We start from the raw sequence: 56,459 nt of genomic DNA, 5'->3' as shown, positions 1-56,459 counted from the left end.
ATGATGTGATAATGGAGTTTGAATGATGCAGAAACGCACGCCCCTTCGCCTGTTTCTGGTCTATTTTGCCAGCTTCATCGCCGCGATGGTTCTGGCCTGGCTGATCCTGACCCGCGTGGCTGAAGGCGTGCGTGACGGCTATCTTGTCTTGCTGCTCTTGCCACCTCTGGGGGGGATGGCGGTGTTTCACGGGGTTTTCCCGCTTCTCAGCCGCATTCGCCTTGGTCTGGAATTCGTGGCCGTGGGTGGCGGCCTTGTCTATGGCACTGGCGCGTTTCTCGCGCTGGCCGTCTGGCTTGGTCTGCTGGACCCCGGTACGGCCCTGATGTTGTGGATCGCGCTGGTCTTTGGCCCCGGCTGGTGGCTTATTTCGCAACGCGCTGAGAAAATTGATTATTTCAAATGATCACAGCGTCATCGTGTCATAAATACTTGCGGGGGAATGTGGCGCAGCCACATGGGGGCGTCAGCCCCCCGAAGCAAAAACCTGGCGCCAGCCTCCGCAAGGTTACACCCGCTCAGCGCCCCGCAGGCAGACGTTCCAGAATCTCTTGTCGGCGTGATGGAAAACGGTCGATCACCGCCATCAGTTCGCGACCCGTGCGCACTGCGGGACGGCGCGCTTTCACTTCGCCATCCTTGTCGATGATCGCCGTCATGAACCCACGTGGGCGCAGCACTTGCCGTAACGGGCTGCGGTCCTGTGGATGGGCGTCGAAAATGACCACTGCATCGCGGGCGGAAAATTCATCGGCGCGTTCGCGCAGCGCATCCAGCTGGCGTTCGAAATTCGGGTCATTCGGTGTCTCGGCCATGACAACGATGATGCGGTTCACCCAGATGAAATCGCGGGCGTCAATCTCGCGCGCGTCCAGAAACATCAGCGTTTCCGGCGCGTCGTCATCCGGGGCTACATCCGCAGCCACGCCAGAAATGTCCGGCCCCGCATCTGGATTGTCGGTTCCGTTCGTGGCGAGGGCCGCAAACGGGAAATGCAACGCGAAAACAAGCGTGAAGATCAGTTTCATAATGCCTCCTGCATGCACTGCATATAGGCGCAATTGTCAGGATAACACCATAGCCTATGCGTTTTTCCATACGCGTGATGACAGAAAGAGCCAGCCATGAGCACCCGGAAGTCCCGTTGGGCCGAAATCGCCGCAAAAGAACTTAAGAACCGCCCGCCCGAAAGCCTGATCTGGAACACGCTTGAAGGGATTCCCGTTCAGCCCCTGTATACTGCGGATGATCTGGACGGGCTGGCGCATCTTGATAGCATCCCCGGCGAGGCGCCCTATACTCGGGGCGTGCGTGCCACCATGTATACCGGTCGCCCCTGGACCATCCGGCAATATGCCGGTTTTTCCACCGCCGAGGAGTCGAATGCGTTCTACCGCAAGGCACTGGCTGCGGGCCAGCAAGGGGTTTCCGTGGCCTTCGATCTGGCCACCCATCGCGGCTATGACAGCGACCACCCGCGTGTGATGGGCGATGTCGGCAAGGCTGGCGTCGCGATTGATTCAGTCGAGGATATGAAAATCCTGTTTGATGGAATTCCGCTGGAAAAAGTCAGCGTTTCCATGACAATGAACGGCGCTGTTATTCCAATTCTGGCCAATTTCATTGTCACTGGCGAAGAACAGGGCGTGGACCGCAAGCTGCTGTCAGGCACCATCCAGAATGATATTCTGAAGGAATTCATGGTGCGCAACACCTATGTCTATCCGCCTGAACCCAGCATGCGCATCATTGCCGACATCATCGAATATACCAGTGCGGAAATGCCCAAATTCAACAGCATTTCCATTTCCGGCTATCACATGCAGGAAGCGGGCGCCAATCTGGTGCAGGAACTGGGCTTCACGCTTGCCGATGGGCGCGAATATGTGCGCGCCGCGATCCATCGGGGTATGGATGTTGATCATTTTGCCGGGCGGTTGTCGTTCTTCTTTGCCATTGGCACAAATTTCTTCATGGAAATCGCCAAACTGCGCGCCGCGCGGCTGCTATGGTCGCGGGTGATGGCGGAATTCAACCCCAAAGACCCGAAATCCAGCATGCTGCGCACGCATTGTCAGACATCGGGCGTGTCCTTGCAGGAACAGGATCCCTATAACAACGTCATCCGCACCGCCTATGAAGCCATGAGTGCGGTTCTGGGTGGCACGCAATCGCTGCACACCAATGCGCTGGACGAAGCGATTGCACTGCCAACGGAATTCAGCGCGCGCATCGCCCGCAACACGCAGCTTGTGCTGCAGGAAGAAACCGGCGTGACCAAGGTGGTCGATCCGTTGGCGGGCAGTTACTACATTGAAAAACTGACCCATGATCTGGCGGAATCCGCATGGGCGCTGATGCAGGAGGTCGAGGAAATGGGCGGCATGACCAAGGCCGTGGCCTCTGGCATGCCGAAGCTGCGGATCGAGGAAACCGCCGCGCGCCGTCAGGCGATGATTGACCGGGGCGAGGAAGTGATCGTCGGCGTCAACAAATACCGCAAGGATGTCGAAGATCCGATCGATATTCTGGATATCGACAATGTAAAGGTGCGCGACAGCCAGATTGCACGACTGGAAAAGATACGCGCCACGCGCGATCAGGCCGCTTGTGATGCGGCCCTGAATGAACTGACCCGCCGCGCCAGCGAAGGCGGCAATCTTCTTGAAGCCGCCGTGGACGCTGCGCGCGCCCGCGCCTCTGTCGGGGAAATCAGCATGGCAATGGAAAAAATATTCGGCCGTCACCGCGCCGAAGTCAGAACACTGGCCGGTGTCTATGGTGCAGCCTATGAAGGGGATGACGGGTTTGCCGCCATTCAGGCCGATGTCGACTCCTTCGCCGAAGCCGAAGGGCGCCGCCCGCGCATGCTGGTGGTCAAGATGGGGCAGGACGGGCATGATCGCGGCGCGAAGGTGATCGCCACTGCCTTTGCTGATATCGGCTTTGACGTGGATGTCGGGCCGCTGTTCCAGACCCCGGAAGAAGCAGCCCAGGACGCCATCGACAATGACGTGCATATCATCGGCATTTCAAGCCAGGCGGCCGGGCACAAGACCCTTGCGCCGCAATTGGTCAAGGCGCTGAAGGAAGCCGGTGCGGATGACATTCTGGTCATCTGCGGCGGGGTCATCCCGCAACAGGATTATGATTTCCTGTTTAACGCCGGTGTGAAAGCGATATTCGGCCCCGGCACCAATATTCCTGACGCTGCGAAAAAGATCCTGGATCTGGTGCGCAGCGCGCGCGGTTTTGGCTGATTATTCCGAAACCGGGCATAAAATCGCGGGGCAGGGGGCGCGCACGCCCCCTGCCGCCACTTGTTTCAGGCATTCGCCGCAGGTGCGTTGCGCGCTTCCAGCTGGGCATCCACCGACAGGCGGCCCGCACCGGTGACCGACAGCGCCAGATAGCCGCCAGCCAGCGCAATGTTTTTCAGCAATTGTGTCGTCTGCATCTGATCCGCCAGATCGAAATGATACAGCAGCCCGGACACCACACAGAACGCCGCCAGCGCATAGGCCGCAATCCGTGTCATGAAACCTGCAATCAACGCAGCACCTGCGATGATTTCAAACAGCACAGCAGGCCATGCAAGCGCTGCGGGCAGCCCGCCCATTGCCATATACTGGCCGAAACCGGCAACATCGCCCAGCTTGCCAAGGCCGGATACAAGAAACAGCACGCCAAGCAGGACGCGCGCAACAAGCAGAATGGTAGAATGTGTCATGGTGAACCTCTGATCGGGACAAGTTATAGCCGCCGCATATAGCGGGTTCTGACAGTGGCGGTATTCGCTGATACTCCACATGCCTTGTGCGAAACTACACAGGCACCCCTTCGGGATTGCGTTCGATCAAGGCAGTGTTACACACCACCGGCTAAGGTGCTGGCCAGATCATCCCGCCTGATTGTCCGGCTGCAAAGGGCGGGGGCCATGGCCGTGACGTGAACAAAAGGACCGGACCGATGCGCATTATCGTTTTCAACGCAGGCAGTTCATCGCTGAAATTCGGGGTTTTCGACCTTGATGCCGCCATGACGCTAAATCAGGCGCAACAGCTGTACAAAGGCAGTTTCGACAGGTTCGGCCCCGATGGCTGTGATTTCCGGCACGGCGCGCACACTGAACGTGCCCCCCATCGCAGCCTTAGCGACGCCACACGCGCCGTGCCTGCGCTGCTGCAACAGGCCGGGATCAGCGGGATTGATGCAGTCGGTCACCGCATCGCGCATGGTGGCGCGCGTTTCGATGCAGCTACCTTGCTGGATGACACCACGCTTGCGCAGATCGCGGCGCTGACGCCGCTGGCCCCATTGCACAACCCTGCCAATCTGGAAGCGGTTGATGTGGCGCGGCAGGTCTGGCCGGATCTGCCGCAATGGGCGGTTTTCGATACGGCCTTTCACCTGTCGAACCCGGCGCGTGCCAGCACATATGCCGTGCCAAAGGCGTGGCGCGACACGGGCCTGCGCCGGTTCGGGTTTCATGGCACATCGCATAAATATGTGGCGCAGCGCGCGGCAGAGGTGCTGGGCCACCCCTTGCGTGACCTACGGCTGATCAGCCTGCATCTGGGCAACGGGGCCAGTGCCTGCGCAATTGCGGGCGGTGTCAGTATTGACAGTTCCATGGGGATGACACCCATGGAAGGGCTGGTCATGGGCACCCGTTCCGGCGATGTGGATCCGGGCCTGTTCGGGTATCTTCAGCGCGAAATGGGGCTGGATATCGCGGAAATCGAAGATGGGCTGAACCGCCATAGCGGCTTGCTGGGTCTGACCGGTTCATCGGATATGCGCGATGTCGAAGCGCGCGCGGCACAGGGTGATAGCGATGCGCAGCTTGCGATCCATATCTATGCCTATCGCGCGCGGAAATATATCGGTGCCTATGCTGCGGCCATGGGCGGGCTGGATGCGCTGGTCTTTACCGGCGGCATTGGCGAGAATTCACCCTCCATGCGCAGGCGCATCTGTGATGGTCTGGGGTTCATGGGGCTGTTGCTGGACCATGACCGCAACATGGCTGTGGAGCTGACCGCGCGCGCTGCGCCCCAGATTCAGGCCTATGGTGCCAGGGTCAATGTGCTGGTGACCGAAACCGCCGAGCAGCTTATGATCGCGCGTGACGTTGCCGTGGCGATGGCGCGCCCGTCCTGCCAAAGCACGCGCATTCCGGTGGCTGTGTCCGCGCGGCATGTGCATCTGTGCCGCAAGGCCGTGGATGCGCTGTTCGGTCCCAGTTATGAACTGACACCGGATAAACCGCTGCGCCAGCAGGGGCATTGGGCGGCGCGGGAACGGGTAAACCTGCATGGCCCGAAGGGGGACATTGCCAATGTTGCCATCCTTGGCCCATTGCGCGACCGGACCCAGATCGAAGTGTCGCGCACCGACAGTTTTGCCCTGGGCCTTGACGCCCCGGTGCGCCAGAGCGGCAATCTGGACGGCACCCCCATTATCCGGCTTTCCGGGCCAGCGGGGGAATTTGACAGCGACGGGCTGATCATTGCCGCGCGCCATATTCACATGTCCGCACAGGATGCCGCGCGTATGAAGCTGCGCAATGGCGATATGGCTGATGTGACACTGGATGCAACAGGGCGGGACCTGACATTTACCCGCGTGCTGGTACGTGTGACTGACAATGCCTTCACCGAAATGCATATCGACACGGATGAGGCCAACGCCGCCGGCATTCGTGGCGAAGGTGACGGGCATATCTGCGCAGCGGCAAGCATGATGCCCACACGCGATGAATAGCCACGCCTTGCCCACAGGCACCCGGAATCATGTCGATCGCGACAGAATACGCCCCTGCGGAACGCGGAAAACCGGCTCCTGTTTTATCCTGCACATGGTCTGTACTGTAGTGTAGGTACGCCAGCGCTGGTTGAATCCGGCCTGAAGCGGTGCCTGTGGGCCGTCACAAACTTCGCGCCAGCGGTGGGCCGGGGTTTGCCGGTCCGGTGTGGGGCGCGGGTCCATTTTGTCCAAGCAGCATAACGCCGACATCACAGGCTTGGCCCTACATCAGCGAAATCGGCAGGCCGCGGGACAGCCGGACCTATGGCGTGGCGGGCTGCGCCCTTGGTCAACGCGTTTTTGAGAGTTCCCGATATCCGTTTCAACCTGATCAGACCATGCTTTAGCTCTCCTCCTCTTCATCAATGGGTTTCAATGGCAGGGTGCCTGCATCGACCATCATGCGCAGGGACGCCATGATACGGACCATGGTTTCGTTTTTCTGTTTCGCGCCCGGGGGGGGCAGGGCGGCTGCATCTTCGCGCAGCGTATCTGCAATGCGTCTGGACATATTCGTCAGCAGGAACTCAATGGTTGCCTGATCTTCTTCGGCATTCGCGGCAATAATGAACATCATATCGTCGGGCGGAATTTCACGCATAAGGGTGGGCACATCGCGTGTGTCGATCCTGGCGGGAATATCCTGGAAGGTGAAAATCGATTTTCGCACCCCGGTTGCGAAGCCCCGGTCCACGCTTTCCAGCCCGGCAAGAAGCCTGTCGCGCAAATCGGATGATGTTGAATTCAGAATCTCGCCCACGCGTCTGGTAGAGGGTTTGGCAAAGGCGCGCACGGGCTTGTCACTGACTTGCTGCGCCAGCGCGGCCCCGATCCGCGCCACTGTATCCGGGTCTATGTCATCGGTTTCTGCCACTGACATGGCCAATGCCTGTGCCAGATCAGCGGGCATTCTGGCGAGCAGACCTGCCGCCTTATCGATGCTGAGTTTCGACAGCAGGACCGCGCCGACCACCGTGCTTTCTGCTTCCAGCAAGGACATGAGTTCTTCATCCGGTGCGGTTTCCAGATCACCCCATGAATCACGCCCGAATTCGCCCCGCGCCAGCATCCGCAATTGCTGGGTTGCCACGGCGTCCAGCCGCCCGTCCAGCAATGACAATGCACCATCCAGCCCGTCGGGAAAGGACAGGCCGACCTGTTCCAGCATGTCAATATACTCCGATACAACCGCATTCATGGTGTTCCGGTCCACCAGCCGCATTTCACCCATTGTGCGGGTCAGGTCAGTCTGCATCTGTGCGGGAAGCCCGGAAAGCGGCATGTCCACGCCTTCCGCCACCAGAACCCGCACAATGATTGCGGCCTTTTGCAGCCCGTTCAGGTGGTCGGTACTGCATGGCGGCGGGGCAGGGGTGTCATCTGATTCGTCAAAAGGGGACATGCCCATGCCGCCCATTCCCGCCGAAAACGGCATCATTGCGGAGTCAGTCATGGACTGGGCATTCCTTCACTTCCTGTCTGGAAACGATCCGGCGGGGCAACATGTCATCTCCTGAACTGGTGACTCGGATGCAGGATCGCGCAAAAGCGTCAATAAACTGTTGACGCACCGGAATAATTCTTCGGACCACCCCAGGAAAAAGGCCCCCGTTCCAGTGAAACGGGGGCCTTAATGCCATGCAACACGGTCAACCGGTCACTGGTTCAACACATGTCGCACTGTCTGCATCCCAAACCTGACCGGCGGTACAGCCGGATGCAGTTGTTTCATGCTTCATTCCCGAACACATTGCCGATGCGACAGCAGGTGCCAATGCAAAAGCCACCGCGGCAAGCGCCAGTTTCAGTTTCATTTCATCACCTCCATGCTGGAAGTCATGATCATAGCATGATTCTTGCGAAAATGACCCCGGATTTAAAACTATGCGCCAAAAACCCGCGTAAAGATGGTGTCCACATGTTTGGTATGATATTCGAGGTCGAATTTCGCGCGGATATCTTCTTCAGGCAAGGCGGCGCGCACTTCCGCATCTGCCAGCAGTTCTTCCAGGAAATCGCGGCCTTGTTCCCAGACTTTCATGGCGTTGCGCTGCACCAGCATATAGGCATTTTCGCGGCTGACACCGGCCTGTGTCAGGGCCAGAAGAACGCGCTGCGAATGGATCAACCCACGGAATTTGTTCATGTTCGTGATCATGTTGTCGGGGTAAACGACCAGCTTGTCGATTACGCCAGTCAGGCGCGCAAGGGCGAAATCCAGCGTCACGGTCGCATCCGGGCCGATCATGCGTTCAACGGATGAATGTGAAATATCACGTTCATGCCAGAGCGCCACGTTCTCCATGGCAGGGATGACAGCCATGCGCACCAGCCGCGCCAGCCCGGTCAGGTTTTCCGTCAGAACTGGATTGCGCTTATGCGGCATCGCGCTGGAGCCTTTCTGACCCTTGCTGAAAAATTCTTCTGCTTCCAGAACTTCGGTGCGCTGCATGTGGCGGATTTCAATGGCGATATTCTCAACACTGCTGGCAATGACGCCCAGCGTCGCAAAGAACATTGCGTGCCGGTCACGCGGGATGACCTGTGTGCTGATGGGTTCCGGAATCAGACCCAGTTGCAAGCAGACATGTTCCTCAACGCGCGGGTCAATATTGGCGAATGTGCCGACGGCCCCGGAAATCGCGCCAGTGGCCACCTCTGCGCGGGCGGCTTCCAGCCGGTCACGGTTACGCTTCATCTCAGCATAGAAGCGCGCAAGCGTCAGGCCCATGGTGGTGGGTTCGGCATGAATGCCATGGCTGCGGCCCATGCGAATGGTGAATTTATGTTCCATCGCGCGGCGTTTCAGTGCATCCAGCAGCGCATCCATATCCGCCAGCAGCAGATCAGCGGCGCGCACAAGCTGCAGGTTGAACGTGGTGTCCAGTACGTCGGAACTGGTCATGCCCTGATGCACGAAGCGCGCTTCGTCATTGCCGATGATTTCCGCCAGATGGGTCAGAAAGGCAATGACGTCATGTTTGGTCACGGCCTCGATCTCATCGATGCGGGCGACATCGAACTCCGTGTCTTTCGCTTTCCAGACTGCGGCTGCGCTTGCGGCCGGGATGACACCAAGTTCTGCCTGCGCATCGCAGGCATGCGCCTCGATTTCATACCAGATTCTGAATTTTGTTTCCGGCGACCATATGGCAACCATTTCTGGGCGGGAATAACGCGGGATCATCAGCAGGCCTCTTGCGGTTGTTTGGCTGCGTCATAACGACTGGGGGGGCTGGCCGCAAGTTCACGCATTAGCTGGCATTAATTTAACATAATATTGCTTATGGGGTTGCAACATTGCATGCGCCGGGGTCTTAAGCGGATGTTAGGATATATATTGTAAACAAGGTATCTGTGCTGATGAAGTGAAAGGATGTAGACAAATACCGCTTATGGGCGGCCTGTTACCTGTTGCCGGGTGTGCTGTTCGACACTCAGAGGGCACTTCCCGGTCTGGATTGGTCGCAGTTTTTATGTGTGCTGCATATGTCGGCACCCGACACCGGAGGAGTTAAGTCAGACTGCGGGATGGCAGACCTGTGGCGTCGGCCTGTTTCGCCCTTGGTCCGCGCGTGGGGAATTCGCAACGATGCTGTCTCATGTTCTCGCGGCGGGTCTGATCGGGATGGTCTGTTTCACCGGGCGGCAGGTTTGGCGATGGCATTGATCCCGACACATCATGCGTAAAGGCCCTGCCCCTGATCCTCGCTGACCTGCCCGCTTCGTGGTACCGTTATAATATTCAAATCTTGCAATGTTTTATGCATTGACCTATATCGCAGTTCCAATGCCGGAGCCCATGGTTTTGGCTGGTTTCATCAGATTGACAGGCCGTGCCGCATGCTTCGCAGAATTTTTCCGTTCCTGACATGGTCCCGCCACTATACCCGCGCCGATCTGAGCAATGATCTGATTGCCGCTGCCGTTGTGACCATCATGCTTATTCCGCAAGGAATGGCCTATGCCATGCTGGCTGGTTTGCCGCCGCAGGCCGGACTTTACGGGGCTATGCTGCCCTTGTTGCTCTATGCCGCATTCGGCACCTCCCGCGCGCTGGCCGTGGGTCCGGTGGCGGTTGTGGCGCTGATGACGGCCGCCGCCGCAGGTGCTGTCGCGCAAACCGGAACCGAAGGATACCACCTTGCCGCGCTGTGGCTGGCGCTTCTGTCGGGTGGCATGATGCTGGCGCTTGGGCTTTTCAGGCTTGGTTTCGTTGCAAATTTCCTTAGTCATCCGGTCATTTCAGGTTTCATCACCGCCGCAGGAATACTGATCGCGGCCAGCCAGTTGCGCCATATTCTGGGGGCGGATGTTTCGGGCAAGACACTGCCCCATCTGGTGCCATCCCTGCTGAGCAATCTTGGCCAGACATCCATACCGACAGTTGTGCTGTCTGCCGTGGTCCTTGGTTTTCTGTTCTGGTCGCGCGCGGGTCTGGCGCGCCTGCTTCAGGGGCTGGGGTTTTCTGCACCGTTGGCAAAACTTCTGGGAAAAACCGCGCTTCTGGTGGCGGTGGTCACCTCTACATTTGTGGTCTGGATATTCGGGCTGGACAGCAGGGGTGTTGCGGTCCTTGGGGATGTGCCGCGCGGATTGCCCGCATTCGGCCTGCCTGCGTTTGACGCGGGCCTTATACAAATGCTGTTGGCCCCTGCGGCGATGATCGCGATTGTGGGATATGTGGAAAGCATATCCATTGCCCAGACGCTTGCCGCAAAAAAGCGCCAGTCAGTTGACCCTGACCGCGAACTGGTCGCGCTGGGTCTGGCCAATCTTGGCGCTGGCGTCAGCAATGCCATGCCGGTGACCGGCGGTTTGTCGCGGTCCATCGTGAACTATGACGCGGGCGCCGCAACACCGGCTGCGGGGGCGATGACGGCCATTTCCATCGCCATGGCGCTGATGGTTCTGACGCCCTTCATGTATTTCCTGCCGCGCGCCACGCTGGCTGCCATCATCATTGTGGCAGTGCTGTCGCTGCTGGATTTCCGCGCCTTGCCGCGCATATGGGCCTATTCCAGGGCAGACGGGGCTGCGATGGCGGCGACCATGCTGTTTACCGTGTTGCTGGGGGTGGAACAGGGCCTGATCGCGGGTGTCGGGCTGTCGCTGGCGCTGTTTCTGTATCGCACATCACGCCCGCATATGGCTGTTCTGGGCCAGGTGCCGGGGACCGAGCATTTCCGCAATATTGACCGCCATGATGTGGTGACCGATCCGCAGGTGTTTTCAATCAGGGTGGATGAATCGCTGTATTTCCCAAATGCCCGCGCGCTGGAGGACCGAGTCGTACAGGCCCTGTCCGACCGCCCTGCCCTGCGCCATGTGGTTTTGCAATGCGCGGCGGTGAATTATATCGACGCCTCGGCGCTGGAAAGTCTGGAATCCGTCAATGAACGGTTGCACACCGCAGGCGTGCAGTTCCACCTGTCAGAGGTTAAAGGCCCCGTCATGGACCGGTTGGCGCGCAGTAATTTCCTGCGGGAACTGACCGGGCAGATATTCCTGACCCAGTTTGACGCCATGATCGCCCTTGCCCCCGGTCTGACCAGCGCCTGCCGCAACCGGGACCGGTGCGAAACCCGCCGCGCATCCGGGCACTGAGTCGGGCACCCCCCTGCTATCCGGCGCAATTTATGTCCCCCGCGTGAGCTGGCGTGATCTGCGGCGGCTGGTTATCAGCGGTTTCCCGCACGGTTCCCTGAGGGGCAAAAGTCAAATCCCCCCAAGGGCAATAACTTGCCGATATCTATACCTGATTTGGCAAAATCGCGCTTACCCACCGGTGTGGGAATTCGGGACCGCTTGTGTCCATCCACCTGTTGCGCGCATCTTCCGCCCGGATGCGGGATGGTCCCGTATCGTCACTAACGGAGAATAAAGATGCTCAAGAAAACCATGACCTCGATTGCCGCGCTTGCATTCATGACCGGTATGGCTGTTGCACAGACCACGGATATCGCTTGGACGCTGGATGACTTTCTGATGGCCTTCCCGGATGCGACCCAGGAACTGTTCGATGAAATCGACATGAATGATGATGGCATCATCGACAGCTTTGAATATGACGCGGCTGTCGAAGCTGGCTTGATTGACCCGATTGGCGGCGTCGAAACCACGCCGGAAGCTGCACCGATCGACGGGTAACTGACCTGCGTTACCGATGCGCGGGCGGCAATCATATGCTGCAACACATGATCGCCAGTTTGCCCCGCAGATGCATCCATCAAGGCACCGCTGTAATGACTACAGCGGTGCCTAATATTTCAAATCACCGCCGATGAGTCGAGCATGATTGTGAAAACAGGAAAACGGCGCCCGTGGGGCGCCGTTTTTATGCAACAGTGAAGAAGCAATCAGCCTTGAAGTTTTGCAACTTCGGCGGCGAAATCTTCTTCTTTCTTTTCAATGCCTTCGCCAACTTCCATCCGGATGAAGGCAAGAACTTCAACGCCTGCATCGCTGGCGACTTCGGCAACGGTCTTGTCCGGGTCCATGACGAATTTCTGTCCCAGAAGCGTAACTTCTTCAAAGAACTTCTTCATGCGGCCTTCGATCATCTTTTCGATCACGGCTTCAGGTTTGCCGGATTCGCGCGCCTGTTCGGTCAGGACCGATTTTTCACGCTCGATCAATGCAGGGTCCAGATCCGCCTGTGACAGCGAGGCGGGGTTGGTCGCTGCAATATGCATCGCGATCTGCTTGCCGATGCCACTGTCGGTGCCTTTCAGCGCGACCAGAACACCGATCTTGCCCATGCCTTCGGTGGCGGCGTTGTGGACATAAGCCGCAACGGAATCGCCTTCGACTGTGGCCATGCGGCGCAGGGTCATGTTCTCGCCGATTTTTGCGATTGCATCGGTCAGCACGGTCGAAACCGGGCTGCCGTTCAGCTGTGCTGCATTCAGCGCATCCACGTCCGATACACCCAGCGCAACATTGGTGATGCTGGCAACCATGCTTTGGAATTCGGCGTTCTTGGCGACAAAATCGGTTTCAGAGTTGATTTCGACGGCCACACCCTTGGTGCCGTCAACAGCAACACCGACCAGCCCTTCGGCAGCCACGCGCCCGGATTTCTTGGCAGCTTTTGCCAGTCCTTTGGTGCGCAGCCAGTCCTGGGCCGCTTCCATGTCGCCATTGTTTTCGGTCAGCGCTTTTTTCGCATCCATCATGCCTGCGCCCGTTGTCTCGCGCAGTTCTTTCACCATTGCAGCGGTGATGGTCATTGCTCTTACTCCTGCAAATGAAGGAAACAGAGGCGTTCAATCACGCCCCTGTCACAATTTCATGTCAAATAGTGCGCTTACGCTTCCGAAGCTTCGACGCTCGCTTCGGCCAGCACTTCCTCGACCGGGGTTTCTTCCAGTGCGCCCAGATCGATACCGGCAGCGCCCATCTGCGCGCTCATCCCGTCAAGGGCAGCGCGCGCCACCAGATCGCAGTAAAGCGAGATCGCGCGGGCCGCGTCATCATTGCCGGGGATGATGTAATCCACACCATCAGGCGAGCAGTTGGTGTCGACCACAGCGACAACAGGAATACCCAGCTTGCGGGCTTCGGCAATGGCCAGATCTTCCTTGTTGACGTCGATCACGAACAACAGGTTGGGAAGGCCGCCCATATCGCGGATACCACCAAGGCTTGCTTGCAGTTTTGTCTGCTCGCGTTCCATGCCCAGACGCTCTTTCTTGGTCAGGCCTTCGGCACCGCCATCAAGTTGTTCGTCAATGGATTTCAGGCGCTGGATCGACTGCGACACGGTTTTCCAGTTGGTCAGCGTGCCACCCAGCCAGCGGTGGTTCATGTAATATTGTGCCGATCTTTCGGCAGCGTCCGCAATCGGTGCCTGCGCCTGGCGCTTGGTGCCGACGAACAGCACACGGCCGCCTTTTGCGACGGTTTCGCGAACAACGTTCAGCGCAGCGTCCAGCATGGGGACGGTCTGCGTCAGGTCCATGATGTGAATGCCGTTGCGCTCGCCATAGATATATGGCCCCATGCGCGGGTTCCAGCGCTGTGTCTGGTGGCCGAAGTGAACGCCAGCTTCCAAAAGCTGACGCAGAGTGAATTCAGGAAGCGCCATATCGTTTTCCTTTCCGGTTTGCGCCTGGGCAGGGGATTTGAAGGCAAATGCCTCAACCGGTGGACCGCGGGGAATGTCTGTCCCTTGGCCCTGCCCCTACCTGTGAAGTGGTGCCCCAATAGTCGCAGTTGCCGCCCGATGCAATAGGCAAGCTGGGCTGCTGTGTCATAAACAATCGTCTCAAATGAATACCGGCCACTCAGCCCAGCACTGACCGCGCATCCTGCAATATTTGCCGCCGTCCGATGGCGTCATAAAACCGCGCCACCAGATCCGCATTTGGCCCATCCAGCAATTCCGCGCGCAGCACGCGTCGCGCGGGGGCGTCCACCTTCTGCCAGCGTGCTTCAAGCGCTTCAGGCGAAAGGCTGTAACCGGATTTGTCAGAAAAGAACGTGTTGCCCCCGCCCCCGAAGCGCGACAATCCGGTCTGCAGCGGTACTGCCTGCAATTCCAGCGCTGCGGCAATCTCGTCGCGCGCGCCTGCTCCCCCGACAAAACCGTTATAGTGCAGCCGATGCACCCGCCAGTTGTCCGAATGCTGCGACAGGTGGTCTGTTTCCCCCAGAAATTCACGCGCCAGACTGGCCCAGGACCGCAAATGACGCGCACGCGCCCTAGCCTTGCGGTCCTCATCTTCGGCAACCCAACCGGCCCGGTCAAGAACCTGCAGAAGGCTGGCAAAGGCATTCAGCGGATCGCGCAGAAACAGGATGATATCGACCTTCGCGTCGGGCGGCAGGCAATGGGACAACTGCGGCCAGACCAGCACCTGATCCAGTCTGCGGTCCTCTACGCTGAAGGCCAGCAGCGGGGTGTCGGCATGGCCGCTATCGGGGGACTTGCCGTCATGACGCAAGGCGCGCGCGGCGGCAAAATGCGCCCGCGTCACATCGACATTGTTATAATAGGTCCAGGGTTGTTGCGCGCCCGCCAGAACCCATTCCAGAAAGGCATGGTGCCCGCTGCGCCGCGTGGCAATGCAAAGCAGCCGACGTTTGGTGATCGGGTTCATGATATCCTCTTGTCCGTCATCAACAAGGTCATGTCAGACCTGTTGCAGCCTGGGGGCAAAGGCCGCGCGCAAGGCGATTTCAAACATTTGCGAAAAACTCTGTTCGCGGGCCCGGGTATCAAGCGCTTCATTCTTCAGCAGGTGGTCGGACACGGTCATCACCGCCAGCGCCCGCGCCCCGAAACGTGCAGCAACCGAATACAGTTCTGCCGCTTCCATCTCGACCGCCAGAATGCCATGGCGGGTCATGATCGCGTTCAGATCCGGGCGCTCGTCATAGAATATGTCTGAACTGTAAATATTACCCACATGCACCGGCACCCCAAGGGCGCAGGCTGCATCATGGGCCGCGCGCAGCAGGCCGAAATCGGCGCAGGGCGCGAACTGCACTTCTTTGAACAGCGATTGCGACGGGGACGAAATGGTCGTGCATGTCTGCGCCAGCACTATGTCGCGCATGTTCACATGGTTTTGCATCGCACCTGTGGACCCGACACGGATAAGCTGGCGTACGCCATAGTCGCGGATCAGTTCATGCGCATAAATCGACATCGACGCCATGCCCATGCCCGATGCGTGAATAGTAACGCGGTGGCCCTGCCATGTGCCGGTATATCCCAGCATGCCGCGCACCTGATTGACGCATTCGGCATCACTCAGGAACCGTTCCGTCGCCCATTTTGCGCGCAGCGGGTCGCCCGGCATAAGGACGGTTTCGGCAATTTGCCCCGGTTCAGCGCCGATATGGAGTGTCATCCATGCCCCTTTTCATATGTTGTGCCCAGATTGCCCCCTTCCCCCGACCCGCGCAAGCGCCTATACCACGCACGCACGCCCGATATGAGAGAATGAAGGATTGCCCATGCGCAAGGCCATGATCACCCGCAAGACCGCTGAAACCGATATTTCGGCCAGCGTCAATCTGGACGGCAGCGGTGCCTATGACATTCAGACCGGCGTGGGGTTCTTTGATCACATGCTGGACCAGCTTGCGCGCCACTCGCTGATCGACATCACGCTGCGGGCTGCGGGCGATCTGCATATCGATGACCACCACACCGTCGAGGATTGCGGCATCGCATTGGGTCAGGCGATTGCGCAGGCACTGGGCGACAAACGCGGCATCCGGCGCTATGGCGAATGCCATCTGCCCATGGATGACGCGCAGGTCCGCTGCGCGCTGGACCTGTCGGCGCGGCCATATCTGGTGTGGAATGTGCAGTTTCCAACCACGCAAATCGGCACATTCGACACTGAACTGGTGCGCGAATTCTTTCAGGCGCTGGCCACCCATGGCGGCATTACCCTGCATATCGACCAGATACATGGCATCAACAGCCACCATATTGCCGAAGCCGCCTTCAAGGCAGTTGCGCGCGCGCTGCGCGTGGCCGTGGAAACCGACCCGCGCAAGGGTGACGCGATTCCGTCCACCAAGGGGGCATTGTAAGCGCGCATGCTGACAGTTCTGGTTGATTACGAAAGCGGCAATCTGCATTCCGCCGAAAAGGCGTTTCAGCGCATGTCACTGGAAACCGGTGCGGGCGATGTGCTGGTCAGTGCGCGCGCGGAAGATGTGGCGCGCGCAACCCGCATCGTGCTGCCCGGAGACGGCGCGTTTCCCGCCTGTCGGCATGCGCTTGGCGCTGTGGACGGGCTGACAGAGGCGCTGGAAGATGCCGTGTTGCGCCGCGCAGTGCCCTTCATGGGGATTTGCGTGGGCATGCAGATGCTGGCAAGCATGGGGCGCGAATATGAAGATGTGGCCGGTCTGGACTGGATCGGGGGCGAAGTGGTGCGTATTGCGCCAACTGATCCCACGCTGAAAGTGCCGCATATGGGCTGGAATGATCTGGTGATTGACCGCGCCCATCCGGTGCTGGAGGGGGTGAACAGCGGCGATCACGCCTATTTCGTGCATAGCTATCAGTTCCGCGTGGCAGACCCAGCGCATCTGCTGGCGCATGTCGATTATGATGGGCCGGTAACCGCGATTGTGGCGCGTGACAATATTGTCGGCACACAGTTTCACCCGGAAAAATCGCAGGCCACGGGGCTGCGGATGATTGCCAATTTCTTGCGCTGGACCCCCTGAGGGCGTGCTGAGGGGGGCGGCATTGCCCCCTTTTTGGGCCATTGGCCAATTCACCTCCCCCGGAGTATTTTTTGCAAGATGAAACATATGGAGGGGCAGATGTCCGAGGACGGATCACGCATAGCCAAGGTTCTGGCACGCGCAGGCGTTGCATCGCGCCGCGAGGCAGAGGTGATGATCATCTCGGGGCGCGTTGCGGTGAATGGCAAGCGTATTGACAGCCCTGCGCTGAATGTCACCCCGCGCGACCGCATCAGTGTGGATGGCAAACCCCTTGCGGCAGCGGAACCCGCGCGGTTGTGGATGTACCATAAACCGCTGGGGCTGGTCACCACCACGCGCGACGAACAGGGCCGCCCGACCGTGTTTGAGTCGTTGCCCGATGACATGCCGCGTGTCATGTCGGTGGGGCGGCTGGACCTGAATTCCGAAGGGTTGCTGCTGCTGACCAATGACGGGGATCTGAAACGCCGGCTGGAACTGCCCAGCACCGGCTGGCTGCGCAAATACCGTGTGCGCGTCAACGGCACGCCTACGGATGACATGCTTGCCCCCCTGCGCGAAGGTGTGAGGATCGAGGGAGAGCGTTTCCAGCCGATGATTGTCAGTATTGACCGCCAGCAAGGCGCGAATGCCTGGCTGACCATCGGCATCCGCGAAGGCAAGAACCGCGAGATCCGCCGTGCGATGGATCATGTAGGCCTGAGCGTGAACCGCCTGATCCGGGTGAGCTATGGTCCGTTTCAACTGGGGCAACTGGCGAAAGGCGCTGTCAGTGAAGTGAAATCACGGGTGCTGCGCGAACAACTGGGCGAGGACAGCCCGAAGGACGCGCCCCTGACAAAAGCGGCAAAACCCGGCCCGCCGCGCGCGAAACCCAAGGCAAAGCGCCCCCCTGCACCAGAGAGCACAGGCCGTCCCCCGCGCGCCCCTGCCCGGCCCGGCCAGAAAGCGCGCACGCCGCGTCCGGCCCCGTCAGGCGGACGCAAACCCACGCGATGAATGTAGTGGTCCACGCGATTTCGCCTTTACGTTGCGCAGTGGAATGTCCATACTTTCAACCGGATCAGTGACCTTTTACAGGTATGATATGTTGATGCGCAGGTGTCGGAGGCAAGATGTCATCTACGGGATTGCAGAAAACATCCTACGCCCTTCTGGTGGCCCTGATCCTCTATGTCGCGATTGTGGGGGGCTAGGTCATGACCCGGCGTTTCGGCGGACGCTACAGCCCAGAGGCGCGTGACGATCACGCGCCTGTGCGTGCCCCTGCCCGCCCGCACCCGGTCGGTGCGCGGGTCAATCTGCTGTTTGTCGTGCCTTTTGCCTTTGCCATCCGGGCATTTTTCAATGATCCGGTCGGGCTTGCATTGAATCTGGGTGCTTTCGGGGTGTTGATGCTGGCGGCCTGGCTGACACGCGAAGGTGTTCTTGCGCAGGCCGCCTATGAGGCGCGCAAAGTGGCGCGTCGTCCGGCCATCCCGCGCAAGATTTTCGCGTCGGTCCTGACAGGTGCGGGGCTTGCGCTGGCGGCCGTGTCTGGGGGCACAGTTGTGGCGCTGATTTTCGCCATTCTTGGTGCGGTGCTGCATTTCGGGGCATTCGGGCCGGACCCGTTGCGCGACAAGGGCATGGAAGGGGTGGATACATTCCAGACCGACCGCGTCGCGCGTGCCGTGGAAGAAGCGCAGTCCCATCTGAACGCGATGCAGGACGCGATAAAACGCAGCGGCGACCGCGCGCTTGCCCGCCGGGTGGAGGGGTTCAGCAACACCATCCGCCAGTTGTTCCGCGCGATTGAAAATGACCCCCGGCAGCTAAATGCTGCGCGGCGGTATCTGGGGATTTATCTGGTCGGCGCGCGCGATGCCACGGTCAAGTTTGCCGATCTTTATGCACGCAACCATGATACACAGGCACGCGTTGAATATGAAGCGCTGCTTGATGATCTGGAAAACCGCTTCTCGCTGCGCCGGGAGGCATTGCTTGAAAGCGACCGCACCGATCTGGAGATCGAAATCGAAGTCCTGCGCGAGCGGCTGGAGCGTGAAGGGCTGCGCGCCGATTGATCGTAACCAGTTGCCCGTGCAGATTATACAGTATGAGAGGGACAGTCACATGTCAGACGCCATTCGCCAGGAGGCACAAAGCCTTACCGATGAAATCAACGCTGTGGTCGCGATGCCGCTGGCGGACCCGGCGAGCGAGCTGGTGACGCTGGACGGCGCCCCCGCGATGGAGGCAGACGCCATTCGCGCGCGCATAGGCGAAATTGACATGGGGTCGACCAGCACCATCATCGGATTCGGGGCGCCCGCGCAACTGGAATTGCAGCAGATCAGCCAGGCGATGCTGGCAGATGTCAAGAACAAGGATGTCGGCCCTGCGGGGGATGGTCTGCGCGATATGGTTGCCACATTGCGCGGCTTTTCGGTTACAGAACTGGACACCCGCCGCGAGCGTAGCTGGTGGGAACGCCTGACCGGCAAGGCCGCGCCCATCGTCAAGTTTCAGGAACGCTACAACACCGTTCAATCCCAGATCGACCGGATCACGGGAAACCTGCTGAACCACGAAACCACGCTTCTGACGGACATCAAGGGGCTGGACAAGCTGTATGAAAAGACGCTCGAATTCTATCATGAACTGGCGCTTTACATTGCCGCAGGCGAAGCCAAGCTGAAGGAACTGGACACGACCGAGCTTCCCGCAAGGGAAGCAGATGTTGCGGCAGCTGACGAAAACGACAAGGTGCTGAAGGCGCAGGAACTGCGTGACCTGCGCGCCGCGCGCGACGATCTGGAACGCCGTGTGCATGACCTGAAACTGACTCGGCAGGTCACCATGCAGTCGCTGCCCTCCATCCGGCTGGTGCAGGAAAATGACAAGAGCCTTGTGACGAAAATCAATTCGACGCTGGTCAACACAGTGCCGCTCTGGGAAACGCAACTGGCGCAGGCGCTGACAATCCAGCGTTCGCGTGAAGCGGCGCAGGCTGTGCGCGCGGCCAATGACCTGACCAATGAATTGCTGACCGCGAATGCCGAAAACCTGCGCGATGCCAACCGCGAAGTGCGCGAGGAAATCGAGCGTGGCGTGTTCGACATCGATGCGGTGAAAAAGGCGAATGAAACCCTTATTGCCACGATCGAGGACAGTTTGCAGATTGCAGATGCCGGTCGGGCCAAGCGCGCGGCCGCCGAGGAAGAACTGACACGCATGGAAGCTGATCTGCGCAAGTCCCTGTCATCGGCGCGCGGGCGTGACGGTGGCGAAACTGATACGGACAAGGCGTAACTCAATGCTGTGGGCGCGCGATCCGAAATTTTCCGGGCCGGGGCATTGGATGCGGGCGCAGATGCCCGCAGTCGCGTTGCTTGCCACGCTTGGGGCCTGCGCCCCCTTCATGGAATCCCAGTCCCCACCTGCGCCGCCCGCGCAGTCTGTCCGCCCGCCTGCTGCGCCGGCGACGGAAATAGAAACGCCGTCTGCCCCGTCCAGCGCCGTTGCCGCCCATTTTCTGCGCATAGAGGAACAGCGTCTGGCCGATGGCCTGCTGCGCACCGACCCCAGACCAAAAGACCTGCCCTTTGCCGCGCGCGATCTGGAAGAGGTGTTTGTGCAGGTGGCCCTGCATGATGAGTATACTTTTTCCGGAAACCGGTTAATAGAACGCGCCACCCCCGCGCCCCTGCGCCGCTGGCAGAAACCGGTCCGGATGCGCCTGGAATTCGGCGATTCGGTTCCCGCGTCGGTACAACATTCCGACACACGGCTTGTCAGTCGCTTTGCCGCGCGGCTGGGTAATCTGACGGGCCATCCGGTCAGCATGACATCGGGTTCCGCCAATTTTCATGTGCTGGTTCTGGACGAAGCAGAACGCCGTGCCATTGGCCCGCGCCTGCGCAATCTGATACCCGGCATTGACCAAGTGACAGAAAATATTGTCACGGGCATGCCGTTGAGTGTGTCCTGCCTTGTGCTGGCCTTTTCGCGCAGCGGCACCGATGTATATACTGATGCGGTTGCCATTATCCGCGCCGAACTGCCGGATCTGTCGCGGATGGCCTGCTATCACGAAGAACTGGCCCAGGGCATGGGCCTGCCCAATGACAGCCCGCGCGCGCGCCCGTCACTGTTCAATGATGCTGCGGAATTCGCTGTGCTGACAGCAATGGATGAATATCTGCTGCGGATCGTTTACGATCCGCGCCTGCGTCCCGGAATCCGCGAACGCGAGGCCCGCCCGATCATCCGCAGTATCGTTGGGGAGTTGATGGGCGGCGAGAGTTAGGCAATACTGCCGCTGCAGATTACCCCAAGCCAAAGGTGCCGTCATGGTCTTCAGTTTCCTTAAAGGTCAGTTCATCGACGTTATCGAATGGACCGATGACACCCGCAACACGATGGTCTATCGCTTTGAACGGTATGGCAATTCGATCATGTACGGGGCCAAGCTGACAGTGCGCGAAGGGCAGTTGGCGGTGTTTGTGCATGAAGGCCAGCTTGCCGATGTGTTCGATCCGGGCATGTATCAGCTGGAAACCAACAACATGCCGCTGATGACGGCGTTGCAGCATTGGGATCATGGGTTCAATTCGCCCTTCAAGTCGGAAATATACTTCATCAACACACGGCGTTTTCCCGGTCTGAAATGGGGCACGCAGAACCCGATCATGCTGCGCGACCCCGAATTCGGGCCGCTGCGGCTGCGCGCCTTCGGGTCATATGCCATTCGTGTGTCCGATCCTGTGCCCTTCATGCGCGAAATCGTGGGCACTGATGGCGATTTCACCCAGGAAAAGATCGCCGGACAGATCCGCAACATCGTTGTGCAGAAAGTCAGCCGCGTTCTGGCCGCAAGCGGCATTCCCGCACTGGATATGGCAGCCAATACCAAGGATCTGTCGGAGATGGTGGGCAGTGCCATTGCACCCACCCTGGCGGAATACGGGCTGGAAATGCCTGAACTTTACATCGAGAATATCTCACTCCCTCCCGAAGTGGAAAAAGTGCTGGACCAGCGCACCAGTATGGGGATTGTGGGCGATCTGAACAAATTCACCCAGTTTTCCGCCGCACAGGCCATGCAGACTGCCGCGCAGAATGGCGAAGGGGGCATGGGGGCCGGGCTTGGGGCCGGAATGGGCATGGGTATGGGCATGGGGATGGCGCAGGCCATGGGGCAAGCCGTGGCGGGCCAACCCGCAGCAGCACCTGCCGCATCCGCCCCGCCACCGCCGCCCGCATCGGACCCGATGTGGCATATCGCGGAAAACGGCCAGACCCGTGGGCCGATTGCCCAGTCGCAACTGGCAGGGCAGATCACGCGCGACACGCTGGTCTGGACCGAAGGGCAATCCGGCTGGCTGAAAGCCGGCGATGTGCCCGCGTTGGCCCCACTCTTTTCCTCGACACCGCCGCCCCCGCCGCCGCCCATTGGCTGACGCGCGCAGGCGCAACGCCCCTGCGCCGCGCTTTTTGAGTATTTTTGCAAGATGAAGGTGCAGCAGCGCTGCGCTTACCTGACTGGCCGGAAACCGTATGCCGATCACACAGACTGAACATCGTTTTCCCTGCGCGCAATGTGGCGCGTCATTGCGTTTTATGCCCGGTCAGGCGCGGCTGAGCTGCGAGTATTGCGAGCATGAGCAGCCGATCCCGCAGATAGACGATGCCGCACGTGTGACTGCTCTGCAATCTCTGGATTATCATGAAGCGGTTGCACAGGCCCTGCCCGCGTCGGAACTGGAAGAAACGCGCGTTGTTCATTGCAACACCTGCGGGGCCGATGTGCAGTTTGAACCGAATGTGCATTCGGCAGAATGCCCGTTCTGTGCCAGCCCTGTGGTGACAGATACCGGCACAAACCGTCATATCAAGCCACATGCGATCCTGCCCTTCAAGCTGAGCGAAGCAGATGCGCAGGCGAAGATGAAGTCCTGGCTGAAGGGGCTGTGGTTCGCCCCGTCCGCGCTGGCGAAATATGCGCGCAGCACGGGGAGGCTGAACGGGCTTTATGTGCCCTACTGGGCCTTTGATGTTGCGACCCGCAGCCAGTATACCGGGCAGCGCGGGACATATTATTATGTGACTGTCAGGGGGGCCAACGGCAAGACAAGGCGGGAACGGCGCACGCGCTGGTCGTCTGCGTCGGGGCGCGTGTCACGTCAGTTTCTTGACCTTCTGGTCATGGCGTCAAACGCCCTGCCGCGCGCCAATACCCGGCGGCTGGAACCGTGGACGCTGGCCGATCTTCAACTTTACAGCGCCGATTACCTGTCTGGTTTCCGCGCCGAGGCCTATAGTGTCGCGCTTCCCGATGGGTTCGAGATTGCCAAGGAACGCATGGCCGAACAGATCCGCGCAGATATTCGCCGCGACATTGGCGGGGATGAACAGCGCATTTCATCGGTTTCGACCGATTACAATGACGAGCGTTTCAAGCATCTGTTATTGCCGATCTGGATGGCGGCCTATCGCTACCGCGACAAAAGCTACCGGTTTATCGTGAACGGCCAGACCGGGCGTGTTCAGGGCGAAAGGCCATGGTCATGGCCCAAGATTGCGGGCGCGGTGCTGGCGGGGCTGGTCATTCTGGTAATTGCCTTTTACATCGCAGAACTAGGTGGAATGTGAAGGGGAAGAGAATGATCCTGTGTTGCGGAGAGGCGCTGATCGACATGTTGCCGCGTGAAACGGCCGCGGGAGAAGGCGCGTTTGCCCCCTATGCCGGGGGCGCAGTGTTCAACACGGCGATTGCCCTGGGCCGTCTGGGCGCGCCTGCCGGGTTCTTCTGTCCCTTGTCGGATGATCTGTTCGGTGCGCAGTTGCGCGCGGGTCTGGATGCATCGGGGGTGGATCACAGCCTGTCACCTGCGGTGGACCGGCCCTGCACATTGGCCTTTGTCACGTTGATTGACGGTCAGGCGCGCTACGCCTTCTATGACCGGGGCACGGCGCTGCGCGAAATGACGATAGCCGAATTGCCGGAACTTCCCGATACAGTGGGCGCGCTGTTTTTCGGCGGCATTTCACTGGTGGGCGACCCTTGTGGCGCGGGATATGAAGCGCTGTGCGCGCGTGCCGGTGCGCGGGTGGTCATGCTGGACCCCAATATCCGCCCCGGATTCATCCGCGATGAAGCGGGGTATCGGGCGCGGCTGGACCGCATGCTGGCGCAGGCCGATATCGTCAAACTGTCCGACGAAGACCTGCATTGGCTGATGGGCGACGGTGAAATTGACGCGCTGGCGCATGATCTACGCGCGCGTGGCCCGCAGGTTGTGGTCATCACCGAAGGTGCGAAAGGCGCGCGCGCCTTCTGGTCCGGCGGTGTCGCGCAAGTCCGCTCGCAGCGTGTCGCGGTGGTGGATACGGTCGGCGCGGGCGACACCTTCAACGCAGGGTTCCTGCGCGCGCTTGAGCAGTCGGGCGCATTGACCAAGGCCGGGATTGCGGCGATTGATGATGCGCAACTGACTGCGGCGCTGGAACTTGGCGCAAAAGCGGCCGCAGTGACCGTGTCGCGCGCGGGCGCAAACCCGCCATGGGCGCATGAAATCTGATGCGGGCACTTGTCCAGCGGGTTGCTCAGGCACGGGTGGATGTTGCGGGGCGCACAATCGGTCAATGTGGCCCCGGCCTGCTGATCCTGATATGCGCGATGCAGGGCGATACTGTCGCGCAGGCCGATGCGCTGGCCGCGAAAATACATAAGCTGCGCATATTCTGTGACGACGCGGGCAAGATGAACCTTGCGCTGAAAGATACCGGTGGCGGGGCATTGGTGGTCAGCCAGTTCACACTGGCCGCAGATACCCGCAGCGGCAACCGGCCAGGGTTTTCAACCGCGGCCCCGCCTGATGAAGGTGAACGGCTGTATCTGCATTTCGCAAATGCGCTGCGCGGTTTCGGTGTGCCTGTCGAAACCGGCGAATTTGGCGCATCCATGGCGGTTCATCTGGTCAATGACGGCCCTGTCACCATCTGGTTGGATACGGCGGCAGGTTAACTGATTATCAGGCAAGGATATCCGGCAAATGCCCGATATCGGGCAGCACGATATCTGCGAAAGGGGCCAGATCATCGGCGCTGGCAAGCCCTGTCAGCACACCAATGGTTGTCATTCCCGCAGCCCGGCCCGCGACCAGATCATGCGTGCTGTCACCCACCATGACAACCGTTTCGGGCGCGACACCCGCCAGCCCGGCATAGCCCAACAGCATTGCGGGATCAGGTTTCGGGGTGAAGCCGCTGTCATACCCCAGAACATGGCTGAACAGATGCAGGATACCCGCGCGTGTCAGATGCGCGCGCGCGGGCATTTCGCCGTCATTGGTGGCCACACCCAGTATAAGCCCCCGCTGCTGAAGCCCCGTTAACAGAGGAACCAGTGGCACAGGCGGGATCATCGGCGCCATGGCAGAGGTTTCACACAGATAGGCAACAAGCGAGGGGCGCGGCATATGCGGCAGATGTGTGCCAAGCAGGCGCGCGGCGTCATCGACCGTACCCGCGATGACAGGTGATGTCGGGGCAAACTGGTGCTTCTGCCGGTCAAAATGCAGGGATTCGGCCATGGCATCGGCATGCTGCGCATTGCCTTCGGACAGATCATCCAGAATGCTGCTTACCCAGCCCGCCCAGCTTGCGCTGAAATCGAACAAGGTGCCATCCTTGTCAAACAGGAGTGCCGATATTCCAGTCAGTTTCATGCGATGTCAAAGCCCCAGATGGATTTATTGTGCCCCATGATCGCGGGTATCATGCGACATGCGCCTGATACCCGCTACCGGGTCAGAATGGCAGTGGAATGGCGCGGTGAACCTTGTCGATGGCGGCACGGACCGGTGCATCCAGCACCAGATCGGTACCGTTCAGCAAATGCTCCAGCTGCGCGACATTGCGCGCGCCGACAATCGGAATGCACTGGAAGGGGCGCGTGCGCGTCCATTGATAGGCCATATGCACCGGATCAAGCCCGGTTTCATTGGCGATGGACAGATAGCCCGACACGGCCTCAAATACACGCGGTGTTATGCGCCCGCCAAGTTCGGGCGAGCGTGCGCGGCGCGTGTTTTCGGGGATAACATTGCCTGCATATTTGCCTGTCAGCAGCCCCGCGCCCAATGCGGAATAGGCCAGCAGCGGAATATCTTCATTGACCGACAGTTCCGCCAGATCAAGGTCGAACAACCGGCACAGCATCGAATATTCATTCTGGATGGACACCACGCGCGGCAGGCCTGATTCTTCGGCCAGACGCGCCCAAAGGGCGGTGCCCCATGCGGTTTCATTCGACAGGGCAAAATGCCTGATCTTGCCTTCATCGATCAACCGCTGCGCCATTTGCAGGGTTTCGGTCATATGGGCAACTGTTTCAGCGCGGTTCTGATGCGAGGGGTCAAACCCCCAAGCCTTGCGAAAGTGATAAGACCCGCGATTGGGCCAGTGCAGCTGAAAGATATCGATGCACTCAATCTGCAAACGCTTGAGTGACGCTTCGACCACCTCGCGCAGGCGCGCCCCGCTGATGGCTGCGCCATCCTGTACCGCAGATGACCCTGCGCCGGTGATCTTGGTTGCCACAATCGCATCCGCGGGTTTGCGGCTGGCCAGCCAGCGCCCGACGATTTCTTCGGTCAGGCCCGCGGTTTCAAATGACACGGGGTTGACCGGGTACATTTCCGCCGCATCCAGAAAATTGATGCCGCGTTCCCATGCCAGATCCAATTGACGATGGGCATCTGCTTCATCAGTTTCATTACCGAATGTCATTGTGCCCAGACAATAGACCGAGACATTCAGGCCGGTGCGGCCAAGCTGTTCTTTCTGCATTATTCCTGCCTTGCTGTTCGCTTCGGGCGGAACATAACGCATATTTCAGGGATTGGCAGGGCAGAAATTACCCTGCCCTGCCCTGTAATGTCGCCGCTTGCGCGGGTCAGCCGCAATAGATGCGGGTAATGATAAGATCCGCGTCATGTTCGACATTCAGCCGGTCGGGGCGAAAATCCATTGTGACGGCTGTGCCCGGTGCAATAACGCGGGTAGCTTCCGCGTCTGGGTGGCCCTGAAACTGCGCCAGCGGCTGGCTGATCAGGGATTGCAGATCATCCGCGCCGCAGCTTGCTTCCATGTCAGGCGCGGGGTCGGGTGTTTCGCTCTGGCAGGCGGCCAGCAGGGCAAGTCCAAGGATCGGGGCAATAAGACGCATATTCAGGCCTTTCTGATAGTTTCTGCTTGCAACAGGCTATGGCAAATTTCGGGGACATGCACCCCACCCGCCACGCCATCGGAAAAAACCTGCCGACAGGATGCGCACCCTGTTGCGCATAAGGGCTTTCCGCATGCGCACACACAGGCTATATGCCGCGCCATGAGTGATCGCACATATCCGAACCCGCCCGACCTGCGCCCCGACCTTGCACCGCAAGCGCGGGTCAGCCAGCATGCGCCCGCCCGCGCGGGGCAACCCACCATCGGCATGGTCAGCCTGGGCTGCCCCAAGGCGCTGGTGGACAGCGAACGCATTCTGACCCGGTTGCGCGCCGAAGGCTATGCGATCAGCCCCGATTACGCGGGCGCGGATGCTGTCGTGGTCAACACTTGCGGATTTCTGGATTCGGCGCGCGCCGAAAGCCTTGATGCCATCGGCGAAGCATTGTCCGAGAACGGCCGCGTCATCGTCACCGGGTGTCTGGGGGCGGAACCGGAATTCATTACCGGCACCCATCCGCGCGTTATGGCCGTAACTGGTCCGCACCAGTATGAACAGGTGCTGGATGCGGTTCACCGGGCCGTGCCGCCATCACCGGACCCGTTTATCGACCTGCTGCCCGCATCCGGTGTCAGCCTGACACCGCGCCATTACAGCTATCTGAAAATATCCGAGGGCTGCAATCACAAGTGCAAGTTCTGCATCATCCCCGACATGCGCGGCCGTCTGGTCAGCCGCCCCGCCCATGCCATTCTGCGCGAGGCTGAAAAGCTGGTCACGGCAGGGGTGAAGGAATTGCTGGTCATTTCGCAGGATACATCGGCTTATGGTGTGGATATCAAGCATGCCAGCGACCGTGGCCACCGGGCCCATATCACTGATCTGGCGCGCGATCTGGGGTCATTGGGGGCATGGGTGCGGCTGCACTATGTCTATCCCTACCCGCATGTGCGCGAACTCATTCCGCTGATGGCCGACGGGCTGGTGCTGCCTTATCTGGATATTCCGTTCCAGCATGCCCATCCCGACACATTGAAACGCATGGCGCGGCCCGCCCATGCCGAACGCACGCTGGACCGCATTGCCGAATGGCGCGGCATATGCCCCGATATCACACTGCGTTCTACGTTCATCGTTGGCTATCCGGGCGAGACAGAGGAAGAATTTCAGACCCTTCTGGACTGGCTGGATGAGGCGCAGCTGGACCGGGTTGGATGCTTTCAATATGAAAACGTCAAAGGCGCGCGCTCCAATGACCTGCCGGACCATGTGCCCGATGAGTTGAAGGCAGAACGCTGGGACCGGTTCATGGAAAAAGCGCAGGCCATTTCAGCGGCAAAACTGGCGGCCAAGGTCGGGCAGCGGCTGGATGTCATTGTCGATGATATCGACGAAGACGGAATCGCCACCTGTCGCACCAAGGCCGACGCCCCCGAAATTGACGGCAACCTGTTCATCGACGAAGGGACGGAGACTCTGTCTGTGGGCGATATCGTGACGGTTCAGGTTGATGAGGCCAGCGAGTATGACCTGTGGGGGCAGATCAGCGCTTAAGTCTTTTCCTTGCCATTCGGGCATGCTATGGCCCGCCGGGAACGGACGGCACTCGCCGCGCCACACAGATTTCTGAAACGGAGACCACACATGGCCCTGGAACGCACGTTTTCCATTATCAAACCCGATGCAACCACCCGCAATCTGACTGGCAAGATCAACGCCAAGTTTGAAGAAGCAGGTCTGCGCATTGTCGCCCAGAAGCGCATTCAGATGACCAAGGCGCAGGCTGGCAAATTCTATGAAGTGCATGCCGAACGCCCCTTCTATGACGAATTGTGCGAATTCATGGCATCGGCCCCGGTCGTTGTTCAGGTTCTGGAAGGCGAAGGCGCCATTGCCAAAAACCGCGAAGTGATGGGCGCAACCAACCCCGCAGATGCGGCACCCGGCACCATCCGCGCCGAATTCGCGCAGTCGGTCGGTGAAAATTCAGTCCATGGATCGGATGCACCGGAAACCGCCGCAATCGAAATCGCGTATTTCTTTTCCGGTCTGGAACTGGTCGGCTGATTGCACGCATGATGCCCCCTTTCGGGCGCATTTGATGTTCGGCTGACAGGATTATCCCATTGCATGGCCCCGGACCAGTTCCGGGGCCATTTGGTTTGCGACAGGGCTTTGACCCTGCGCGGCTTTCCTGCCAGATTATGATCATGTTCCAAACGGTTGAGCTGCCTTTCTGGGCGCTGATTCTTATTCTTGCGTTTGCCGCGGTCACTTTCGCGTCGCATTTCCTGTTTCCGTCCGTGCGCTGGTTTTTCCGCAGACGGATGGAACGCGCGGTGGCGCAGCTGAACACCCATCTTGCCCGCCCGATCGAGCCATTCCGCATCATGCGTAGGCAGGATCAGGTCACCAGGCTGATTTACGACCCCAAGGTCATGGAAGCTGTGCGCGATTATGCGCAGGAAATGGGTGTTCCGCCGAATGTGGCCTTTGAACGCGCGCGGTCCTATGCGCGCGAAATTGTACCCGGTTTCTCGACCGCGACATATTTCGGTTTCGCCATCAAGCTGGCCCAACGCCTTAGTCAGGGCATGTACAAGGTGCGTCTGGGCGGCGGCGAGGCAAAGGCCCTTGAACAGATTGACCGCAAGGCCGCTGTCGTCTTTGTCATGAACCACCGTTCCAACATGGATTACGTGCTGATCACATGGCTCGCCTCCAGCCATTCCGCGCTGAGTTATGCGGTTGGGGAATGGGCGCGGGTCTGGCCGCTGAAGGCACTTATCCGCGCGATGGGGGCGTATTTCATCCGCAGGCGGTATTCCAATTCGCTGTATCGCGCGATTCTGGCGCGCTATGTCCAGATGTCGATCCAGCAAGGCACAACACAGGCCATTTTCCCCGAAGGCGGGCTTAGTCTGGATGGCAGTGTCGGCAAGGCCAAGAAAGGGTTGCTGCACTACATCGTGCGCGGGTTCAATATACATGATTCAGCGGATGTGGTGTTCGTGCCGGTCGCGCTGAATTACGACCGGGTGCTGGAAGATCGCGTGCTGATCACCGCCGGAATGCAGGGCATTCGCCGGTTTCCGATTCGCGTGAAGGTGGTGATGGGGTTTATCCTGCGCATCCTGTGGCAAAAGGCACGGGGGCGGTTTTCGCCCTTCGGGTACGCGGCAGTGTGCTATGGCGCTCCCTTGTCGTTGCGGGAATTTCTGACCCAGACCCCCGACCCTGACACCCGAGCCCTGTCTGAAACGCTGATGCTGCGCATCCGCGCCGCAGTGCCGGTGCTGCCTGTGCCACTGGTTGCGGCAGCATTGGTGCGCGCGGAATTGTCCTGCACCAGACCCACCCTGCAGGATGCCTGCCAGTCCATTCTGCATGATCTGGCACAGAAAAACGCCTGGATACACCTGCCTGAAGGCGCGGTTTCAGATGCAGTGGAAGAAGGGCTTTCCGTGCTGATCAGACGCAGGATCATCACGCAGAATGGCGATAATTTAGCACTGACGCCCGGCGAAAATGACGTTCTCAGCTATTATGCCGCATCGGTTCTGCAGCGCCTGACAGCGCCCGACGGAATTGCGCCCGAAGATGTCCTGCGCCTTGACCTGCCAGAGAAGCGCAAAAGGCATAAGTCATAAAATTTCAAAATCTACCAAAATAGGGTTGCATTATTACGCACGTGATTCTATCCATGCTGCAAGTGCCGCATTAATTCTGCGGCGCGGCATTCCTCTGCGGCCACCCGCAGTCACGCTATAAGGAGGCACTCATGGCTCTGGATCAGAATATCGGCATTGCGCAATACGACGCCCCCGAAAAAGACCTGTATGAAATCGGGGAAATGCCCCCGTTGGGATATGTTCCCAAACAGATGTATGCTTGGACCATCCGCCGCGAACGCCATGGCGAACCCGAACAGGCCATGCAGATTGAAGTGGTCGACATTCCGGTTCTGGACAGCCACGAAGTGCTGGTTCTGGTCATGGCGGCAGGCGTCAATTACAATGGCATCTGGGCCGGTCTTGGCCAGCCGATTTCGCCCTTTGATGTGCATAAAGCGCCCTTCCACATTGCCGGATCGGATGCATCCGGTATTGTCTGGGCCGTTGGTTCGGCGGTCAAGCGCTGGAAAATCGGCGATGAAGTGGTGATTCACTGCAATCAGGATGATGGCGATGATGAACATTGCAATGGCGGCGATCCGATGTTCAGCCCCAGCCAGCGTATCTGGGGCTATGAAACGCCGGACGGTTCCTTCGCGCAGTTCACCAATGTTCAGGCCCAGCAGCTTATGCCGCGCCCCAAACACCTGACATGGGAAGAATCGGCCTGCTATACGCTGACGCTGGCCACCGCGTATCGCATGCTGTTCGGCCATGAACCGCATGATCTGAAACCCGGCCAGAACGTGCTGGTCTGGGGCGCGTCGGGGGGGCTTGGGTCATATGCGATCCAGCTTGCCAATACGGCGGGCGCGAATGCCATCGGCGTCATTTCGGACGAAAGCAAGCGCCAGTTCGTGCTGGATCAGGGCGCCAAGGGTGTGATCAACCGCAAGGATTTCAACTGCTGGGGGCAATTGCCCACAGTTAACACGCCGGAATATAACGACTGGCTGAAAGAGGCCCGCAAATTCGGCAAGGCCATCTGGGACATTACAGGCAAGGGCGTGAATGTCGATATGGTCTTTGAACATCCGGGCGAGGCGACGTTCCCTGTTTCCACCCTTGTCGTCAAGAAGGGCGGCATGGTCGTCATCTGCGCGGGCACCAGCGGGTTCAACTGCACTTTCGATGTGCGCTATATGTGGATGCATCAGAAACGCCTGCAAGGGTCGCATTTCGCCCATCTGAAACAGGCCGCGGCGGCCAATCAGCTGATGATTGAGCGCCGCCTGGACCCTTGTATGTCCGAAGTGTTTCCCTGGGCGGAAATCCCGCAGGCGCATACGAAAATGTACCGCAACCAGCATAAGCCCGGCAATATGGCAGTGCTGGTGCAGGCCCCGCGCACCGGGCTGCGCACATTCGAGGATGCATTGGCCGCAGGCCCCAAAACCTGAGATCACGCACCACCCGCCTATGCCGCCGCCCCCTGACCGGGGCGGCGTTTTCCATGCGTGCTGTCAACGTTTTCGTAAGCACCGCGGCCCTATCTTCAGCCAGATACCGGATCAGGGATATGCCCTGCTGCCAAACGGAGGGTTGAAGATGCGCCATGACTGGTTAGTCGCACAGTTGGATGCCATGAAACTCTATGCGCTGGAAAATGACCTGCCCACGCTGGCGCAGAATTTGCAGAATGCGAAGCTTGTCGCCCTGACCGAAATTGCCTCCGTCGATGCCGTGCCCGCCCCCGCACAGCCTGTCGCTGTTCAATGCGACACACCCGGCAACTGACCGCTCTGAAACTCGTGCTTTTTTCCGCAAGGGGGGCGGAAAGTGGTTCCCATTTCCGGCGCGGCATGCTGTAGAAAGGCATCATGTCCACCCCCGCGCTGCAATTCTCCGATGATCAGGCCGAAGCCTGGGACCAGATCGCCCAAACCCTGCAAAACGCAGGCGTGGATCTGACTGATGGCACCTGCCTGCCTGCGCCGGATGCCGAAAACACGGTTCTTGCCATAACCGGCAAGGCGGGATCGGGCAAAACCATGCTGTTGGCCGGTCTGACCAAGGCACTTACAGACGCAGGCGTCGACATCGTTTCGGGGGATTATGAAAGCCGCAGGCGTGCTGACCGGCGCAGTCTGGCCGTGCTTGCCCCCACCAACAAGGCCGCGTCGGTCCTGCGTGCGCGCGGGGTTCCCGCCACGACGATTCACCGTATCCTCTATACGCCGGTCTATGACCCCGAATATGAGAAAATCGCTGAATGGCTGGCCGGAAACCTGCCGCGCCCCACTGTCGAAGGGTTGACCGACACGGCGCTTGACCGGGCGCAGGCGTTTTATGAACAGGTCAAATCCATCCCCGGTGCGCTGGCGGCGGCGGGCCTGCGCGGGTCTGATTTCATTACTGGCTGGAAACGGCGCGATGATCCCCTTGATATCGGGTTTGTCGATGAAAGTTCCATGCTGGATGCGCGCCAGCTTGATGACCTTAAGGAATTGTTCTCAACCCTGATTCTGTTCGGCGATCCCGCGCAGCTTGCCCCTGTCGGGCAATCGGGCGAAATGGTCTTTGACCGGCTGCCTGCGCCCGCAAGGCTACATCTGTCGCGCATTCACAGGCAGGCACAGGATAACCCGATCCTTGATCTGGCCCACGCGCTGGCCGATCCTGATCTGGGCTTTGACAGTTTCGAACGCCGGGTCGAAGCGGCAGCAGCCCAGGACAGCCGCGTGCATCTGGCCGAGCGCGTCGATTCGGACCTGATGGCACGTTCGCCCGTGCTGGTATGGCGCAATGCCACCCGGCTGCGGCTGATCAATGCCTTCCGCCGTGTCCATGACGCCCCCGAAACCGAATTGCGTCCGGGTGAACCACTGATGTGTGACGGGCTGGAACTGCCGCTGAAACACCGCAAGAAACGCATCGATCTGGAAGCGCGCGGTCTGATCAAGGGGGCGCAGGTCGTCTATCTTGGGCCGGGGCGCAAACCCGGCTTTTCGCGGCTGCATATTTTTGGTGCGGAAGAACCGCAGATTTCGGTCGCCTCCATCATCAAGATCGAAACGGAACTGGACGAAGAACCCTTCATTCCCTTTGCCGCCACCATGGGAGCCGCATTTGTGCATGGCGCGGCAGTCACCATCCACAAGGCGCAGGGGTCGCAATGGCCGGAAGTTCAGGTCTTTGCGCCTGATCTGTTTGCAGCCGCCCGCGCCGGACGGGTGGAAGCGGGCATACCGCTATGGAAGCGTCTGGCCTATGTTGCCATTACCCGCGCTGAACACCGGCTGCACTGGGTCATCCGCAACCGCCTTGCACGCCCTGTCACGCCCTTGTCCACGGATGATCTGGCCGGAACTGCGGCCCCGCTTGCACTTGCCGCTGATGTCTGAGCGGGGGGATGGCCCATGACACTGAAAAATCTGCTTTCAACTTCATCCTGCCCAAAATACTCTGGGGTGAATGGGCGCGATTGCGCCCAGTGGGGCAACGCCCCTGCCCGCCACCCCTGACCCTGCCCGGAAGGATTGCCCATGCGCTGTGTCTTTGTTCAGTTCCGCTGCCACCCCGGCAAGACATATGCTGTCGCGGATGCGATTTATGACCGCGAAATCGTTTCAGAACTCTATTCCACCTCGGGTGACTATGATCTGATCGCCAAGATCTATATTCCGGAAAACGAAGATGTCGGCCATTTCCTGAGTGAGCGCCTGTTCGATATCGCGGGCATCAGCCGGACACTGACCACAATCACCTTCAAGGCGTTCTGATCCCGCCCGTCAGCTGCGCACGAAACGGAACAAGGCCGATGCGCCCCAGCCGAAGAACACCGCCAATGACAGCGCCAGCAGGCCATAAAGCGGCGGGTAATCATAGGCCATGTTATACAGCCAGCGTTCCAGCACCGCCTTTTGCACATCGATGAAGGTTTCGGCCTCGTCAATGACTTCGCCGTCGCGCAGCAGCAGAATACGCGCGGTATAAATCCCTTCGACAATGTTTTTCGGCAATATGACACGGGTGTTGAACAATGTGTCGCGCTGCAATGACACGGCACCGTCCAGTTCCTGATACAGGGACTCGCTTTGCCGGATGCGGATCATCGCCTCGGTAAAGGCGGCGGCGTCGCGCGGGTCGGACCCGCGGGCCTCGAATATTGCCAGACGCGTGGAAATACGGTGCGTCAGGTCAGCATCCGGTGACAGGATTTCCGACAGCGGTGCGGTGCTGGCCACAGTATAGAAACTTGGCGCAGCGCGCATTTCCTGACTTTCGGTATTCACCCAGATACCCGCGCGGCGGGCCTTGCGCCAGATGACTGCGGAGGTTGGCGGTCCTTCAATGGTCACGACAATATCCAGCGCGCTGTCATCGGGCAGTGGCGATTCACGGCGCACTGCCCCGAAAATCAATATCTCTGACCCTTCGTAATTCACTGTCAGTGAAACGCGGTTCTGGCTTAACCCCACGACGACTTCTTCGCTGCGCGCTGGCAGCGCTGCCAGAAATATCAGCGCGATATATATGGTAAACCAGCGCATCAGAACCGCCCCGGAATGGTGATGGAATATAACTCCGATGGGGTCAGCAACAAATCCAGCGCGATCTTGCCGCAGACGGCCAGAACCAGCAGCGCCAGAAGAATGCGCAATTGTTCAGCCTTCAGCCGCAATCCGATCCGCGTGCCGACCTGAGCCCCGATCACCCCGCCAAGGATCAGGAATACCGCCAGCATCACATCAACCGAATGGTTGGTAACCGCATGCATCATTGTGGTGAAGGCCGCCACGAATGTAACCTGAAACAACGATGTTCCGATCACAACCTTCGTGGGCATGCCCAACAGATAGATCATCGCAGGCACCAGAATGAAACCGCCACCCACCCCCATAATGGCGGCCAGAATACCCACGCCCACGCCCACCAACAGTGGCGGGACAACCGAAATATAAAGCCCCGACGCGCGGAATTTCATCTTCCACGGCAGGTTATGCACCCAGTTATGCGTGTGCAGCTTGCGGCGCGGCGCATTCGGGTTCTTCGATCGTCGCAGCGCGCGCAGGCTTTCCTGCAGCATCAATGCGCCGATAATTCCCAGGAACAGCACATAGGACAGCTGCACAATCAGGTCCAGCTGGCCCAGCCGTTGCATCAGGTTGAAGAACCATATTCCGATGATGGACCCGACCAGACCCCCGATCAGCAGAACCGTACCCATGCGCAGATCAACTGTCTTGCGTTTCAGATGGGCCAGCACCCCCGAAATGGATGATGCGACAACCTGATTGACACCTGTGGCCACGGCGACTGCCGGCGGCACGCCAATAAAGAACAGCAGCGGTGTAATCAGGAACCCGCCACCCACGCCGAACATTCCGGACAACACACCAACGCCGCCGCCAACCCCCAGTAATGTGAAGGCATTAACCGATGTTTCGGCGATGGGCAGATAAATCTGCATCGTTCCCCTGATCCTGAATGCGGCAGATATAATTCATATATCTGCCCCGCAGCATCACAATGGCAACCAACCGCGATCAGGGCAAGGGGGCCACTCTGGGCGATTCCGATTCAACGCTTTTTTGCAACTATCGTGCCACAGGCCGCGTCAGTGACTGGCAAGATCTCGGCGCAGGATCAGGGCATCGACCGCGGTGCCCGTATTGGGCAGGCGGTAATACCCGCGCCGCGCACCTACCTGCCGAAAACCCATCCGGGCATACAGCCCGCGTGCGGCTGTGTTGGTTTGCGCCACCTCCAGAAAGCAGCATTCCGCGCGCCCCGTCAGCTTGTCCAGCCCCGCGCCCAGCACCGCGCCACCGACACCCTTGCGCTGCATATGCGGCGCAACAGCAAGGGTCAGTAATTCGGCCTCTCCCGCGATCAGGCGAAACAGCGCAAAACCGGCAAGCTGCCCGTCCGGGTTGCCGCGCCATTCCAGCTGGCAGGCGGGATCACGCAGAAAACCGTCAAAATCCTGCGCGGACCAGGGTGCGGGCATTTGGAACGCCTGCGCATGCAGCCCGGCCAGCGCCTGCGCATCCGGCCCGGTCACGGCAGAATCGTCACTGGCACCGCAGCGGACGGGGCAGCATCGGCGGGCCGGATATAAAGCGGCGCGGGCGCAGGGTTTTCTGCGCCTGCCCGCCGCCGCGCGACACGCGCAATCGATTCCGCCAGTCCATGGCGCGGGGCGAGAACACGTGCGCCCCCCAGCAGATGCGCCCCGCTACCCGTGAGGGTGGCATCACCTACCTGTAGCGCTGCGTCATGCAGGGACAGTAGTTGCGGCACGCCGGGATCGGGTGCGAAATGTTGCAGGTAAACCTCATCCCGGCGGGCATCTTCGATCACGTAAAGCGGGCGCGGCAACCCTTCGGCGCGGGCATCAAATACCGGCACCCCGATGGCGGGCCGTTTCAGCCCCAGCGCCAGCCCGCGCGCAGCAGCAACCGATATGCGGATGCCGGTAAAATTTCCCGGCCCCACCCCCACGGCCAGCATATCCAGATCCCGCCAGCCCGCGCCGCCCGTCGCCAGCACATGTTCCAGCAGTGGCAGCAAGTGTTCGGCCTGCCCGCGTGGCATGTCGTCATGGCGTTGCGCCAGTAATGTGTCGCCCTGCATCAAAGCGGCCGCGCAATGCGCGGCCGATGTGTCAAATGCAAGGATCAGGGGATCAGACCGCAACAGGGCGCACCTCTGTCACCTCCGGGATGTAGTGGCGCAGCAGGTTTTCGATACCCATCTTCAGTGTCAGGGTTGATGACGGGCAGCCTGCACACGCACCTTTCATATGCAGATAGACCACGCCGCGTTCAAACCCGTGGAATGTAATATCACCACCATCCTGTGCCACAGCAGGGCGCACGCGCGTGTCCAGCAATTCCTTGATCTGGTTCACGATTTCCGCATCAGGGCCGTCATGGGCAACATGACCCGCGCCCGCATCCCCGTCCATCATGGCAGCGCCGGACTGGAAATGTTCCATGATCGCACCCAGAATTTCAGGTTTGATATGCTGCCAGTCGACATCATCGGCCTTGGTGACGGTAATGAAATCCGACCCCAGGAAAACCCCGGTGACACCGGCCACCCCGAACAGGCGGCTGGCCAGCGGTGATGTGCCTGCGGTTTCCACACTGGGAAAATCCGCAGTGCCCAGACCCAGCACATCCTGACCGGGCAGGAATTTCAGCGTGGCCGGGTTCGGCGTGGATTCTGTCTGGATAAACATTGCGCATAACTCCTGTATTTACAGGGGATATGCGCCCTGCCCCGCTTCCTGTCAAGGCGCGCTTGACAGCGCTGTGACGGCAAGCCAGTCTTGGGGCATGTTCTTTGCTTCTGACAATACATCCGGCGTGCCTGCGCCCGTCATGGATGCGCTGGTGCGCGCCAATGACGGTTTTGCGGCCGGTTACGGCAATGATACCGTAACGCTGTCCCTGCGCGACCGTATCCGCAATCTGTTCGACGCCCCCGAAGCAGAGGTGTTTCTGGTCACCACCGGGTCTGCGGCGAATGCGCTGGCCATTGCCAGCCATTGCCCGCCATGGGGCGCGGTTTTCTGCCATGAGCTGGCGCATATCAATGTCGACGAATGCGGCGCGCCCGAATTCTATACCAATGGCGCGAAACTGGTGCCGCTGGGGGGCGCACAGGCGAAAGTTGCGCCCGAAACACTGGCGGATGCGCTGGCGCGCGCGGGCAAGGGTGGCGTGCATCAGGTGCAGCCGGGGCTGCTGAGCCTGACAAACCTGACGGAATGCGGCACGCGCTACAGCGTGACGGCGCTGAATGCGCTGTGTGGTCTGGCGTGTGACCATAGGGTGCCGGTGCATCTGGACGGGGCGCGGTTTGCCAATGCGCTGGTCGCCGAAGGGTGCAGCCCGGCGGAATACAGCTGGCAGGCGGGCGTTGATACCCTGTCGCTTGGTGGCACCAAGAACGGGTTGATGGGCGTTGAGGCAGTTGTCATTTTTGACCCTGCCCGCGCCTGGGAATTCCAGTTGCGGCGCAAGCGCGGCGGGCATCTGCTGTCGAAGAACCGTTTTCTGGCGGCGCAGATGATCGCGTGGTTGCAAGATGATCTATGGCTGAAACTGGCGCGTCATGCCAATGCCATGGCGGCCAGACTGGAAGACGGGCTGCGACAGCACCCGGATGCGCGGATTGTGTTTGAACGCGGCGGGAACATGCTGTTTGTGCAATTGCCGCGCGCCATTCATACGCGGCTGCAGGCGGCGGGCGCGCAATATTTCCTGTGGCCTGATCATGCGACACTGGACGGCCCGCAGGATGTGCCGGTCACGGGGCGGCTGGTCACATCATGGTCCACAACGGAATCTGATGTGGATGCATTTCTGCGCGCGCTGGATGTGGCTTAGGGAAGTGGTCCTTGGGGAATTTCCGAAGGCGCGGAGTCAAGGCCGACAGGCCGCCGCGCCATCGGCGGGCGGTCCCGCGGCCTGCCGGTTTCGCTGGCGTCATGCCAAGCCTATGAACTCAGGATTATGCCGCCTGCATAAAGTGAACTTCTCATAGGTGGGACCGGCAGACCCCGGCCCGCCGCTGGCGTGGCTCTGCAGCGGATTCAAGCGTTTATATGAATTACAGCGCCTTACGCGCATATCTTAACTTATTACATTAAGTTAAATGCACAATATGATGTAACAAAACAAAATTCTTTCAGAACCGCAGCGGGAACCCCCGCTGCGCCCTGCAAATCATCAGCGCTGTGACGCTTTCAGTTCCAGCCTGCGCGCGTGCAGTACCGGTTCGGTATACCCCGATGGTTGCGCGCGCCCGTTGAACACCAGATCGCACGCAGCCTGAAACGCAATCCCGTCGAAACCGGGGGCCATGGGCCGGTAGGCGGGGTCGTCCGCGTTCTGGCGGTCCACCACTTCAGCCATGCGTTTCATGGCATCCATCACATCAATATCAGAAACCACACCATGATGCAGCCAGTTGGCCACATGCTGGCTGGAAATGCGGCAGGTGGCGCGATCTTCCATCAGGCCCACATCGTTGATGTCGGGCACTTTGGAACAGCCCACCCCCTGATCGACCCAGCGCACGACATAGCCGAGTATGCCCTGTGCGTTGTTTTCCACTTCGCGGATGATCTGATCGCGCGTCCATTTGCCGAAACTGGCCAGCGGAATGTCCAGCAGCGCTTCGGCATGGGCGCGGCGCCCGCCTTTGGCCAGACGCTCCTGCACCGCGCGGACATTGACCTGATGATAATGCAGCGCATGCAGCGTGGCGGCCGTGGGCGATGGCACCCAGGCCGTGTTTGCGCCGGCTTTGGGGTGTTCGATCTTGGTTTCCAGCATGGCGGCCATCTGGTCGGGCATGGCCCACATGCCCTTGCCGATCTGGGCACGCCCCATCAGCCCGCATTCCAGGCCGATATCCACATTGCGGTCCTCATATGCCTTGATCCAGCCCTTGCGCTTGATGAAATCCTTGCGCGAAAATGGCCCTGCTTCCATGCTGGTGTGAATTTCATCGCCGGTACGGTCCAGAAACCCGGTATTGATGAAGGCCACGCGGTGGCGCGCGGCATGGATGCATTGCTGCAGATTGACGGAAGTGCGACGTTCTTCATCCATCACACCCATCTTGATGGTGTTGGGGGCCAGTCCCAGAACCTGTTCCACACGCCCGAATATTTCATCGGCAAAGGCCACTTCTTCCGGCCCGTGCATCTTCGGCTTCACGATATAGACAGACCCTGTAGCCGAATTGCGCGGCCCTGCGGATTTGTTCAGGTCGTGCAGGGCGCACAGCGTGGTGATCACCGCATCCATCAACCCCTCAAACACCTCGTTGCCGTCTGCGTCCAGAATGGCAGGGTTGGTCATCAGGTGGCCCACATTGCGCACCCACAGAACCGCCCTGCCCTTCAGCACCCTCAAACTGCCATCAGGGGCGGTGATGTCCAGATCGGGGGCCAGGCTGCGGGTGATGGTGCGCCCGCCCTTTTGCAGATCGGCGCGAAGATCGCCCTTCATCAGGCCCAGCCAGTTGCCATAGGCCTGCACCTTGTCAGCGGCATCGACACAGGCGACTGAATCTTCGCAATCCATGATCGCCGACAGCGCGGATTCCACGCGCACATCGGCCAGACAGGCCTGATCACGGCCCCCGATGGGGTGGGCACGGTTGAACACCAGTTCCACATGCAGCCCGTTATTGACCAGATAGACCGCATCGGGCGCGCGCGGGTCACCCATATAGCCTGCAAATTTTTCAGGGTTTTCCAGTGGCTTGCCGTCCACCAGAAGCGCGCCGCCCTTTACATGATACAGGCGCGCATCGGCGTGGCTATGCCCGGCCAACGGAAACGCCGCGTCCAGAAACACCCGCACCCGCGCAATGACGCGCGCGCCATGCCCCTGTTCATACCCGCCAGCGGGTGGCAGACGGCCCATCGCATCTGTGCCATAAAGCGCGTCATACAGACTGCCCCAGCGCGCATTGGCAGCATTCAGCGCGTAGCGGGCATTCGTGACAGGTACAACAAGCTGCGCCCCTGCAGTGGTTGCAATTTCGGGGTCAACATTGGTGGTGTCGATCTGGAAGGCGGGAACCTCTGGCAGAAGATAGCCGATCTCTTCCAGAAACGCCTTGTAGGATGCCAGATCATGCGCCTGATTGCGTCGGCTCAGGTGCCAGTCATCAATCCGGGCCTGCAATGTCGCACGTTTTTCCAGCAGGGCGCGATTGCGCGGCGTCAGATCCTGCACAAGCGCGGAAAACCCCTGCCAGAATCCTGTTGTCGAAATGCCGGTTCCGGGCAGCGCCTGCTCTTCTATGAAGGCGGCCAGTTCTGCATCCACCGTCAACCCGCTTCGCGCGACATGTTGTGTCATTGGTTTCCTGTCCCCTGCTATTTACGCACCACCTGAACCAGAAATGGCGGTGACGTGCAACCTGCGCCGCAAGTTACCGCCTGCGGCCCGCCAGGCAAGCCCAAATGCAGGCACGATCATGCAGATTTAACGAAAGCACTTGCCGGATTTTCCTTACAATGCACGACATGCACGACCGTTCATGATGTTGAACCGTCTTGAAACGTGGTGACTAACAGCGTGCTTTTGTCTTCAGGTTGTTTTTGCTAGCATGGCGGCAATGCATGCTGGTAAAATTAGCAATGCGAAACATCCTTCCCATGTTAAACACGTCACGTTAAGAAGCCCGGATGATCACGACAGACTTGCATCAGACATTGACAGCCTGCCTTGCCGGACCGGATTTCCGGATCGGGGGTGTGCCCTGAAACTGTTTGATCTTGGCGCGCTTCCTGACAAGTCACGCTCGCTTTCCGAAATGCTGGATGACCTTTGCGCGCGGCTGGAACTGGATTATGCTGCCTATGCCGGGGTCAATACCTTTGACAATTCCGTGCATGCGGTCGCCAATTATCCGGAGCCGTGGAAACAGCATTATCTGGAATTCGGGCTGCACGAACAAGACCCGAGCCTGCGCCACGCCGCCCGCAGTCATGCGCCGGTGCATTGGGGGCGTCTGGTGGATGATCCCGGTTTCAGGTCGGTTTTTTCACAGGCCCATGATTTCCATATTCCCGATACCGGCGTCACCATTCCGGTGCGTGGCCCTTTCGGGGACAAGGGTATGTTAAGCGTCAGCAGGCGCGGATCGCGTGCGTCATGGGATGCTCATAGTGCGCATATCATGCGCCAGTTGCAGGAATCAGCCGCGCTGATCCATGATACGGTCATGCATCAGGGGGTGGTCATGCGCGTCATGCGCGCGCCGAACCTGTCAAGACGCGAGGTCGAGATCCTGCAATGGATCGCGGCGGGCAAGACCCAGTCCGATATATCGGACATTCTGACAATCTCTGCGCGCACGGTGGAAGTTCACATGCGTTCCGTGCGCGCCAAACTCGGGGCGCTGACCACGGCACAGGCGGTCGCGCGCGCCATCGGACTCGGGTTGATTTTTCCGATGTGACGCAATCGGACTACGGGATTTCCCGCATGGTTAATGACTCCCTTCTCTGTCAGCGTGCAGCCTGTGGGATAGCCATAGGGGAAACCGATCATGATTCTTGTTATTGATGCCATCAACAAGGACAAGCATGGCGCCGTGCTGGAGGACATGTTCCGCTTGCGCGCACGCGTATTTGCGGACAGGCTGGGCTGGGATGTTCAGATTCGCGACGGGATGGAAATGGACGCCTTCGACGCGCTTGACCCGGCCTATCTGGTCGGTCTGGATGAGGAAGACCGCGTTGTGTCCTGCGTGCGCCTGTTGCAGACAACAGGGCCGCATATGCTGTCAGATATATTCAGCGATATCTTGCAGGGCGAACCCCCGATGCGCGCGCCGACATTGTGGGAATCGACCCGTTTCTGCGTTGATACCGACCGCCTGAGCACGCAGGATCGCGGGCACGGGTCCGTTGCACGCGCCACGTCCGAACTGATGTGCGGCACGCTGGAATTCGCGCAGCGCAGCGGGATCAGCGACATCATTACCGTGATTGACCCGGTGATGAACCGTGTGCTGAAACGCTCGGACAATGCGCCATATGGCTATGTCGGCAATATCGTGCAGATGGGCAAGACCAAGGCACTTGCCGCCCTGCTGGACACCACGGATGAGCGCATCAATCGCCTGCGGGCCTTTGCGGGTATCGAAGGGTCGGTGTTTGTTGACGAAGAAGCATTGATTGCACGCATGGCGCGACGCGCGCAACCGGCCCCGCAAAAAGCGGCCATCGCACCGGATGTGCTGGCGCAATATTGCCTGGAACAGCTTAGCGCGGCGCAGTCGGAACAGGACATGAATGCGGCACTGAACCTGGCGCAGGCGGTTCTGGGCGCGCGGCAGCACGATGGGACAAGCCCCCCACAGGCAGATATCCCCTACGGCACCGGCTACCGGCACTGACAGCGCGCCTTCCCTTGGCATGATCTGGGGTAGCATAGGGCGTATGCCACCCCAGATAGCGTGAACCGGCTGCCATGCCGGAAACAATTCCCCGCGATCACGCAATGACAGCTTGAAGCTTGCCTGTATCTGCGGCACAAGATGGGCCATGTTGCTTGTTCTTGCGCTGCTTGTGGTGTTTGTCGCCATTCTGGTTGTGCAGCCGTGGAAAATGCGCGGTTGCCGGTGGCGCAGGGATACGCGTAGACTGGCTGATGGGCGGGTGATGTTCATCTGCATGGCCTGTGGTGCGCAAACCGCCTTGCCCAAGGGGCGCGAGCCCAAGGAATGTCTGGCAGGAGAACAGCCATGAAAGCGCCGAAAGATGCCGATGCGCGCCGCGCAATTGCACCTGTAATCTGCTATCCCAATGACAATCTGCGCAGGCCGCCGCTGGACACTTATCGCGCAGCCCGTGACAAGGCTACGGAAACGAACCGCATCACGATTCCCCCCCGTGAAGCGCGCTGCTTCTATGTCACGGCGGGCAGTTTCTTTCGAATTACCTGCTCCGAAGGGGCGCAGGTCGGCGACCTGAACCTGTTTGAAGCGCGCAACCTTGAAGAACATTTCTATTCCGGCAAGACCCGCGCCTTGCATGGCAGCCATATCAATGTGGGCGACAGGCTGTGGTCCTGCCTGCCCTATCTGCGCCCCATGGCAACAGTATTGACCGATACGCTGGACTGGTATGGCGTGGACGAACATGGCGGGCGGGTGCATGATGTGATCGGCACGCGCTGTGACCCCTACACCCATCATCTGCTGACCGGCGAGGATTATCACCACACCTGTCATTCCAACCTGACCCGCGCGCTGGCTGATCATCTGGACAGACCCCTGTCGGAAGCGGAATCACTGGTGCATGACGTGCTTAATGTCTTCATGTGTACCGGCTTCAGTCAGGAAACCGGCCAGTATTTCATGAAGGCCAGCCCTGCACGCAAGGGCGACTTCATCGAATTCTTCGCCGAGATTGACCTGCTTTGCGCATTGTCGGCATGTCCGGGCGGGGATTGCGGCGCGGAACACAGTTCCGACAGCCCCCAGTGCCACCCGCTGGAGGTCAGTGTCTACGCCCCCCCCGCCGGTGCGCTGGATGGTTGGTACAGCCCGTCCCATAACCGGTATTCACGCCGTCACAGCCACGACTGAAATACTATGGACCAGACGCGCGCGGCATATTGACCAATGCGCGTTTCCCCTACATATCGGCATCCATGACAGAGCTTTCGCACATCCGCAATTTCTCCATCGTGGCGCATATCGACCACGGTAAATCCACACTCGCAGACCGGTTGATCCAGTCAACCGGCACAGTGTCCGACCGCGACATGAAAGAGCAGTTGCTCGACGCGATGGATATTGAACGCGAACGCGGGATCACCATCAAAGCCAATACCGTGCGCATTGATTATGTCGCCAATGACGGGCAGGCCTATGTGCTGAACCTGATCGACACCCCCGGCCATGTCGATTTCGCCTATGAGGTCAGCCGGTCCATGCGCGCGGTCGAAGGGTCGCTGCTGGTGGTCGATGCCAGTCAGGGGGTTGAAGCGCAGACATTGGCCAATGTCTATACCGCGCTTGATGCCGGTCATGAAATCGTGCCGGTGCTCAACAAGATCGACCTGCCCGCCGCCGAACCCGAACAGGTCAAGGCCCAGATCGAGGATGTGATCGGGCTGGATGCATCCGATGCAGTGCTGATTTCCGCCAAATCCGGCCTTGGTATTCCCGATGTTCTGGAAGCGATCGTCACACGCCTGCCCGCCCCCAAGGGTGAACGCAACGCGCCGCTGAAAGCCATGCTGGTCGACAGCTGGTATGACTCCTATCTGGGGGTTGTGGTGCTGTTCCGGGTCATGGACGGGGTTATCCGCAAGGGTGACAACATCAAGATGATGCAGACAGGCGCGAAATACGGCATCGACAAGCTTGCGGTGCTGAAACCCGCGATGGTGGATGTTCCCGAACTTGGCCCCGGTGATATTGGTGTGTTCACTGCCAGCATCAAACAGGTGCGCGACACCAAGGTCGGCGATACCATCACCCATGAAAAGAAGGGCTGCGAAACGCCCCTGCCCGGTTTCAAACCTTCGGTTCCGGTGGTGTTCTGCGGGTTGTTTCCGGTTGATTCCGCGGAATTCGATGATCTGCGCAGCGCGGTTGAAAAACTTGCCCTGAACGACGCCTCTTTCAGCTATGAGATGGAAAGCTCCGCTGCGCTGGGCTTCGGGTTCCGCTGCGGGTTTCTGGGGCTGTTGCATCTGGAAGTGATCCGCGACCGGCTGGAACGTGAATATGACATCGACCTGATCACCACGGCACCCTCTGTCGTTTATCATGTGCATATGCGCGACGGGTCGGTAACGGAGCTGCACAACCCTGCCGATATGCCCGACCTGACTTATGTCGACCATATCGAAGAACCGCGTATCAAGGCCACGGTTCTGGTGCCTGATGATTACCTGGGCGATGTGCTGAAATTGTGTCAGGACCGTCGCGGCATCCAGATGGAACTGACCTATGCGGGCAGCCGCGCGATGGTGGTCTATGACCTGCCGCTGAACGAAGTGGTGTTCGATTTCTATGACCGGCTGAAATCCATTTCCAAGGGCTATGCGTCATTTGACTATGAAATTACCGGCTACCGCGAAGATAATCTGGTCAAGATGCAGGTACTGGTCAATGACGAGCCGGTGGACGCCCTGTCGATGATGGTCCACCGTGACCGCGCCGAAATGCGTGGCCGCGCGATGTGCGAGAAGCTGAAGGAACTGATCCCCCGCCACATGTTCAAGATCCCCATTCAGGCGGCCATCGGCGGCAAGGTCATCGCACGCGAGACACTGGCCGCACTGCGCAAGGATGTGACGGCGAAATGCTATGGCGGCGACGTGACGCGGAAAAAGAAATTGCTGGAGAAGCAGAAAGCCGGCAAGAAGAAGATGCGTCAGTTTGGCAAGGTGGAGATTCCGCAGCAGGCGTTTATAAGTGCGCTGAAGATGGATAGCTGAGGGTTTACGCCCTCAGCCCCTTGCTCAGCCCCTTGGAAATTCGACACCTATTCCGCTGGTAAAGGTATGTTCGGCACGGAATAGGCGTAACGCGCATATTCGCTGGACAGCCAGTCCGCGGCGCAGGAACTGATATCCGCAAGCCGCGCCAGATCCGCCTCTCGCATGCGGGTCGAACGGGTCAGCATGATACGGCGCGCAAGGCTGGCACGCCCGCGCGGCGTTCTGAAAAACCCCTCTGGTGCATCCAGATAAGGCAGTGGCGCACCCAGACGCACGAGTCCGGGATAGCTGCCCAACCCTTCATACAGCGCCAGCGCGCATTCCTGCGATTGCTGCGGGCATTGGATATCACAGACCTGCTGTAAGGGCGCAGCCAGTTCGGCCTGTCCAAGCCATGTGCGCAAATGACCATGGTCGACCGTCTGGCCGACCATGCCAAGTTGCGGATCGCCCTGATCAGGGGCGGGAATATCACCCGGCGCGGCGGGCCATTCCGCCACCAGATAGGACAGAGCGGCGGGAAACCAGTCGGTGGCAAGCACCTCGGGGGGGAAACTGCCTTCCTGGCGGCTGGCAAGGACCAGCAATGCCTCGCGCACGGCACGGCTGTCGCCCTTGGCGGCAAATCCCTGCGCAATATCCAGCCCACCGTCAAGCTGCCACAGCCTGTTCCAAAGCTGCGCATAGTCAATCCCGGGCGCGGCAACTGCCATCCAGTTCCGGCCGGACAACCCGCCCTGCGCCCGCAGCAGCGCAATCCTGTCCTGACGCGGCAATGCACTGATCCATGGCCCCTGCAAGGAGGATTTTTTGTCGATCAACCCCAGCAGAACGCGCGCGGCACCATTTCCATCCTGCGCCAGCCGGGCCAGCGCTGGCAGGGATTGTGCCTCGTCATCGGCCAGCCAGCTTTCCAGCGCGCTGCGAAATTCCGGATGCGTACTGCCCGGCAGGGTTTCGGCCCGTAACGTCGTCGCCGCCCCCAGCACGCCCGCAGACAGCACGGCGGCCAGAAGCTGCCGGCCCAGCCGACCCAAAACACCCGAAGGCATATTCCCTTGCCGCATCGATCCTCCTGCCCTCGTCCGGCCCCGCGCCGCGTCCGGTCGTAATGTCATTCCGCTACAGCGCGAAAACTGTCCGGCCTGCCCTGCCGTTGGTGCAACAATTCGCATTTTCAGAATGGAATCAACACAAAACCGCCCCGGTCGAGGCCACTACATGAACCACAAGTCGCAAATTGCCGCGATACGACAGGCTACAGACCAGCGTCGTCCGGTCCCCGCTGCACATAGTCATAGCGAAAGTTCTGTTTGGGGTGAACCGCTTGTTTCTTGTTTTTGTGCAATCAGCGCATATGGTCTGCATTGTCGTATTTACCAAGCTGATCCGCGGCAAAACCACGCGCAGCGCGCCCGTTCCCGCCCTGCAAGGGCTTTTGGCCATGGTGGTTTTCGCCTATCGTTCTGCCAGTGTCTGATGAATTTTTGTCGCAGGAGAAGCAGCCATGTCCGATCACGATCACGACGATGTGCAACTTCTGGACGCACCGGCTGACCGGGTTATGCCGCAGGAACCGCTGGCCCCGGAAATTAACCTTGCCAGCGCGAAAACCGACTCCGAATGGTTGGCCCGGCTGGATGAACTGGGGGATGAACTGGACCCGGACGCAGGCGGATTCACCCCTTTGGGGCAGCACCATGCGGCCTTGTATAGTGACGGAAGCGATACCCTTCTGGTCAGCTTTGAAAGTATCGCCACCATTCGCGAACGCCAGCCCGATCACCGGCCCATGGGGTTCACGCATGCGCGGGCGCGGGGCTGGTCAAGCCTGTCGGTCGTGGCGCGGCAGCCGCGCTGGTTCCGCGACACGGAAATATGCGACTATTTCGACGCCCAGATTGATGCAGGCTTTTTCGACGGGTTCCGTCGGGTGCTGTTCTACGGCGAAGGCATGTGTGGTTATGCCGCCTGCGCCTATAGTCTGGCCGCAGCCGGGGCCACGGTGCTGGCCATTGCCCCGCAGGCAACGCTTGATCCCGCGATTGCAGGTTGGGACCGCCGCTTCATGGATGCGCGGCGGCTGGATTTCCGCAGCCGTTTCGGATTTGCCCCTGCCATGCTGGATGGCGGGCGGAATGCCTTTATTGTGCATGATCCCGCGCGCAAGCTGGATCTGATGCATGCAACCCTGTTTCGCCGCCCCTTCGTGACCCTGTTGCGCAGCCCCGATCTTGGCCGGGATACGGCAGTGGCTTTAGCGCGTCTGGGGGCACTGGCACCTATGATTGACGCCGCCGCCGAAGGGAAGCTGACACCGCTGTTGTTCCATCGGCTGATGCGCGCGCGGCGCGAGGATGCGCCATATCTGGAACGCCTGACCCGGCGCTGCGCCAGACTTAGCCGCCATCCCGCGCTGACACTTGCTGCCGCGCATCACGCGCTGGCGCGATCCGACAGCCGCAAGCTGCGCAAATGCCAGAGCAAGGCTGAGAAGCAATTGTCGCGGTAGCGCTGCGTTTGCGGGGCTGAAACAACTGCTGGAAATTGCCAAAGGCGCGGAGTCAAGGCCGCAGGCCGCCGCGCCACCGGTGGGCCGTCCCGCGGCCTGCCGGTTTGGCTGGCGTTGACTCACGCTTTGAAGGTCGGAGTTGTGACGCTTGCATAAAGTGAACTTCTTCAATGTGCGACCGGCAGACCCCGGCCCACCGGTGACGCGGGCTTGGTGCATGACGCAAGCGGGCCTCGGTCAACCGTCGCAACTCCGCCGGACAGGGGATTGCGCCGGATCGGGGCAGAGCATCCAGGCCATGGGGGCAGTGTGAATCGGGTATCGGAGCTGTCCAAAAATCTGGCGGGGGACGGAGCCAGTGGTTTCAGCGCCCCACGCGCCTCAGACGCGCGATCCCGGTGCCGGGGGCAGATGTGCCAGCAACCACAGGATCGCCAGATAGGCCGCGTATTCCAGCCCCATATCGCGCCATTTGCCAGGGTGCTGCAAAAACAGAAGTGTCTGGATCAGGCAGACCACGGCCATGACCCCGTAAGCCGCGGCCATTGCCGCCAGCCGGGCCTGCGGAAAGCGCCGCCAGGTCAGCATGAAGGCGGATGCGCCCGCGCCGATGGCCAGCCAGTGCAGCAATTGCATCCAGTCGGGAAAATGGCGGTTGGCCAGCCCGAATCCGACCGGGGCCGGTGTCAGGAATTCGATCAGCCCCAGCACCGCCCAGACCCCAAGGCCCGCGTGCAGAAGAAATAACCCATACCAGACAGGCCTGCCCAGCCGTTCCATACGACCTTGCCCCATGATGCCCTGCCGACATTCCCCGGATGGCCTGCCGCGCAAGGATTAAAGTCGCCTGATCGCGCGTGTCAGTCAAGTGACTGCGCCGCACGGGGCGTTTCCGCTGCCGGACGCCGCGCGGGGCTGGTGCCGACCACGCATAAGAATCCCGGCATTTCCCGCGTATTCGGGCTGGAATTGCGGGCGGGTTTTGGCTAGGGAACACCCATGCAGCAGACCCTGACCATACCCCGCCCTGATGACTGGCATCTGCATTTGCGCGATGGCGCGATGTTGCAGGCCGTGGCCCCCGAAACCGCACGCCATTTTGCGCGCGCCATCATCATGCCCAATCTGGTGCCGCCTGTGGTCACCGGCGCGCAGGCGCGCGCCTACCGGACCCGTATTGCGGATGTCACAGGCCATGGCTTCACCCCGTTGATGACCCTTTATCTGACGGAAGAAACCGATCCGGCCGATGTGCTCGCCGCGCATGCAGCAGGCATCATCACAGCGGTGAAACTGTATCCCGCCGGGGCCACGACGAATTCCGCATCCGGCGTGCAGAATTTTGACCGCGTGCGCCCGGTGCTGGACGCGATGGCGCAGGCCGGAATTCCACTGCTGACCCATGGCGAGGTGACAGACCCCGCGATTGACATTTTCGACCGCGAAGCCGTGTTCATTGACCGTGTTCTGGACCCGATCCGCCGCGCGAACCCTGACCTGCGCGTGGTCATGGAACATATCACCACCGCCGATGCCGTGGCTTATGTCCAAAGCCAGCCTGAAGGACTGGGCGCGACGATCACAACCCATCATCTGGTGATCAACCGCAATCATATTCTGGTGGGCGGAATCAAGCCGCATTACTATTGCCTGCCGGTGGCCAAACGCGAAAGCCACCGTCTGGCACTTGTGGGGGCCGCAACATCAGGCGATGCGCGGTTCTTCCTTGGCACCGACAGCGCCCCCCATACGGATGACGCCAAGGAATCCGCCTGTGGCTGCGCGGGCTGTTTCACGGCCACGAATACCATGTCCATTCTGGCCCATATATTCGAAGATGCAGGCGCGTTGGATAAGCTGGAAGGTTTTGTGTCGCGCAATGGTCCGGCGTTTTATGGCCTGCCGGTGAATGACGGCACGCTGACACTGGAACGCAGCGACACCCCTGTCACCTATCCCACCAGGATCGAAACCGGCGCCGGGCCGGTCACGGTCTTTGACCCCGGTTTCCCGCTGTTCTGGCGGGTCGCAGAATAAGGCACGCCCATCATGATCCCGACCAGTTTTCCCGACCGCCAGACCGTTGCCCGACTGACTGCACGCATGTTGCTGGACATCAAGGCCGTGCATTTCAACGCGCGCGAACCCTTCACCTTTGCCAGCGGGTTGCAGGCCCCCACCTATATTGACTGCCGCAAGCTGATCAGCTTTCCGCGCATCCGTAGCGCGCTGATGGATTTCCTGACCTGCCGCGTCATGGAGGATGCAGGGTTCGAAGCGTTTGACAATATCGCGGGCGGCGAAACTGCGGGCATTCCCTTTGCCGCGCTGGTGGCCGAACGCATGGCCCTGCCCATGACCTATGTGCGCAAGAAGCCCAAAGGTTACGGGCGCAATGCCCGCATTGAAGGCGCCATGACCGAGGGGCAGCGCGTGCTGCTGGTCGAAGACCTGACCACCGATGGCGGATCGAAACTAAGTTTCGTGGATGCCATCCGCGACACCGGCGCGGATTGCGCGCATACGGCGGTGATCTTCTATTACGGCATTTTCCCCGAAACCGAACCCCGCCTTGCGGAACATGGTGTGAAGCTGCATTACCTGTGTACATGGTGGGATGTCCTGGCAGAAGCGCGCCGCGGCGGGGATTTCGACACCGAAACACTGGACGCGGTTGAAGGGTTCCTGCGCGCACCGCGCGACTGGACAGCGGGTTAACCCCGCAGGCCAGAAAGGGACTGTCCCATGCCGCACAGGATTACGATTCGCGTCTATTATGAAGACACTGACCTTGCGGGCATTGTCTATTACGCGAATTACCTGAAATTCATCGAACGCGGCCGGTCGGAATGGGTGCGCGATCTGGGCATTGATCAGGCGAAACTGAAGGCCGAAGGCGGCGGCGTTTTCGCCGTGCGCCGGGTGGTGGCCGATTACCGCGCCCCTGCCCGTTTCGATGACCTGCTGGATGTCACCACAGAATACCAGTCGCATACCGGCGCGCGGCTGGAATTGCGCCAATGCGTGTTGCGGGGCGGCAAACTGCTGTTTGAAGCGCGGGTCACGCTGGTCTGTCTGGCCGGGTCCGGTCGCCCGCAACCGCTACCAGCGGGTTTGATTGCCGGTTTGAACGAAAATATTACAATTTAAACCCAAGGTATAACGCGCTTGTGTTGGTAAGGCGCTTTTATTCCTGTATGCTCTGCGTCAAAGCAAGCCGCCCGAGAAGCGGCACATTTCGAGTGAGCAGACCATGGACCCACAAACTCTGAGCATGACGCAGGAGATCGACTTCTCTCTGGTTGCGTTATTCGCGCGCGCCACATTGACCGTGCAATTGGTGATGATCAGCCTGATCCTCGCCTCTTTCTGGTCATGGGGTATCATCGTGCAGAAGCATATCCGCTACCGGCGTGCCCGCGCGGAAGCCGAACATTTCGAATCCGCCTTCTGGTCAGGTGAGCCGCTGGACGAGCTTTATGACCAGATCGGCCCGGCGCCCGCAACATCGCCGCAGCGGGTTTTTGCTGCGGGCATGACCGAATGGCGCCGGTCGCACCGCGCGGACGGAAATCTTATTCCGGGCGCGGTGGCACGGATCGACCGGTCCATGGATGTGGCCATCGGCAAGGAATCCCGCGATCTGACGCAAGGCCTGACCTTTCTGGCCTCTGTCGGGTCGGCATCGCCCTTTATCGGGCTGTTCGGGACGGTCTGGGGGATCAAACACGCGTTTGAGGAAATCGCACTGGCGCAATCCACCAATCTGGCCGTTGTCGCCCCCGGCATTGCCGAGGCGCTGCTGGCCACGGGACTGGGCCTGCTGGCCGCTATTCCTGCCACGATTTTCTACAACAAGCTGACCGATGATTCCGACGAGATCATTTCCGGCTACGAAGCGTTTGCGGATGAATTCAACACCATCCTGTCGCGCCAGTTGGACGCGACCTGATCCATGGGTGCGCAATTCCTGAAGAAGGGTGGCGGAACCGGGCGGCGCAGGCGCCGTGGCGGGGCTGCGCGCATGTCCGAAATCAACGTCACGCCCTTTGTTGATGTGATGCTGGTATTGCTGATCATCTTCATGGTGGCCGCCCCCATGCTGACCGTCGGTGTGCCGGTGGAACTGCCGCGTACATCCGCCGGGGCCTTGCCCGCTGAGCAGGAAGAACCGCTTTCGGTCACCCTCAGCACCGACGGGACAGTCATGATCATGTCATCCGAAGTCAGCCTGAACGACCTGATCCCGCAATTGCGCGCCATCGCAGCCGAACGGCGCGACAACCGTGTGTATCTGCGTGCGGACGGGGCCATTCCTTATGAACGGGTTGTTCAGGTGATGGGCGCGCTGAATTCGGGGGGATTCAACAATATCGGTCTGGTGACCGAACAAGGCGGCCCGCGCTTCGACGGGCAGCTGAACTGATGTGAGAGAGCCGGTCTGGCACATGGCAGTCGCTGTAGACATCATATCACGTCTGGATACGGGGCAGAAAGTCTCGGGCGTGGCGCATATTGCGCTGATCGCCTGGGTCATGCTGTTTGACCTGTTTCAGGCCCCTGACAATGCGGCCAGCATTCCTGTGACCGATGTCGCGCTGATATCATCCGAGGAATTCGCCGCCCTTTCCGCGCCTGCAAGCGCGCCACCGCCTGCACCGCAGCCGGTACCAGCGCCCCAGCCGCAGCCGGAACCCGCACCGCAGCCGGAAATCACTGCGCCGGAACCGATTGCACCGACACCACCCCCGGTGCCGGAACCCGAACCTGCCCCCGCGCCGGAACCAACGCCACAGCCCGCCCCCGAACCTGCACCGCAGCCGGAACCGGCGGCACCGTCAACAGGGGTGATCTTTTCACCGCAAACCACACCGGGGGCCAGCCAGCGCCCCCGCCCGCGCCCTGTTGACCGCGTGGCCCCGGTCCCCAGTGAAACCCCGCCCGAAGACGCGCAGACCGACATCGCCGCGCAACCGGCAACAACCCCTGACCCGGGTGAGGAACAGCCTGTGCCCGAACAGGAGCAGCCCGAAACCGCCCCGCCCGAAGCCACGACCGAAATCGTGACCGAAGCAACCGAAACGGACGACAGTTCAACCGAACGCGCGGCGGCGGCCCCCAATATCAGCCAGCGTCCGCGCCCCCGGCCGGACCGCCCTGCGCCCGCCCCGGAACCCGCGCAAACCGCTGCGGCACCCGCCCCCACACCAACGCCAACACCGCAGCCGACACCCACGCCTGCCCCCGCACCGCAACCAGACCCCGAACCTGAACCCGCAGCACCGCCCGCGGATGCCATCAATGATGCGCTGGCCGCGGCGCTGGCAGAAAGTACGCCCGCACCTGTCAGCGCAGGGTTGTCAGCCAGCCAGGCAGATGCGCTGCGGCTGGCGATCCAGCAATGCTGGAACATCGTGTCACTGTCGACAGAGGCGCTGCAGGTCACTGTCACAGTCGGGTTTTCGATGACGCCTTCGGCCATGCCCGAACAAGGTACGATTCGCGTCGTCGGTTCATCCGGCGGGTCCGAAGCGGCGGTGAATCAGGCATTCGAAGTGGCGCGACGCGCAATCATCCGCTGTGCAGGGGACGGCTATGGCCTTCCCCCCGCGCAATATGATGCTTGGCGTGATATAGAGATAACATTCAACCCTGAAGGCATGAGACTCAGATGAAACGGATTTTCCAGATTCTGCCAGCGCTTGCCCTTGCTTTGGCATCGGTGGGTATGACCCCCATAACTGCACAGGCGCAGCCCCTGCGGCTTCAGATCACCGAAGGGGTCATAGACCCGATGCCGATTGCCGTGCCCGCCTTTGTTGCCGAAGACAGCGCCGGCGCACGCTACACGGATGCGCTGGCGCGTGTGGTGGTCGCAAACCTGACCGGTACCGGATTGTTCCGCGAAGTCCCGCCGCAGGCCCATATCGCGCGGATCACCAGCTTTGATGCTGGCATCGGCTTTGCTGATTGGCGCGCGGTCAATGTTCAGGCGCTGATTACCGGGGCCGTGTCGGTGTCCGGCAACCGGATGAATGTGAAATTCCGCGTCTATGACGTGGTGTCGGGCCAGCAACTGGGCCAGGGGCTGCAATTTGCAGGCACGGAAAACGACTGGCGGCGCATGGCACATAAAGTGTCGGATGCGGTCTATAACCGGATTACGGGCGAAGATGGCTATTTCGACAGCCGCGTTGTGTTCATTGCGGAATCCGGGTCACGTGACAACCGCAGCAAACGTCTGGCTGTCATGGATCAGGATGGCGAGAATGTGCAATACCTGACCGACGGGCGCACGCTTGCCATCGCGCCACGCATGTCACCTACTGGCGACCGGGTAGTGTATACCAGCTATGATTCCGGCAGCCCGCGCATTGCATTGCTGACCCTGCCCGGCGGGCAGCGCCAGATGCTCGGGGATCAGCAGGGCGCAATGACCTTCTCGCCGCGTTTTGCGCCTGACGGGCAATCGCTGGTTTATTCGCTGGCGCGCGGCGGCAATACCGACCTGTACCGCATCGACCTGCGCAGTGGTCAGCAAACGCAACTGACCAATTCGCCATCCATCGCAACTGCCCCCAGCTTTTCACCGGACGGGCGGTTTATCGCGTTTGAATCCGACCGTTCCGGCACCAGCCAGATCTATGTCATGCCCGCCAGCGGCGGCGAGGCCCGGCGTATCAGTTTCGGTCAGGGGCGGTATTCGACACCGGTATGGTCGCCGCGCGGTGATCTGATTGCCTTCACCAAATCGAATGCCGGGCGTTTCCATATCGGGGTCATGCGCACGGACGGGTCGGAAGAACGGCTGCTCACGGCGTCGTATCTTGACGAAGGGCCGACATGGGCGCCCAATGGTCGCGTAGTCATGTTTACCCGCGAAGCGCAGGGCGGCGACCCGGCAATTTACTCGGTCGATATTACGGGGCGCAACTTGCGCCGCGTGCCGACACAAGGCCCTGCCTCTGACCCGGCATGGGGACCATTGCGACCATAATCGCGCCCCCTGAACCACACAACCAGCACATACAACACTCAAGACCAAGGAATAGATCATGAACCTGACAACGAAATCACTGCTTCTGCTGGGCGCACTGGCG

General features: G+C 60.0%; 58 protein-coding genes (2 of these 58 cut by a window edge). 39 read left to right on the top strand and 19 right to left on the bottom strand.

Annotated features, from left to right (window positions below; translation table 11 throughout):
- Nucleotides 1-26 carry the final stretch of an acetyl-CoA carboxylase biotin carboxylase subunit gene (locus tag PUT78_RS04735; protein ID WP_274351019.1) on the top strand. 1,972 nt of this gene lie to the left of the window's left edge, so the window shows 26 of its 1,998 coding nt (coding positions 1,973-1,998); its start codon lies beyond the left edge, outside the window; its stop codon occupies nucleotides 24-26.
- Nucleotides 23-406, top strand: coding sequence for a hypothetical protein (locus tag PUT78_RS04730; protein ID WP_274351018.1), 384 nt, complete (start codon nucleotides 23-25; stop codon nucleotides 404-406). The genes PUT78_RS04735 and PUT78_RS04730 overlap by 4 nt, the downstream gene beginning before the upstream one ends.
- A gap of 112 nt (nucleotides 407-518) precedes the next feature.
- Here PUT78_RS04730 and PUT78_RS04725 read toward each other — a convergent pair whose 3' ends face one another.
- Complete coding sequence (locus PUT78_RS04725; protein WP_274351017.1) at nucleotides 519-1,028, bottom strand: DUF4174 domain-containing protein; 510 nt, start codon at nucleotides 1,026-1,028, stop codon at nucleotides 519-521.
- A gap of 96 nt (nucleotides 1,029-1,124) precedes the next feature.
- Between PUT78_RS04725 and scpA the strand changes: the two genes are divergently transcribed.
- Nucleotides 1,125-3,260, top strand: a complete 2,136-nt coding sequence (gene scpA / locus PUT78_RS04720) for a methylmalonyl-CoA mutase (RefSeq protein ID WP_274351016.1) — start codon at nucleotides 1,125-1,127, stop codon at nucleotides 3,258-3,260.
- A gap of 65 nt (nucleotides 3,261-3,325) precedes the next feature.
- On the opposite strand, the gene PUT78_RS04715 is transcribed toward scpA, so the two are convergent.
- Nucleotides 3,326-3,730: a DoxX family protein gene (locus PUT78_RS04715; protein ID WP_274351015.1), complete on the bottom strand. Its 405-nt coding sequence runs from the start codon at nucleotides 3,728-3,730 to the stop codon at nucleotides 3,326-3,328.
- A 239-nt stretch (nucleotides 3,731-3,969) separates the two neighbouring features.
- Between PUT78_RS04715 and PUT78_RS04710 the strand changes: the two genes are divergently transcribed.
- On the top strand, nucleotides 3,970-5,766 hold the full coding sequence (locus tag PUT78_RS04710) for an acetate/propionate family kinase (protein WP_274351014.1): 1,797 nt from the start codon (nucleotides 3,970-3,972) through the stop codon (nucleotides 5,764-5,766).
- Nucleotides 5,767-6,151: 385 nt separating this feature from the next.
- Here PUT78_RS04710 and PUT78_RS04705 read toward each other — a convergent pair whose 3' ends face one another.
- On the bottom strand, nucleotides 6,152-7,261 hold the full coding sequence (locus tag PUT78_RS04705; protein WP_274351013.1) for a FliG C-terminal domain-containing protein: 1,110 nt from the start codon (nucleotides 7,259-7,261) through the stop codon (nucleotides 6,152-6,154).
- A 429-nt stretch (nucleotides 7,262-7,690) separates the two neighbouring features.
- Nucleotides 7,691-8,995: an adenylosuccinate lyase gene (gene purB / locus PUT78_RS04700; protein ID WP_274351012.1), complete on the bottom strand. Its 1,305-nt coding sequence runs from the start codon at nucleotides 8,993-8,995 to the stop codon at nucleotides 7,691-7,693.
- Between the two features lie 656 nt (nucleotides 8,996-9,651).
- Here purB and PUT78_RS04695 point away from each other — a divergent pair.
- A complete protein-coding gene (locus PUT78_RS04695; RefSeq protein ID WP_274351011.1) occupies nucleotides 9,652-11,415 on the top strand; it encodes a SulP family inorganic anion transporter in 1,764 nt (587 codons plus the stop codon).
- Nucleotides 11,416-11,694: 279 nt separating this feature from the next.
- A complete protein-coding gene (locus PUT78_RS04690; protein WP_274351010.1) occupies nucleotides 11,695-11,958 on the top strand; it encodes a hypothetical protein in 264 nt (87 codons plus the stop codon).
- Nucleotides 11,959-12,167: 209 nt separating this feature from the next.
- Here PUT78_RS04690 and tsf read toward each other — a convergent pair whose 3' ends face one another.
- The 4 genes from tsf to deoD all read right to left on the bottom strand — a co-directional run bounded on the left by tsf (nucleotide 12,168) and on the right by deoD (nucleotide 15,668).
- The gene (gene tsf, locus PUT78_RS04685) at nucleotides 12,168-13,040 is read right to left on the bottom strand and encodes a translation elongation factor Ts (protein WP_274351009.1); all 873 of its coding nucleotides are present in this window, start codon (nucleotides 13,038-13,040) and stop codon (nucleotides 12,168-12,170) included.
- Nucleotides 13,041-13,117: 77 nt separating this feature from the next.
- Nucleotides 13,118-13,897, bottom strand: coding sequence for a 30S ribosomal protein S2 (rpsB, locus tag PUT78_RS04680; RefSeq protein WP_274351008.1), 780 nt, complete (start codon nucleotides 13,895-13,897; stop codon nucleotides 13,118-13,120).
- A 199-nt stretch (nucleotides 13,898-14,096) separates the two neighbouring features.
- A complete protein-coding gene (locus tag PUT78_RS04675; RefSeq protein WP_274351007.1) occupies nucleotides 14,097-14,912 on the bottom strand; it encodes a hypothetical protein in 816 nt (271 codons plus the stop codon).
- Nucleotides 14,913-14,945: 33 nt separating this feature from the next.
- The gene (gene deoD, locus PUT78_RS04670) at nucleotides 14,946-15,668 is read right to left on the bottom strand and encodes a purine-nucleoside phosphorylase (RefSeq protein ID WP_274351006.1); all 723 of its coding nucleotides are present in this window, start codon (nucleotides 15,666-15,668) and stop codon (nucleotides 14,946-14,948) included.
- A gap of 106 nt (nucleotides 15,669-15,774) precedes the next feature.
- Here deoD and hisB point away from each other — a divergent pair, with 106 nt between their 5' ends.
- The 10 genes from hisB to dtd all read left to right on the top strand — a co-directional run bounded on the left by hisB (nucleotide 15,775) and on the right by dtd (nucleotide 25,021).
- Nucleotides 15,775-16,362: an imidazoleglycerol-phosphate dehydratase HisB gene (gene hisB / locus PUT78_RS04665; RefSeq protein WP_274351005.1), complete on the top strand. Its 588-nt coding sequence runs from the start codon at nucleotides 15,775-15,777 to the stop codon at nucleotides 16,360-16,362.
- Between the two features lie 6 nt (nucleotides 16,363-16,368).
- Entirely contained in the window at nucleotides 16,369-17,007 is a 639-nt protein-coding gene (hisH, locus tag PUT78_RS04660; RefSeq protein WP_274351004.1) for an imidazole glycerol phosphate synthase subunit HisH, read from the top strand.
- An 87-nt stretch (nucleotides 17,008-17,094) separates the two neighbouring features.
- Nucleotides 17,095-18,009, top strand: coding sequence for a pseudouridine synthase (locus PUT78_RS04655; protein ID WP_274351231.1), 915 nt, complete (start codon nucleotides 17,095-17,097; stop codon nucleotides 18,007-18,009).
- A 200-nt stretch (nucleotides 18,010-18,209) separates the two neighbouring features.
- The gene (locus PUT78_RS04650; RefSeq protein WP_274351003.1) at nucleotides 18,210-19,076 is read left to right on the top strand and encodes a 5-bromo-4-chloroindolyl phosphate hydrolysis family protein; all 867 of its coding nucleotides are present in this window, start codon (nucleotides 18,210-18,212) and stop codon (nucleotides 19,074-19,076) included.
- Nucleotides 19,077-19,125: 49 nt separating this feature from the next.
- Entirely contained in the window at nucleotides 19,126-20,304 is a 1,179-nt protein-coding gene (locus PUT78_RS04645) for a toxic anion resistance protein (protein ID WP_274351002.1), read from the top strand.
- A 4-nt stretch (nucleotides 20,305-20,308) separates the two neighbouring features.
- A complete protein-coding gene (locus PUT78_RS04640; protein ID WP_274351001.1) occupies nucleotides 20,309-21,301 on the top strand; it encodes a DUF2927 domain-containing protein in 993 nt (330 codons plus the stop codon).
- Nucleotides 21,302-21,344: 43 nt separating this feature from the next.
- Entirely contained in the window at nucleotides 21,345-22,454 is a 1,110-nt protein-coding gene (locus PUT78_RS04635; protein ID WP_274351000.1) for an SPFH domain-containing protein, read from the top strand.
- A 97-nt stretch (nucleotides 22,455-22,551) separates the two neighbouring features.
- A complete protein-coding gene (locus PUT78_RS04630; RefSeq protein ID WP_274350999.1) occupies nucleotides 22,552-23,646 on the top strand; it encodes a TFIIB-type zinc ribbon-containing protein in 1,095 nt (364 codons plus the stop codon).
- An 11-nt stretch (nucleotides 23,647-23,657) separates the two neighbouring features.
- Nucleotides 23,658-24,575 (top strand): carbohydrate kinase family protein, encoded by a 918-nt coding sequence (locus tag PUT78_RS04625; RefSeq protein ID WP_274350998.1) that lies wholly within the window; start codon nucleotides 23,658-23,660, stop codon nucleotides 24,573-24,575.
- A complete protein-coding gene (dtd, locus tag PUT78_RS04620) occupies nucleotides 24,575-25,021 on the top strand; it encodes a D-aminoacyl-tRNA deacylase (RefSeq protein WP_274350997.1) in 447 nt (148 codons plus the stop codon). The genes PUT78_RS04625 and dtd overlap by 1 nt, the downstream gene beginning before the upstream one ends.
- 7 nt (nucleotides 25,022-25,028) lie before the next feature.
- Here the strand turns inward: dtd and PUT78_RS04615 are convergent, their stop codons facing one another.
- From PUT78_RS04615 to PUT78_RS04605, 3 genes are all read right to left on the bottom strand, one after another.
- Entirely contained in the window at nucleotides 25,029-25,724 is a 696-nt protein-coding gene (locus PUT78_RS04615; protein ID WP_274350996.1) for an HAD family hydrolase, read from the bottom strand.
- Between the two features lie 82 nt (nucleotides 25,725-25,806).
- Nucleotides 25,807-26,847 (bottom strand): aldo/keto reductase, encoded by a 1,041-nt coding sequence (locus PUT78_RS04610; protein ID WP_274350995.1) that lies wholly within the window; start codon nucleotides 26,845-26,847, stop codon nucleotides 25,807-25,809.
- A gap of 106 nt (nucleotides 26,848-26,953) precedes the next feature.
- On the bottom strand, nucleotides 26,954-27,226 hold the full coding sequence (locus PUT78_RS04605; RefSeq protein ID WP_274350994.1) for an I78 family peptidase inhibitor: 273 nt from the start codon (nucleotides 27,224-27,226) through the stop codon (nucleotides 26,954-26,956).
- 162 nt (nucleotides 27,227-27,388) lie between these two features.
- Between PUT78_RS04605 and rimO the strand changes: the two genes are divergently transcribed.
- The 7 genes from rimO (at nucleotide 27,389) to PUT78_RS04570 (ending at nucleotide 34,625) form a co-directional block, all read left to right on the top strand.
- Nucleotides 27,389-28,783 (top strand): 30S ribosomal protein S12 methylthiotransferase RimO, encoded by a 1,395-nt coding sequence (gene rimO / locus PUT78_RS04600; RefSeq protein WP_274350993.1) that lies wholly within the window; start codon nucleotides 27,389-27,391, stop codon nucleotides 28,781-28,783.
- Nucleotides 28,784-28,873: 90 nt separating this feature from the next.
- On the top strand, nucleotides 28,874-29,296 hold the full coding sequence (gene ndk, locus PUT78_RS04595; RefSeq protein ID WP_274350992.1) for a nucleoside-diphosphate kinase: 423 nt from the start codon (nucleotides 28,874-28,876) through the stop codon (nucleotides 29,294-29,296).
- A 143-nt stretch (nucleotides 29,297-29,439) separates the two neighbouring features.
- On the top strand, nucleotides 29,440-30,879 hold the full coding sequence (locus tag PUT78_RS04590) for a 1-acyl-sn-glycerol-3-phosphate acyltransferase (protein WP_274350991.1): 1,440 nt from the start codon (nucleotides 29,440-29,442) through the stop codon (nucleotides 30,877-30,879).
- 131 nt (nucleotides 30,880-31,010) lie between these two features.
- Nucleotides 31,011-32,303, top strand: coding sequence for a crotonyl-CoA carboxylase/reductase (gene ccrA / locus PUT78_RS04585; RefSeq protein WP_274350990.1), 1,293 nt, complete (start codon nucleotides 31,011-31,013; stop codon nucleotides 32,301-32,303).
- Nucleotides 32,304-32,451: 148 nt separating this feature from the next.
- The gene (locus tag PUT78_RS04580) at nucleotides 32,452-32,640 is read left to right on the top strand and encodes a hypothetical protein (RefSeq protein WP_274350989.1); all 189 of its coding nucleotides are present in this window, start codon (nucleotides 32,452-32,454) and stop codon (nucleotides 32,638-32,640) included.
- A gap of 83 nt (nucleotides 32,641-32,723) precedes the next feature.
- Nucleotides 32,724-34,247: an ATP-dependent DNA helicase gene (locus PUT78_RS04575; RefSeq protein ID WP_274350988.1), complete on the top strand. Its 1,524-nt coding sequence runs from the start codon at nucleotides 32,724-32,726 to the stop codon at nucleotides 34,245-34,247.
- 141 nt (nucleotides 34,248-34,388) lie between these two features.
- A complete protein-coding gene (locus PUT78_RS04570) occupies nucleotides 34,389-34,625 on the top strand; it encodes an Lrp/AsnC ligand binding domain-containing protein (RefSeq protein WP_274350987.1) in 237 nt (78 codons plus the stop codon).
- 9 nt (nucleotides 34,626-34,634) lie between these two features.
- On the opposite strand, the gene PUT78_RS04565 is transcribed toward PUT78_RS04570, so the two are convergent.
- From PUT78_RS04565 to PUT78_RS04545, 5 genes are all read right to left on the bottom strand, one after another.
- Nucleotides 34,635-35,396, bottom strand: a complete 762-nt coding sequence (locus PUT78_RS04565; RefSeq protein WP_274350986.1) for a TIGR02186 family protein — start codon at nucleotides 35,394-35,396, stop codon at nucleotides 34,635-34,637.
- Complete coding sequence (locus PUT78_RS04560; protein ID WP_274350984.1) at nucleotides 35,396-36,316, bottom strand: sulfite exporter TauE/SafE family protein; 921 nt, start codon at nucleotides 36,314-36,316, stop codon at nucleotides 35,396-35,398. Before PUT78_RS04560 ends, PUT78_RS04565 begins: the two co-directional genes overlap by 1 nt.
- A gap of 147 nt (nucleotides 36,317-36,463) precedes the next feature.
- Nucleotides 36,464-36,910, bottom strand: coding sequence for a GNAT family N-acetyltransferase (locus PUT78_RS04555; protein WP_274350983.1), 447 nt, complete (start codon nucleotides 36,908-36,910; stop codon nucleotides 36,464-36,466).
- Nucleotides 36,907-37,545, bottom strand: a complete 639-nt coding sequence (gene tsaB, locus PUT78_RS04550; protein WP_274350982.1) for a tRNA (adenosine(37)-N6)-threonylcarbamoyltransferase complex dimerization subunit type 1 TsaB — start codon at nucleotides 37,543-37,545, stop codon at nucleotides 36,907-36,909. The genes PUT78_RS04555 and tsaB overlap by 4 nt, the downstream gene beginning before the upstream one ends.
- A complete protein-coding gene (locus tag PUT78_RS04545; protein WP_274350981.1) occupies nucleotides 37,535-38,092 on the bottom strand; it encodes a NifU family protein in 558 nt (185 codons plus the stop codon). Before PUT78_RS04545 ends, tsaB begins: the two co-directional genes overlap by 11 nt.
- Nucleotides 38,093-38,189: 97 nt before the next feature.
- Between PUT78_RS04545 and PUT78_RS04540 the strand changes: the two genes are divergently transcribed.
- A complete protein-coding gene (locus tag PUT78_RS04540; RefSeq protein WP_274350980.1) occupies nucleotides 38,190-39,245 on the top strand; it encodes a threonine aldolase family protein in 1,056 nt (351 codons plus the stop codon).
- 342 nt (nucleotides 39,246-39,587) lie between these two features.
- Here the strand turns inward: PUT78_RS04540 and PUT78_RS04535 are convergent, their stop codons facing one another.
- Entirely contained in the window at nucleotides 39,588-41,738 is a 2,151-nt protein-coding gene (locus tag PUT78_RS04535; protein WP_274350979.1) for a malate synthase G, read from the bottom strand.
- Nucleotides 41,739-42,093: 355 nt separating this feature from the next.
- Here PUT78_RS04535 and PUT78_RS04530 point away from each other — a divergent pair, with 355 nt between their 5' ends.
- The 5 genes from PUT78_RS04530 to lepA all read left to right on the top strand — a co-directional run bounded on the left by PUT78_RS04530 (nucleotide 42,094) and on the right by lepA (nucleotide 46,844).
- The gene (locus tag PUT78_RS04530; protein WP_420793463.1) at nucleotides 42,094-42,843 is read left to right on the top strand and encodes a LuxR family transcriptional regulator; all 750 of its coding nucleotides are present in this window, start codon (nucleotides 42,094-42,096) and stop codon (nucleotides 42,841-42,843) included.
- Between the two features lie 90 nt (nucleotides 42,844-42,933).
- Nucleotides 42,934-43,785 carry an acyl-homoserine-lactone synthase gene (locus PUT78_RS04525; protein WP_274350977.1) on the top strand — a complete coding sequence of 284 codons (852 nt, stop codon included), beginning with the start codon at nucleotides 42,934-42,936 and terminating at the stop codon, nucleotides 43,783-43,785.
- Between the two features lie 148 nt (nucleotides 43,786-43,933).
- Complete coding sequence (locus PUT78_RS04520) at nucleotides 43,934-44,137, top strand: hypothetical protein (protein WP_274350976.1); 204 nt, start codon at nucleotides 43,934-43,936, stop codon at nucleotides 44,135-44,137.
- Nucleotides 44,134-44,979 carry an urea carboxylase-associated family protein gene (locus PUT78_RS04515; RefSeq protein WP_274350975.1) on the top strand — a complete coding sequence of 282 codons (846 nt, stop codon included), beginning with the start codon at nucleotides 44,134-44,136 and terminating at the stop codon, nucleotides 44,977-44,979. Before PUT78_RS04520 ends, PUT78_RS04515 begins: the two co-directional genes overlap by 4 nt.
- A 65-nt stretch (nucleotides 44,980-45,044) precedes the next feature.
- The gene (gene lepA, locus PUT78_RS04510; RefSeq protein WP_274350974.1) at nucleotides 45,045-46,844 is read left to right on the top strand and encodes a translation elongation factor 4; all 1,800 of its coding nucleotides are present in this window, start codon (nucleotides 45,045-45,047) and stop codon (nucleotides 46,842-46,844) included.
- A gap of 47 nt (nucleotides 46,845-46,891) precedes the next feature.
- Here lepA and PUT78_RS04505 read toward each other — a convergent pair whose 3' ends face one another.
- Nucleotides 46,892-47,914, bottom strand: coding sequence for a hypothetical protein (locus tag PUT78_RS04505; protein ID WP_274350973.1), 1,023 nt, complete (start codon nucleotides 47,912-47,914; stop codon nucleotides 46,892-46,894).
- 260 nt (nucleotides 47,915-48,174) lie between these two features.
- Between PUT78_RS04505 and PUT78_RS04500 the strand changes: the two genes are divergently transcribed.
- Both PUT78_RS04500 and PUT78_RS04495 read left to right on the top strand, forming a co-directional pair.
- Nucleotides 48,175-48,327, top strand: coding sequence for a hypothetical protein (locus PUT78_RS04500; RefSeq protein ID WP_274350972.1), 153 nt, complete (start codon nucleotides 48,175-48,177; stop codon nucleotides 48,325-48,327).
- Nucleotides 48,328-48,354: 27 nt separating this feature from the next.
- Entirely contained in the window at nucleotides 48,355-49,359 is a 1,005-nt protein-coding gene (locus tag PUT78_RS04495) for a phosphoadenosine phosphosulfate reductase (protein ID WP_274350971.1), read from the top strand.
- A 381-nt stretch (nucleotides 49,360-49,740) separates the two neighbouring features.
- On the opposite strand, the gene PUT78_RS04490 is transcribed toward PUT78_RS04495, so the two are convergent.
- Entirely contained in the window at nucleotides 49,741-50,154 is a 414-nt protein-coding gene (locus tag PUT78_RS04490; RefSeq protein WP_274350970.1) for a hypothetical protein, read from the bottom strand.
- Between the two features lie 204 nt (nucleotides 50,155-50,358).
- Between PUT78_RS04490 and pyrC the strand changes: the two genes are divergently transcribed.
- The 8 genes from pyrC to pal all read left to right on the top strand — a co-directional run.
- On the top strand, nucleotides 50,359-51,396 hold the full coding sequence (gene pyrC, locus PUT78_RS04485) for a dihydroorotase (protein ID WP_274350969.1): 1,038 nt from the start codon (nucleotides 50,359-50,361) through the stop codon (nucleotides 51,394-51,396).
- Nucleotides 51,397-51,408: 12 nt separating this feature from the next.
- Nucleotides 51,409-52,077, top strand: a complete 669-nt coding sequence (locus PUT78_RS04480; RefSeq protein WP_274350968.1) for an orotate phosphoribosyltransferase — start codon at nucleotides 51,409-51,411, stop codon at nucleotides 52,075-52,077.
- A gap of 27 nt (nucleotides 52,078-52,104) precedes the next feature.
- On the top strand, nucleotides 52,105-52,509 hold the full coding sequence (gene ybgC, locus PUT78_RS04475; RefSeq protein ID WP_274350967.1) for a tol-pal system-associated acyl-CoA thioesterase: 405 nt from the start codon (nucleotides 52,105-52,107) through the stop codon (nucleotides 52,507-52,509).
- Between the two features lie 103 nt (nucleotides 52,510-52,612).
- A complete protein-coding gene (tolQ, locus tag PUT78_RS04470; protein WP_274350966.1) occupies nucleotides 52,613-53,311 on the top strand; it encodes a protein TolQ in 699 nt (232 codons plus the stop codon).
- Nucleotides 53,312-53,314: 3 nt separating this feature from the next.
- Complete coding sequence (gene tolR / locus PUT78_RS04465; RefSeq protein ID WP_274350965.1) at nucleotides 53,315-53,785, top strand: protein TolR; 471 nt, start codon at nucleotides 53,315-53,317, stop codon at nucleotides 53,783-53,785.
- 22 nt (nucleotides 53,786-53,807) lie between these two features.
- A complete protein-coding gene (locus tag PUT78_RS04460; RefSeq protein WP_274350964.1) occupies nucleotides 53,808-55,034 on the top strand; it encodes a cell envelope biogenesis protein TolA in 1,227 nt (408 codons plus the stop codon).
- Nucleotides 55,031-56,356: a Tol-Pal system beta propeller repeat protein TolB gene (gene tolB / locus PUT78_RS04455; protein WP_274350963.1), complete on the top strand. Its 1,326-nt coding sequence runs from the start codon at nucleotides 55,031-55,033 to the stop codon at nucleotides 56,354-56,356. Before PUT78_RS04460 ends, tolB begins: the two co-directional genes overlap by 4 nt.
- A gap of 58 nt (nucleotides 56,357-56,414) precedes the next feature.
- Nucleotides 56,415-56,459, top strand: the 5' end (the start) of a protein-coding gene (gene pal, locus PUT78_RS04450) for a peptidoglycan-associated lipoprotein Pal (protein ID WP_274350962.1). It continues 495 nt past the right edge of the window; the window shows 45 of its 540 coding nt (coding positions 1-45); the start codon lies at nucleotides 56,415-56,417; its stop codon lies beyond the right edge, outside the window.

Source organism: Roseinatronobacter alkalisoli, assembly GCF_028745735.1.
Lineage (GTDB): Bacteria > Pseudomonadota > Alphaproteobacteria > Rhodobacterales > Rhodobacteraceae > Roseinatronobacter > Roseinatronobacter alkalisoli.
This window is presented reverse-complemented; position numbering and strand designations above follow the sequence as displayed.

Bases quoted from the DNA above. Each gene is read 5' to 3' on its own strand.
- PUT78_RS04730 (WP_274351018.1), top strand. From the start codon at position 23: ATGATGCAGAAACGCACGCCCCTTCGCCTGTTTCTGGTCTATTTTGCC.
- PUT78_RS04725 (WP_274351017.1), bottom strand. From the start codon at position 1,028: ATGAAACTGATCTTCACGCTTGTTTTCGCGTTGCATTTCCCGTTTGCG.
- scpA (WP_274351016.1), top strand. From the start codon at position 1,125: ATGAGCACCCGGAAGTCCCGTTGGGCCGAAATCGCCGCAAAAGAACTT.
- PUT78_RS04715 (WP_274351015.1), bottom strand. From the start codon at position 3,730: ATGACACATTCTACCATTCTGCTTGTTGCGCGCGTCCTGCTTGGCGTG.
- PUT78_RS04710 (WP_274351014.1), top strand. From the start codon at position 3,970: ATGCGCATTATCGTTTTCAACGCAGGCAGTTCATCGCTGAAATTCGGG.
- PUT78_RS04705 (WP_274351013.1), bottom strand. From the start codon at position 7,261: ATGACTGACTCCGCAATGATGCCGTTTTCGGCGGGAATGGGCGGCATG.
- purB (WP_274351012.1), bottom strand. From the start codon at position 8,995: ATGATCCCGCGTTATTCCCGCCCAGAAATGGTTGCCATATGGTCGCCG.
- PUT78_RS04695 (WP_274351011.1), top strand. From the start codon at position 9,652: ATGCTTCGCAGAATTTTTCCGTTCCTGACATGGTCCCGCCACTATACC.
- PUT78_RS04690 (WP_274351010.1), top strand. From the start codon at position 11,695: ATGCTCAAGAAAACCATGACCTCGATTGCCGCGCTTGCATTCATGACC.
- tsf (WP_274351009.1), bottom strand. From the start codon at position 13,040: ATGACCATCACCGCTGCAATGGTGAAAGAACTGCGCGAGACAACGGGC.
- rpsB (WP_274351008.1), bottom strand. From the start codon at position 13,897: ATGGCGCTTCCTGAATTCACTCTGCGTCAGCTTTTGGAAGCTGGCGTT.
- PUT78_RS04675 (WP_274351007.1), bottom strand. From the start codon at position 14,912: ATGAACCCGATCACCAAACGTCGGCTGCTTTGCATTGCCACGCGGCGC.
- deoD (WP_274351006.1), bottom strand. From the start codon at position 15,668: ATGACACTCCATATCGGCGCTGAACCGGGGCAAATTGCCGAAACCGTC.
- hisB (WP_274351005.1), top strand. From the start codon at position 15,775: ATGCGCAAGGCCATGATCACCCGCAAGACCGCTGAAACCGATATTTCG.
- hisH (WP_274351004.1), top strand. From the start codon at position 16,369: ATGCTGACAGTTCTGGTTGATTACGAAAGCGGCAATCTGCATTCCGCC.
- PUT78_RS04655 (WP_274351231.1), top strand. From the start codon at position 17,095: ATGGAGGGGCAGATGTCCGAGGACGGATCACGCATAGCCAAGGTTCTG.
- PUT78_RS04650 (WP_274351003.1), top strand. From the start codon at position 18,210: ATGACCCGGCGTTTCGGCGGACGCTACAGCCCAGAGGCGCGTGACGAT.
- PUT78_RS04645 (WP_274351002.1), top strand. From the start codon at position 19,126: ATGTCAGACGCCATTCGCCAGGAGGCACAAAGCCTTACCGATGAAATC.
- PUT78_RS04640 (WP_274351001.1), top strand. From the start codon at position 20,309: ATGCTGTGGGCGCGCGATCCGAAATTTTCCGGGCCGGGGCATTGGATG.
- PUT78_RS04635 (WP_274351000.1), top strand. From the start codon at position 21,345: ATGGTCTTCAGTTTCCTTAAAGGTCAGTTCATCGACGTTATCGAATGG.
- PUT78_RS04630 (WP_274350999.1), top strand. From the start codon at position 22,552: ATGCCGATCACACAGACTGAACATCGTTTTCCCTGCGCGCAATGTGGC.
- PUT78_RS04625 (WP_274350998.1), top strand. From the start codon at position 23,658: ATGATCCTGTGTTGCGGAGAGGCGCTGATCGACATGTTGCCGCGTGAA.
- dtd (WP_274350997.1), top strand. From the start codon at position 24,575: ATGCGGGCACTTGTCCAGCGGGTTGCTCAGGCACGGGTGGATGTTGCG.
- PUT78_RS04615 (WP_274350996.1), bottom strand. From the start codon at position 25,724: ATGAAACTGACTGGAATATCGGCACTCCTGTTTGACAAGGATGGCACC.
- PUT78_RS04610 (WP_274350995.1), bottom strand. From the start codon at position 26,847: ATGCAGAAAGAACAGCTTGGCCGCACCGGCCTGAATGTCTCGGTCTAT.
- PUT78_RS04605 (WP_274350994.1), bottom strand. From the start codon at position 27,226: ATGCGTCTTATTGCCCCGATCCTTGGACTTGCCCTGCTGGCCGCCTGC.
- rimO (WP_274350993.1), top strand. From the start codon at position 27,389: ATGAGTGATCGCACATATCCGAACCCGCCCGACCTGCGCCCCGACCTT.
- ndk (WP_274350992.1), top strand. From the start codon at position 28,874: ATGGCCCTGGAACGCACGTTTTCCATTATCAAACCCGATGCAACCACC.
- PUT78_RS04590 (WP_274350991.1), top strand. From the start codon at position 29,440: ATGTTCCAAACGGTTGAGCTGCCTTTCTGGGCGCTGATTCTTATTCTT.
- ccrA (WP_274350990.1), top strand. From the start codon at position 31,011: ATGGCTCTGGATCAGAATATCGGCATTGCGCAATACGACGCCCCCGAA.
- PUT78_RS04580 (WP_274350989.1), top strand. From the start codon at position 32,452: ATGCGCCATGACTGGTTAGTCGCACAGTTGGATGCCATGAAACTCTAT.
- PUT78_RS04575 (WP_274350988.1), top strand. From the start codon at position 32,724: ATGTCCACCCCCGCGCTGCAATTCTCCGATGATCAGGCCGAAGCCTGG.
- PUT78_RS04570 (WP_274350987.1), top strand. From the start codon at position 34,389: ATGCGCTGTGTCTTTGTTCAGTTCCGCTGCCACCCCGGCAAGACATAT.
- PUT78_RS04565 (WP_274350986.1), bottom strand. From the start codon at position 35,396: ATGCGCTGGTTTACCATATATATCGCGCTGATATTTCTGGCAGCGCTG.
- PUT78_RS04560 (WP_274350984.1), bottom strand. From the start codon at position 36,316: ATGCAGATTTATCTGCCCATCGCCGAAACATCGGTTAATGCCTTCACA.
- PUT78_RS04545 (WP_274350981.1), bottom strand. From the start codon at position 38,092: ATGTTTATCCAGACAGAATCCACGCCGAACCCGGCCACGCTGAAATTC.
- PUT78_RS04540 (WP_274350980.1), top strand. From the start codon at position 38,190: ATGTTCTTTGCTTCTGACAATACATCCGGCGTGCCTGCGCCCGTCATG.
- PUT78_RS04535 (WP_274350979.1), bottom strand. From the start codon at position 41,738: ATGACACAACATGTCGCGCGAAGCGGGTTGACGGTGGATGCAGAACTG.
- PUT78_RS04525 (WP_274350977.1), top strand. From the start codon at position 42,934: ATGATTCTTGTTATTGATGCCATCAACAAGGACAAGCATGGCGCCGTG.
- PUT78_RS04520 (WP_274350976.1), top strand. From the start codon at position 43,934: ATGTTGCTTGTTCTTGCGCTGCTTGTGGTGTTTGTCGCCATTCTGGTT.
- PUT78_RS04515 (WP_274350975.1), top strand. From the start codon at position 44,134: ATGAAAGCGCCGAAAGATGCCGATGCGCGCCGCGCAATTGCACCTGTA.
- lepA (WP_274350974.1), top strand. From the start codon at position 45,045: ATGACAGAGCTTTCGCACATCCGCAATTTCTCCATCGTGGCGCATATC.
- PUT78_RS04505 (WP_274350973.1), bottom strand. From the start codon at position 47,914: ATGCGGCAAGGGAATATGCCTTCGGGTGTTTTGGGTCGGCTGGGCCGG.
- PUT78_RS04495 (WP_274350971.1), top strand. From the start codon at position 48,355: ATGTCCGATCACGATCACGACGATGTGCAACTTCTGGACGCACCGGCT.
- PUT78_RS04490 (WP_274350970.1), bottom strand. From the start codon at position 50,154: ATGGGGCAAGGTCGTATGGAACGGCTGGGCAGGCCTGTCTGGTATGGG.
- pyrC (WP_274350969.1), top strand. From the start codon at position 50,359: ATGCAGCAGACCCTGACCATACCCCGCCCTGATGACTGGCATCTGCAT.
- PUT78_RS04480 (WP_274350968.1), top strand. From the start codon at position 51,409: ATGATCCCGACCAGTTTTCCCGACCGCCAGACCGTTGCCCGACTGACT.
- ybgC (WP_274350967.1), top strand. From the start codon at position 52,105: ATGCCGCACAGGATTACGATTCGCGTCTATTATGAAGACACTGACCTT.
- tolQ (WP_274350966.1), top strand. From the start codon at position 52,613: ATGGACCCACAAACTCTGAGCATGACGCAGGAGATCGACTTCTCTCTG.
- tolR (WP_274350965.1), top strand. From the start codon at position 53,315: ATGGGTGCGCAATTCCTGAAGAAGGGTGGCGGAACCGGGCGGCGCAGG.
- PUT78_RS04460 (WP_274350964.1), top strand. From the start codon at position 53,808: ATGGCAGTCGCTGTAGACATCATATCACGTCTGGATACGGGGCAGAAA.
- tolB (WP_274350963.1), top strand. From the start codon at position 55,031: ATGAAACGGATTTTCCAGATTCTGCCAGCGCTTGCCCTTGCTTTGGCA.